This is a genomic window from Psychrobacter sp. JCM 18902 (genome assembly GCF_904846615.1).
Classification (GTDB): Bacteria; Pseudomonadota; Gammaproteobacteria; order Pseudomonadales; family Moraxellaceae; genus Psychrobacter.
Map to the genome: position 1 here is coordinate 1,384,114 of NZ_CAJHBK010000001.1, position 57,671 is coordinate 1,441,784.

Here is a 57,671-nt window from a genome sequence, read left to right on the forward strand (position 1 = left end):
TGATTGAGATGAAACATTTAATATTGAGCAAGCCTTAATGAGTGACGACTTGTTATACTCAATTGACAGTCCATTAAATGAGGTAGCAAATCATCCAGTAAATGCTTAATAAAATAGCGTGACAAAAGTACTTTCATAAGCGTAGTGACTAAGCATAGTTACTAAATGATGTCTACTCACTCTACTAATGTAAGACTATTTCGCTACTATTACTTAACGAGTAACGTATTGGTCTCAAATTTTTACAAAACGTAAAGAACTGCGTTATCATTGTCAGTTTTTGATAACGTAATATATTTTTTTATATTATAATAATAGGTCATTTAAATAATACCTTTAAAATCAGTAACTAAAGTCCTATTTTTTGGGTGCATATCTTTTATAAAAAACCTATCATTGTAGATAGCTGTCAAAAATTTGCTTCATTTTTTGTCATCATCGATTTTAGTTGTACATAATAGATACATAGACTTAAGTTAGCACTCGCTTTTTTTATCAGTCATATTTTTATAATGCTATGAAACAAGCTATTGCAACGCACCATATTTTGTTTATGATAGGCGCTATTTCCACATTGCCGATCGCCGCCTGAGACACCACTATGAAGTTACCGATTCTTGCTTATATACTGACATCAGCCCTGTTAATCACAGGCTGCCAATCATTTCAGTTTGTCGATAGCCCTATCCCTGTGAATACCACCCCTACCAATAGTATCTTGGTCAAAAATACGCCTGCCACCACTGTGCAGATTCAAAATAATGCCAGTACAAAAAATCAAAATTAGTGCCTTCACACTCATAAAACAAGCAAAAAAAAGGCAGATATCGGTTTGATATCTGCCTTTAATGTTTAATAAATTACCTTGAATGATTCAATAGCCATTCATTTCAAGGGCGCGCCGCTGGCTGATGCTTGATAATTGTCTTGGCCAAATGATCGCCGAACCAAATAGCCGTATCAATATCTCCACGTCCTGGCGTTTCCTCAGGGGGACCATCAAGCGACTGGGTCATCAAGCCCAAAAAGCTAGATAAACGGTTTAAATCATGAGCCTCATGACCTGTCGGCATCAGCGGTAATCCAATCCAGTTCATGCCATGCTGCATCGCATACAAAGAAATCTGCTGTAATACCGCCAGCTTATCACCGCTCAGTCCACCAGAGTTGGCAAAAGCGGCTGCCCACTTGCCTTCCCATTTACGATGGTACCAGCGCTTTGAGGTTTCATCCATAAAAGTCTTAAATTCAGCAGTGACACTACCCATATATACGGCACTACCGAAAACCAGCAAATCCGCCTGATCCAAATAATCCCAGTCAACCTTGTGGACATCAACGGCTTTGGCCTGTGCTGCTGGCAATTGCTGATGCGCTCCTTTAACGATCGCTTCAGCCACGCGCTTGGTATGACCGTAGTTGCTATGATAAATAACAGCAATAGATACAGTCGGTATGCTATCAGTAGTGGACGATTTGGCAGGTATATTCATACAAACTCTAATAATGGCTATAAATGGTTAAATAAAAACAATATAAGTTCAACAGTTAATTGCGCGCAACAGCAAATAGCGTAATCCTACGCAGCGCCACGTACAATGACCAGCGCCATTCGACCTGTAGCAGGCTGCTGCAAATGCGTTTGACGCCGATAAGAGTAATAGTGGTCATCAGTATAACTACAGCTGCTAGATAAGGTGTCATCTACTATAACGCCCGACGCACTAAGCTGATCCGCTGCCAACTTTGGTAAGTTTAGCTTGATTTTTCTCGCGTCAACTGTGTTACAGCTTGACCGCTTATCAACCGTATCCTGTACATGTTGAGTATTGCTATCGCCTTTAATAATAGCTACAGAATCTATGACATATAACGAATCAAAATGTTCAATACTTGCTGTGTTCAATAACTTATTTTCTGTGCAACCTTTCAATAATTGATTGCGAACTTGAGCGCCAACTTCATAGCTGTCTTGACTGATACAAACACCAATCCAAGCTTTGATTTGTCCTGATTGCGTAAAGTATTGCACAGTCGCTTGAATAACCCCGCAAGCCAGACCTTGCCAACCCGCGTGAATCGCTGCCATTTGACCACTAGCTGGCTGATATAAGACTATCGGTACGCAGTCAGCCGTCATTATCGCAAGCCCAAGCCCTTGTTGCCGACTGACCATCGCGTCAGCAGACATTGGCGTCATACCTAGCGCTGTGCCATCAATATCATGAATTTGCTTACCGTGAACTTGGTTAACCCAGTGTAAGCGTTTGATGGGTACCTGTTGGCAGGCTGTCGACGATAAGGGTGCAAGCTGCTCATTGATGGCAGATAATAAACGCATGCGATTGCTCAGTACTTTTGCAGCATCGTCATTGACATGTAAACCTAAATTTAGCTCACCATAATTCGCTTGACGTTGCTGCCGTACTAGCTGTTCTTGTGAGTCAACGTCATCGCTTGAAAAGGCAGCTGTTTGAAAAACAGCCACATCATCAATCTGTGCAAGCAATGTCATAGGAAACTGATGAGTCATGGCTGATTTACCGTCTTAATGAGTCATTTTTATGTCACGGATCGCTATTTACTACTAGGCTCTGTTTTTTACAAGCGACTTTACGCTCTCGCCTATAAGGATCGGTCTACTCGTCATCATAGCCATCACTTAGCACAGCCATTAACTGCTGCATATCTTCAGGCAGTGGTGTGGTGACTTCAATATCTTCACCAGTCGTTGGATGCACGAAACCCAGTGTATAGGCATGCAAGGCTTGACGTGGAAAATTATTAATCGCTTGACGCTGGGCTTCTGTCAGTCCTGCCCGCAATTGACGACGACCACCATAGACACGATCACCCACTATCGGATAAGTCACATGACTTAAATGCACACGAATTTGGTGAGTGCGGCCCGTTTCAAGACCTACATCCAACAAGCAATAATTACCATTAAGCGCGGTCACATTCAGTAAATGAGTCACAGCTTCACGTCCTGCCGTCATTACCGTCATTTTAGTACGCTGGTTGCGGTGACGACCGATTGGGGCGTCAATACGGCGATGGCGCGATAGACTCGCTGCATCCCCTGCTACCACACATTGATAGTGACGATAGACCGACTTGTCCTTTAGTTGCTCCATCAGCGCAAGCTGTGCTGGCTTGGTTTTGCCAATCAACAATAGCCCTGAGGTATCTTTATCGATACGGTGCACCAGACCTGCACGCGGCAGATGGTGCTGCTGTGGATAGTGATACAGCAGTGCATTGACCAAGGTGCCGGTTTGGTTACCCGCACCAGGATGCACTACCATGCCAACAGGTTTATTGATGACCAATACGTCATCATCTTCATAGACCACATCGATGTCTATATTTTCTGGTTGATCTTCACTATGCTGCTCTAATGTGGTGGTTAACTGCAGCACATCACCCGCTCTGACACGAATTTTTGGTTTTTGCACGCCACCGTTATACAGCAGGCTGCCATCACTGATCCAACCTTGTAATTGAACACGTGAGAAATCGGTAAATATTTTTGAAGCCAATTTATCAATACGTAAACCAGCTTCGTCTTCTATAACCGTATGCGTCATATTAATAATTACTGGTACCACTTGACCAGCGGCTGACGCTTCATCATCGTCGCTATCATCAATGTCGTCAGCATCTTCATCGCTGCTATCTATCATATCGTCGTCAAGCTCATCACTATCTTTTAACATAGCTTCTTCTGACACAGCGTCTTCTAAAACATGATCGCCATGGCTTTGCTCATCAAGCATCGACTGATTATCGTCAGGTAATTCACTATTATTTAAAACGTCATTTGGCATCGGTGACTCTTGTGCTGATGAATCAGTCTGTCGTGATTGATTCGGTGGTAAATGGGTAGTCATAGCATTATTATTCATAGCAGATTTATATATGGCAAAGCGCCTGACATGGTTTTGAAAGGTAGCTTTTGAGAAAATTTCTAATAAAGTGTTAAGCGTAACGCTATAAAAAACAAAAGGCCATTCGCTATCAATCACTTATCATAAAAGCGATCGTCGTCGAAAAAAGCGGAGGCAATACCGTGCTAGTGTAGCATGCCAAGCGCCTAAGCCCTATAGAAGCTGTGTGTTATCTGTCATTTTTTGATTATACCGCAGCGAGCGTCAGCGCCGTACTTAACTCTCTAAAATATGACATTGCTGTAATTTACTGTATATTTGTCAGTGTCAGCGACATTCGATATCGCTCGTGACAGCAGCTCATGTTAAAATGCCAAACTGACATGCGCTGGTGTACAGCTCATTGCGAGCAGCAGCATATCGTATATGCGTTGCAGTAGACTAATAACTGTACGATACTGACTCAAATCCGATGAGCACGATTGGATTAAGTACAATATAGATGGCGAAAAAATAGACGAAGCAAACGTTATTCTATAAAGTATAGCCATATTTTGCTGTATGCTATGCCACTGTATGCTTATCGAATTTTTTATTAAAAGCATTTGGTTTGATATAAACCCTATGCCATCAAGCGTTTTTTAATAACGATAACTGGTATGTCCGATGATTGACATAGTAGATGACAGACCACTATCGATGCCTACGCATCGTTTTTTATCATTAACCTAATATCTAGTATGATAGCGTCGCTGCTATTATACGTCTTGTGTCGGAGAAGAAGTATGCAAGCTGTTGGCAATACGTTTATCAAACTGTCCTCAATAACCCTACTTGCGCTAAGCGTAAACTTAGTGGGCTGTCAGACTTTCAAAAATCTGACTGGCGGTAAAGACGTCGATGCGGTAGAAACTGCCGAAAAATCAGAGCAGAACTATTATAACGACGCCATTACCCAGATTGATAAAGGCCGCTATACACAAGCCATCGAAGATTTGACCAATCTGCGCACTTTTTATCCTACTGGACAGTACGCTGAACAAGCATTACTCGACATGATGTACGCACAATATGCCAGTGGTAAGTATGAAATGGCAGCTGCCAGCGCTGAGCAATTTATTAACCTATATCCTTCTAATCCGCAAGTCAGCTACGCTTACTATGTGCGCGGCGTGGCCAATATGCAAGGCTCATCAGAAGGTTTAAAACTGTTTAAGCTCAATCAAGCTGAGCGTGATACCGCCTATTTACGTATTGCCTTCGCTAACTTTCAAGAGCTTATTAACAAGTACCCTAACAGCCCTTACGCGCCAGATGCCGCTCAGCGCATGACTTTCATTTACAATCAGTTTGCTGAAAGTGAGATGAGTGCAGCCAACTGGTATATCGAGCGCGAAGCTTATGTCGCTGCTGTTAACCGTGCCAAATGGGTGTTTCAATACTATCCACTTAGTGAATCCATCCCAGACGCAATCGCGGTCTTAGCTTATAGCTATGACAAATTGGGTATGTCTGATTTGGCAGCAGAATACAAAACTCTATTACAGATTAATTATCCCAACATGTTAAGTGCTGATGGACGCGTTAAACTCGACACCAAACGTGAGCGTTCTTTCATCAACAAATTGACTTTTGGACAGTTAAGTCGTTTTAACAAAGATACTTCATCAGTTGCGACAGGCGACTATAACGGCGCGACCAAAACTCAGGTTATTCGTAACGCCAGTCAATTGAGACTGCCAAGCGATAATGCAGCAGCAGCCAGTGCAGCGCAAGGCACTTCACCTGTGCGCGCCAATAGTGGCATCAATGTCGGCTTAGGTCTGCCTGAAGCTTCCGCTGAGCGCATTACTAGCCAATCGAGCACTGGCTCTACGGCAAGAGAAGCCAATGTCGATCCGCAAAACACCAATCCTGTACGCCGTACGACATTGCCTGTTCAAGGGATTGATATCATGCCAGCAGATGTCGATATGAATGATGAATAAATGCGCTAGATTTGAGGTAATGTCTCTTCTTTAATTAAGAGAACGTCTCTTGTTTTTAGTACATCAACGCACATCATGAAAAAAATAAGGTCAACGACAGAGTTGGCCTTATTTTTTCTGTTTCTGTTTCATTATCTATGCCCAATATTGTTTGTGCCCGATATTGCCTATGCTTAAGATAATACACCTATGGTAAACTGTTTTTTGCATGAGTATTCCAAATCACATTCTCGACCAATTAAATAGCCAAGCTGACTTAATCAGTATCATTGGGCGTCATACGACGCTTAAACGTGCTGGTAGTGAGTTTAAAGGCTGCTGTCCATTTCATGGCGAAAAATCGCCCTCTTTTTATGTCAATCCACAAAAAAACATCTATCATTGCTTTGGCTGTAGCGTCGGCGGTAATGCCATCAGTTTTTTACGCGATTATGAAAACTTAACTTTTATTGAAGCGGTTAATGAGCTATCAAAGCAGACGGGTATCGAAGTTCCAAAAGAAGAACAACAAAACGTCAGCTATCAGCGCCGTGCACCAAAACCGATTGCACCACCGTCAATACCTAGTCCGACTATCAACGCTAAAAGTGACGCTAAAAGTCCTGCTCAAGCAATTAATGCGCCTTCTATTAACGCTACTTCGGCTATTCAGCAACAAAACCAGTACGGCGATACCGATCAGCCCGTTTATCACGACAGTAGCAACGGCTACGATGAGTATCCACCGCTAGATGCTTACGACTCAGCGTCTTATCCAGAAGATTCTTATGGCGCAGACTACCAAGATGATAATAGCTATCCGCCAGCATGGTTGACAGGTGGCGATACTGACGCTGCGGCATTGTACGATGATCATAGCGTTTCCGATAAAGACGGTAACCTGTATGAGCTGTTAGAGCAAATCCAGCAGTTTTATCAGCACAATCTCACCCTTCATCCGCATGCCAAGCACTATTTTTTATCGCGTGGTATTACAGAAGACATCTTTGAGACCTTTGGCTTAGGCTATGCACCCTTTGGGTGGCAGCATCTTGAGCATCAGTTTCCACAAGATATTGAAGGGCTAAAGGCGCTTGGTTTGGTGCGCCAATCAGAGTCAGGGCGCGACTATGATCTACTCCGTGATAGGGTCATTTTCCCGATTCGAGACAATCAAGGACGCACCATTGGTTTTGGTGGGCGGGCGCTCGATGATGAGGTAAAACCCAAATATATCAACTCCTCTGACTCACCCGTTTTTCATAAACAGCATGTGCTGTATGGCTATTATGAATCACGCCAACAACGTGCCGACAGCTGGCTGGTGGTCGAAGGCTATATGGATGTGATTGCCCTTTACCAAGCGGGTATTTATGGCGCTATTGCTTCGATGGGTACGGCGATAAATGAAAGCCAAATCTCACGACTTTTAACATTAAACCCTACCCTAACCTTGAGCTTTGATGGCGATAGCGCGGGACAAAAAGCGGCTTGGCGTACCCTTGAAGTGGCTTTGCCAGTACTGGCTGATGACAAAGAGTTGCGGTTTTTGACCCTACCCAACAATCATGATCCTGATACCTTTATTAAGAGTCAGGGCGGCGATGCCATGCGTGAGCAAATCGCGAATGCCATGCCATTGTCACAGTATATTTTTGCGTATTTAAGTGAGCGTTACGATTTAACCTTGGCAGAAGGCAAAGCCAAGCTCATGTCACAAGTACGTGCCTTGACCACTGCATTACCTAAAGGCAGTAGCTTTCGCTATTTGCTGAACAATGACGTCTATCAGAAGCTGGGTGGTAAACGTAGCCAAAATATCGAAGCAAAAGATGCGCTGCTAGATTTTGATGGTGACATGACCATCAGTCAGCAATTGCAGCTTTGTTTTTTGTTTCAGCCACGCGCCTTAATTGAAGACCCTATCGAAGCCATTTGGCAGCAGGCAGGTATTAATGATTTACAACTGCCAGCACACATCAAGCAAAAAGCCGCGCCTGACATCTTGCGTCCGCTTGCTTGGGAAGATTTGCAAGATATCGCCTTGCTGGATATCGTTAGCACCATCAAACGCTGCCTGAATCATTTACCGAAAGATGCCAACGCCGCCGCACACTTTATATTGTCTAATGTCAAACCAATCACCCAAGAGACACTTAGCCGTAGCTGGGGTGGATTTTATAAGACATTAATTGGCAGAAATATTTTGAGCTTGGATGAGTTGATTGAAAACTTGGTGATGCAGTTGCTCAAGTTACATCTGCAAAAAAAAATGCAAGAGCTCATCAAAAATCCTGATCATATCAAGCTGGCGATTGTCCGTAAGCAGTCGCAATTATTAAATGATTGGTTACGCGCGCAGCAAGCTGAGCAGTCAGCGCAGATGGCGACGGTGAAATCTTAACGTTTGCCATTATTTTTGCTAAAAAATCTCCAACCCTTTAAAAGCATAGCGGCTGCCCCCACTACTAATGATTATGCCCAATAGCATGTATTGCCATTTAATCATTTGGCTGATATAAAATAATCAGTAAAAAACGGTCGGTAGATATCACTACCTCGTGCTTGATTACGCTGGTGTGTGTTAAACTGTGTCGCTAACTATTTATAGCCCGATTTAATAGATGGCGATAAATCCGCCTCATTAAGCACAAATTTTAAATATTATTTTGAAGTATCCGTTTTTAGGTACCGTTATTTTTATATATTATTTTTTAGATAATGTTATCTTGAAAACTTTTTAGCGTTACTAATTTCTAGCAGTTTTTTAGCATTGTAATTGTAGTATTTTGAGCCTTTATTCATATCAACTCATTTTTGATATTATTGACAACCTCTACGCCATATTTTGATGAATCGATTGATTATATCAACGCACTGAGCGAGCGATAGCGCGTCACAATATAAAAATGTCCGATGCAAGTAAGCGAGTATTTATGAACGATAAGTCAGTTTCTAAGTCCACATCTCAACTGGCCACCTTAATCCAAATGGGTAAAGAGCAAGGCTATCTCACCTATGCTGAGGTGAATGACCAACTGCCCGACTCTATTACCGAAAGCGATCAGATCGAAGATATTGTGCAAATGCTGACCGACGTTGGTATCAAAATCTTTGAATCTGCGCCTGATGCCGATGACATCTTGATGAACGATGATTCAAGTGATGATGACATGGCAGCGGATGAGGCAGCGGCGGTATTGGCCTCTGTTGAGACTGAGCCGGGCCGCACCACTGACCCTGTGCGTATGTATATGCGTGAAATGGGTACGGTTGATCTATTGACCCGTGAAGGTGAGATCGCCATTGCCAAGCGTATCGAAGAAGGCATTCGTGACGTACAGCATGCGATGTCTTACTGGCCGGGCACCGTACAGTTCGTCCTTGATGAGTATCAAAAAGTACAAGATGGTGAGAAAAAGCTTTCTGACGTCATTACTGGCTTTTTAGATCCTGAGACCGAAGCAGACAAAATCGCTGCCCAAGAAGCGAAAGAGGCAGCAAAAGAAGAACGTGAACGCATAAAAGAAGAGAAAGAAAATCCGCCTGTGATCAAAGCAAAAGCCAAAGCAGCGGCGCTTGATGATGAGGACGAGGATGAAGACGACGTTGAAGAGGAAGCTGAAGAAGAAACCAGCGGTATCGATCCTGAAGAAGTACGTCTGCGTCTAGAAGAAATCGAACACTTATTTATTAAAGCCAAGCAAGCCTTGCTAGATTATGGCCGTGGTAGCGCAGAAGCAGACGCAGCATATGCGCTGCTCGCAGAACGCTTTATGATGCTAAAGTTGAACAATCGCTTGTCAGATCAAGTCATGGCCATCATGCATGATGTCTATGATGATGTGCGTAAGCAAGAACGTCAAATCATGCGTTTGGTCATTCGCCGTGGACGTATGCCACGTGAAGAGTTCCGTAAGACTTTCCCTAGCAACGAAACCAACGTCGATTGGCTGATTGAGCGCATCAAGGGCAAACCTGCATTTGCTGGTACGCTAGAAAAAGTCACTGATGATGTTATTTTATTGCAACGTCGCATTCGTGACTATGAGCAACAGCTCGACATGAAAATCCACGATATGAAAGACGTGGCGCGCCGTATGGCAGTCGGTGAAGCAAAAGCTCGCCGCGCCAAAAAAGAAATGGTCGAAGCTAACCTGCGTCTGGTTATTTCTATCGCGAAGAAATATACCAACCGTGGTCTACAGTTCTTGGATCTAATCCAAGAAGGTAACATCGGTCTGATGAAAGCGGTTGATAAATTTGAATATCGCCGTGGTTATAAGTTCTCGACCTATGCCACATGGTGGATTCGTCAGGCGATTACCCGCTCTATCGCTGACCAAGCGCGTACCATTCGTATTCCTGTACATATGATCGAGACGATTAATAAAATAAACCGTGTCTCACGTCAATTGCTACAAGAAATGGGACGCGAGCCAACACCTGAGGAGTTAGGTGAACGCTTAGAGATGGACGAAGTTAAAGTCCGTAAAGTACTGAAAATCGCCAAAGAACCTATCTCTATGGAGACACCCATCGGTGATGATGAAGACTCGCATCTAGGTGATTTCATCGAAGATGGTACTATCTCAAGCCCTGTTGATGATGCGACCGCAGCTGGTCTGCGTGAAGCGACTCGTGATGTATTGGGCAATCTGACTGAGCGTGAAGCACGCGTGCTAAAAATGCGCTTTGGTATCGACATGCCAACGGATCATACCTTGGAAGAAGTAGGTAAGCAGTTTGACGTAACACGTGAGCGTATTCGTCAGATTGAGGCAAAAGCACTGCGTAAATTGCGTCATCCGTCACGCTCTGAGCATCTGCGTTCTTTCTTAGAGAATGATTAATCATAAAGCAAACTAAGCACCAATAAAAAAGCCGAGTTTATCTCGGCTTTTTTGGGTCATCGATTTGATGGCTCGAATGCTATAACTACATGTCTTCATCGAGGAATACAAGAACGAGCTTGCAATAGAACTATACAATATATATGATTCGTATACATTTTATATACTAGGTAAAACAATGGGTATTGTTAAAATTGATGATGCGCTACACGAAGAGCTTCGTAAAGCCAGTGCGGTAATGGTACGTTCGATTAACGCGCAGGCAGAGTATTGGATAAAGATAGGTATGTTGGCCGAGGCCAATCCTCACGCATCTTATACCGATATCATCAGCGAGCAGTTAAAACGAGCAGATGTTAATATAGGAAATCTTATCGATGGCTAAAATCGCGCTAAAGACACCTGAAGAATTGGCCATCATGCGTGAGTCTGGACGCTTATTGGCATCGGTTTTTGCTTACCTAGATACGCACATGGTTGCTGGCATCTCCACAATGACTGTCAATGATTTAGTCGAGCGCTATATTGTGGATGTTTTGCAGTCACGACCTGCCAGCAAAGGTCAATACGGCTACCAATACGTGCTCAATACTTCTGTCAATCAAGTAGTTTGTCATGGTGTACCCTCAAGCAATCAAGACCTAAAATCAGGCGACATCATCAATGTGGACATTACTTTAGAAAAAGGCGGCTTTATTGCCGACTCTAGCAAAATGTATATGATTGGCGATGTGATGCCCTTAACAAAACGCCTCGTCGATAACACTTATGAGGCCATGTGGGCAGGTATCCGTATGGTCAAACCGGGCGCAACGCTCGGTGATGTCGGGCATGCCATTCAAAGCCATGCCGAACAGCACGGTTACTCTGTCGTTAGAGAATACTGCGGGCATGGTATCGGTCGCGAAATGCACGAACAGCCTGAAGTTTTACATTATGGTCGCGCAGGTGCAGGCTTGGTTTTAAAACAAGGCATGACCTTTACTATTGAGCCAATGATTAATCAAGGCAAAGCCAAAGTAAAAATGAAAAAAGACGGCTGGACGGTGGTGACTGCAGACAAAAAGCTTTCTGCCCAATGGGAGCATACCATCGCGGTGACTGCCGATGGTTATGAAGTGCTGACGCTGCGTGAAGAAGAGACCCGTTAGAGCGTGCTTACAGTTTCCCTTGCTGCTGCGCAATACAAAAGCGATTTAAGTATTCAAGTATTTAAGTATTTAAGTATCATCTTATTATTGCCATATTGGTAACTACTGATATCATAGGTCGCGATGATTTGAGTATACGCTGATTGATACCCTTGCCATCGCTTTTTTATACATGCCATCGATAGGAAACTGACATGATTGTCCGGCAAACCCCAAACGCTCTCAAGATACTTTTTACCCTGCACGGCTCTGTCATTCCAAAAATTTATCCGCAAATTTTGCTGATCGCGCTTCTCAGCACACTTATAACAATTATTCAGCACTGGCTTCCTGACTCTTTTCCTTATTATGGTATGGCTCCTTTTACCTTGCTAGGAATCGCGTTGTCGCTATTTCTTGGTTTTCGTAACAATGCCAGTTATCAACGCTGGTGGGAAGCTCGAGGGCTTTGGGGTCAGTTGGTATATGATGCGCGTAGCTTAACCCGTCAAGTGCTTTCTTTTATAGATGCTGATACCGAAAATGGGCGCGAGACTGGGCGAACGATGGTTTACCTGACCATTGCTTTTGCGCATGCTGTGCGCCATCGCCTGCGCGGCTCGTCACCTTGGCATGATGTCGAGCCTTTTGTCGCATCAAAACACCATGATAGTATGCGCCAAGCGCGCAACCTCCCTGATTACATCATGCGCCTCATGGGTAAGCAGCTCGGCGACATTCGGCGTCAAGGACTGGTGTCAGAGCAAGTCATACAGAACATGGACGAGCGCCTGACGTCTATGACCATTGTATTAGCGGCCTGCGAGCGCATTCATAATACACCGCTGCCGTTTGCTTATATGCTGCTGGTTCATCGCACGACCTATCTGTATTGCATCATGTTGCCTTTTGGCTTGGTGGCCTCGCTCGGTTGGGTGACTCCACTGATTTGTGCCGTGATCGCTTATACCTTTTTTGGTTTGGATGCCCTCAGTGAAGAGCTAGAAGAGCCCTTCGGCTTAGCTGCCAACAAGCTACCCCTGACTGCATTATCGCGTACTATCGAGATCAATCTGCGAGAAGCATTAGAAGAGGCAGATATTCCGCCTGAGATCACTCCTATCAATGGATATTTACCATAAACGTGTTGCCTTAATTTATGAGATATTTTTTATATATCCTACCGTTGGGTCGCTAAATAATATAGGCAATAGTAGAGCTTTTATGAATAAAAAATGCATTTGAAAATAGTGATTTCTCTCGCCATTATCGTGGTACTTGACCAGCTTAATAAAAGGTAAAATCCTGTCTATTTACGCTTGCAAGACAACCTTTATTCATGGTTTTTTGCGCATCACTTGCTAATGATAACTGAATTCGTCTACCATAGAGCCGATTGCTTAAGTACGAGCAGTTTAAACTTATGTAAACTTTATATTTATTTCTGAAAAATAAACCTTGTCGGGGTGCTTTGATTTTTGATGCTTTAACTACAATTCAAAATCATGGCTGAGAGTTACCCGCGAACCTGATGCAGTTAGCACTGACGTAGGAAACAAGCGTGACATTTTATAGCACACCTCTTAAGCATCTTATTGCTAAGCAAGCCTTGCTGGTTTATTCACATAATCTGGTAAGGTTTTTTTGTGCCTGCTCACTGATCACCTCCTACTCTTTGCTTACTCGCATTTTATAACAGTAAGTGAACACTATGAACTACCAAACGTTACGCCACAATTGCCCCACATGGGCTGACTACATTCAGCATGATTTTGTCAAACAGCTAACGGCAGGTACGCTCGCCCCTGACAGCTTTCGTCACTACCTTGTGCAAGACTATTTATATCTGATTCACTATACCCGTGTGATGGCATTGAGCGTATATAAGAGTGATACGCTGGCACAAATGCGTGTCGGTCAAGCAGGCATCAACGCCATGCTCGATATGGAAATTGGCATGTATCTCGATTTATGTCATGAGTGGGACATCCCACTTAAAGCAGTAGAAAGCGCCCCTGAATCTGCCGTGACCATTGCCTATAGCCGCTACCTATTGGACGCTGCGATGTCAGGCTCATTAGCTGAGCTTTATGCAGCGATTGCTCCTTGTTTGATGGGCTATGGCGAAATTGGCAAACGCATTAAAGAACAAGGTTTTGTCGCGGACAATCCTTACCAGCCATGGATTGATGTCTTTGCCAGTGACGAATTTCAAGCGATTACCGCGCAGAATGAAGCGCAGATTAATACGCTACTAGCACAGGCTAATCCTACTCAGGCAGACAAATTCCAACAGTTATTTAATACTGCTTCACGTATGGAAGTGAATTTTTGGCAACAAGCGCTTGATCTGTCCTAGCCCTATGCAAAGTGCTAGCTTTATGGCAAATACTTTTATATACCATATTTATTATAAATAAAATTTAACTTAACCCTAAACATAATAATGGACACACTTAAGGAGAAACATCATGGCAGCATTTGATGAACATGCAAGCGCGTATGACAGCTGGTTTTTTGACAACCAAAACTTACTGACCAGTGAGCTAAAGCTGGTCGCGCATTTCTTAGATAAGGATAGTGAGATATTGTCTATCGGCTGCGGTAGTGGACTGTTTGAGTCACTATTGGCGCAGGATTATGATATCCATATCAGGCACGGCATTGAGCCTTCAAAAGACATGGCTGAAATCGCTAAAAAGCGCGGCTTACAAGTGGATATTAATCCTGCCGAGACTTGCGATATTGAGCCAAATAAGTTTGATATCATCATGTTTAACGGCAGTGTCAGCTACATCAACGATTTGGATGCCTGTATTAAAAAGGCATTTGATGCCTTAAAAACCGGCGGCAAATTGATTGTTATCGATGTGCCAAAAGAAAGCGGTTTTGCCAGCTTATATAATTTAGCAAGCTCATTAAATACTTGGGAGCATCCGCTACTTGCGCACATCTCCCCTGCTGATCCCTATCCTATCGAGCTGGTTAAATCAGCAAATTGGCGCACCTCTGATGAAAAAATCGCGCTGATGCAAGCCAATGGTTTTGTCGATTTTGAGTATGCACAAACCTTACTGACCCATCCTATGTATGCCAATGACAAGGTGCAAGAAGTCGTCGAAGGCTATGACCGTGGGGATTATGTTGCTGTTTGTGCTTATAAAAAATGAACTGCTGTGTGTATTAGCATGTGATTATCATGGATGACTGAGCAAAATTTATGACAGATCACAGTGATCCATAGCATACTGTCATTGCCATTTTAGCACTTGAATTATAAGTTTAGTGCCACTATAAATGGTGGATAAAGCTCTTATGCTAATAGCTAACATTTAATAAAGCGAGGCACACATCATGACTGACGATCCAAAAGACAGCACCAATCAAAACAACAACCAAGCACCAGCAAATGAAAAATCAGTAAAAATGACCAACCTAACGCCCAATCAAGGTGTGATCACAGGCAAAAGGACGGATATTCAAAATCCTGAGCTCTGGGACTTTCCAATGAACTATCCACTTAGCATCATTGGTCATGAAGGCGAGCGTGAGAACTTACTCAACGAAGTGAAGCTTATTTTGGGCAGTCAGTTCCCTGATTTTGATTTGGCCTCGATAGAAGTGAAACCGTCTAAAACGGGTCGCTTCCATTCAGCACGGGTCAATCTATATCTTACAGCAGCCGATCAGGTCAATGTACTGTATGCCTCACTCGACGCTGCAAAAACAGTTCGTTTGGTCGTATAAACAGATAATTGTCGTTTAAAAAAAGCCAGCCGCTTTTCCGTCGAAATCGTCACTCGCTATTAATCACATACGGGTGGCGATTTTTTGTGGTTTGCTGTACAATCTGCGCCCTCATTATTATTGTTCTATGTCCCCTTATTGGTGGGTCATTTACTCGCGAATGAAAAGCAAATGATCGTACGATTTTTACAAAAAACTTATTATTTGAGTCAATCGCGTCTAACCCTTACCCCATCGTCCTTTGCTAAAATTCGGACACAGCACAACCTCACAGCAACATAGTTTGATGCTAAAATCAATATAGTATTTTCAAAATTTTCCCGCTATATTGTGCCTACCTACTAACAAACACGCTATATGTAGTACTCAGTGAATTTAATTGTCACTATGAGTAGCGGTAGATTTTTGCCTAAAAAAACACCTATCGCGGCGCAAGCATCGTAGCATTATAAAGAATGCCTGCCGTTTACTGACTGTGCAGCATCACTATAAGCAACATTATAAATAATTACCAAGTTATCAACTTAAGAGGGCAACATGACACACATCGACAAAATCAAAGTGACCAAACGTGACGGACGATTAGAGCTTATTGATTTGGATAAAATTCATAAGGTAATCGAGTGGGCAGCTCACAATTTGGATAATGTGTCTGTGTCGCAAGTTGAGCTAAAGTCACACATTCAGTTTTATGAAGGTATCAAGACTCGCGATATTCACGAGACCATCATCAAGTCAGCAGCAGATCTTATTTCTGAAGATACGCCTGATTATCAGTATTTGGCTGCGCGTTTGGCGATTTTCCATCTGCGTAAAATTGCTTACAATAAATTCACCCCGCCGCATCTTTATGATCATGTCAAAAAACTGACCGACGCTGGTAAATATGATCAGCATATCCTAGCTGACTACAGCCGTGCTGAATTTGACGAGCTAGAAGAGTATCTTGATCACTGGCGCGATATGAACCTTGCTTATGCCGCTGTTGAACAAATGGCAGGTAAATACCTCGTCCAAGACCGTGTTAACAAGACCGTCTTTGAAAGCCCGCAGTTCTTGTACATGCTGGTTGGTATGTGTTTGTTTAGCCGTTATGACAAGTCAGACCGTTTGGACTACGTAAAGCGTTTTTACGATGCGACGTCGCAATTCAAAATCTCGCTACCAACACCTATTATGGCAGGCGTGCGTACCCCATCGCGTCAGTTTAGCTCATGCGTATTGATCGAATGTGGTGATAGCCTAGACTCGATCAACGCGACCACCAGCGCCATCGTACGCTATGTGTCACAGCGTGCTGGTATTGGTATCAACGCGGGTCGTATCCGCGCCCTTGGCAGCCCTATCCGTGGCGGCGAAGCGCAGCACACTGGTTGTATTCCATTCTACAAACTGTTCCAAACTGCTGTTAAATGCTGCTCACAAGGCGGCGTCCGTGGCGGTGCTGCGACATTGTTCTACCCACTATGGCATTTAGAAGTTGAGTCATTACTGGTACTCAAAAACAACCGCGGTGTCGAAGACAACCGTGTCCGTCATATGGATTATGGCGTACAGTTAAACAAAACCATGTACACTCGCCTGATCAAAGGTCAAGACATCTCGTTATTTTCTCCAGGTGATACGCCCGGCTTGTATGATGCATTCTTTGAAGATCAAGACAAGTTCGAAGAATTGTATACCAAGTACGAAAATGACCCAAGCATTCGTAGCCGTCAGATCCCAGCAGCAGACTTGTTCAGCCTAATGATGCAAGAGCGCGCCAGTACGGGTCGTATCTATATCCAAAACGTCGATCATTGCAACACCCATAGCCCATTTGACGCGAGCGTTGCGCCGATTCGTCAGTCAAACCTATGTATGGAAATCGCCCTACCGACCAAGCCACTTGATAATATCAATGACGAAGAAGGCGAAATCGCCCTTTGTACGTTATCAGCAGTCAACTTGGGTAAAGTCGACAACGTCAGCGATATCGAAGAGCCAGCCGAGCTAATCGTCCGTGCGCTTGATGCCCTGCTCGACTATCAAGACTATCCAGTCAAAGCAGCTCAAAACGGCAGTATGCGTCGTCGTACGCTAGGTGTTGGCGTGATTAACTATGCGTATTACTTAGCGAAGAATGGCGTGCGTTATTCAGATGGCAGCGCGCATGGTCTAACCCATCAAACCTTTGAAGCATTGCAATTCTATCTCTTGAAAGCCTCAAACAGATTGGCAAAAGAGCAAGGCGCGTGCCCTGCCTTTAACGAGACAACTTACTCGCAAGGTATCTTGCCGATTGATACCTATAAAAAAGACTTGGATCAAATCTGCCAAGAGCCGCTACATCTCGATTGGGAAACGCTACGTACTGAAATCACCACTCACGGTCTGCGCAACTCTACCCTAACCGCCTTGATGCCGTCTGAAACTTCTAGTCAGATTGCCAACGCGACCAACGGTATCGAGCCACCACGCGGTCTGGTGTCTATCAAAGCGTCAAAAGATGGCATCTTAAAGCAAGTCGTGCCTGAGATTGCTACGCTAAAAGATCAGTACGAGCTACTATGGCAAATGCCGAACAATGATGGTTACCTAAAGCTGGTCGCTATCATGCAGAAGTTCGTCGATCAAAGTATCTCTGCCAATACCAACTACGATCCGGTTCGTTATGAAGGGGGTCGTGTACCAATGAAGATATTGCTAAAAGATCTGCTAAACGCGTATAAGCTTGGTGTGAAGACGTTGTATTATCATAACACTCGTGATGGTGCGAACGATGCGCAAGCGGATATGGAAGATGATTGTGCTGGCGGTGCATGTAAGATCTAGGTTTTCAGAAAAGGCTTTTTAAAGAGAGTTTCTGATGGATGGCGGGTTTGGCTTTTGGGTTAAACCTGCTGTTTTCCGCCTAATTTGGCTAGCTGCAAGCGCAGTTGCTTTCACCAATATTCATAAAATTTTAGAAACTTCTCAAAGAAAGCACTATCTAAAGTCGAATTAATATTTTGATATATTCAATACTTTACGGAGAAATGACCTTTGACGAATCAGGTCGTAAAAATAGAAAACGGTGGCAAAGAAATTTCCATACCCTTCAACACTGAGGATTTAGGGGATTTCATATCAGGCCTTCTAGGACAACCACAGTCAATAGAAAAAGTCTTCACAACTCCATTTTTGGCTAAAAATGAGTATTTTATCCATTTGATAGAATTGATTAAACAAAGATTGGAACAGCAAAATGTCCATGAAATTGTTTCCTTCCAAGCTATGATTGGTTACAAAGATAAGACTAGAAGAAAATTTACTAGTATAGAATCATTCGTCTCTTACTCGGAAAGCTTAAATCTAATCAGTGATGAAATTAATTTAAAATTCGGAATACTGGTACATTTTCCTAAAAAAGATATACCAGAAAAACAAGAGATAGATATAGACTTTTCTACTACTGAAAATGATTTGCACGGCTACCCTAGGAGTATAATTAACTTAGTATTAGGTCGAAAAAAAGTTTCAGGTGTAATTTTAGTTGAAGTAAATCATACTGAACGTACTTGGGCAGATGAGATTCTAAAATTAATTGAGAACTCTTTAGAAGATATAACTATCAAAGAGCCTGTTGGTAAAAAAATTATTAGATCGGTATTAGCTCCACTAAATATTGATAATGTATTTTTCGCTATGTTCCTATTAATTCCAGTATATGTACTATTGATAATACAAACCAGAGACAAAGCAAATAATGATATCTCTAAATATCTTACTGTTGTAGAAAAAAATTCTATGGATATCCAAGCTCTTCATCAGAAATTGGATATCATATCAAACCATTTGCTTATGCGTGATACTGCTACCACTAACTCTCTTAGTCAGAGTCTATTAATTTATCTGATTTCTTTGATATTTCTTGGAATTCTAATATATGTAATAAATTTATTCATAAGAACCCCAGACTCTTTTATCGTTTTGACAAAGGCATCTGCACAATATAGACAAGAAATTTTGAAAAAATATAGAAATAAATTATGGGTTGCTTCCATATTTGGAGCCATATGCTTAGGACTAATTATTAACTATATTTTCAACTTTTTACAGTCGTTTAAATTGCTATGAAAGTTAAGTGTAATGGTGCTTAAAAAACACCCTACAAATTATGCCCTAACAATAAGGTCGCTAAAAAAGATAAAAGATGCTCAAACTAGGCTTTTTAGCCGCGACTATAGCGGTATCCTGCTGACGACGATGGCGATGCAGTTCGTGACTGAGCGTAGTATCGAGACAACAGGAATGCGATCAGACACGATAGACTGCACGCCAGCGGCAAGGCAGATACAAGCGGTAGGCGGGATTGGCTACTGTTATAATTAAAACATACAGACAGAATAAAACGACGGAGGTCATGTGCAATATACCGCAATCATCAAAGACGGTGGTTTGTTTATCCCAAACGTATTTTCAGACCTAAACGATGGTGGCTCGCATATCGTACAAGTGGAAGTCGACATCGCAGACGTCCGTGAGCAATTAGGCGAAGGTACAACAGCAAAACCAGAAGCATTAAAGAAAGTCGCCACAAAAGTATCGAAAAAACCAGTAAAGAGAGTGACTAAAAAAGACGTACAGAAAGAAATGCAGCAACTATCAGATGATGATGGCTTGAGTGCGCTGCGTAAGAGTGCGATCGATGAATTGGAAGGTTTGGACGATAGCGAGCTGAGTGAGATATTTAAAGCGTATATGAATGATGGACAGACGTCAGAACAGATATCTTTAGAGAACTTGTAATATAATCCCATCAAGCCAAATCTAGTCAAAACCCTATAACTTAATAACCATATCAATGATAAAGGCAGTCTCATGACTTATTCGATTTTTTCCCAAACGCCAAACAATGCGCTAACAGAGCCGATGTTTTTTGGTAATCCGGTCAACGTGGCGCGCTATGACCAACAAAAGCACCCTATCTTTGAGCAATTGATCGAAAAGCAGTTGTCGTTCTTTTGGCGTCCAGAAGAAGTCGATGTGTCACGTGATCGTATGGACTACGGCAATCTATCGTCACATGAGCAGCATATCTTTATCAGTAACCTAAAGTATCAAACGCTACTCGACTCTATCCAAGGTCGTAGCCCAAACGTCGTGCTATTACCACTGGTATCGATTCCTGAGCTTGAGACATGGATTGAGACGTGGACGTTTTCTGAGACCATTCACTCGCGCAGCTATACCCATATCATTCGTAATATTATCAATGACCCTGCTATCGTCTTTGATGACATCATGCAAAACGATCATATCCTAGAGCGCGCCGCAGACATCGCCAAGTACTACGATGACTTGTATTATAACTCATCGCTATACAACCTATACGGTGCAGGCACGCACACGATCAATGGTAAGCAAATTACCGTCGATTTAAAATCGCTGAAAAAGCAGCTTTACTTGTGCTTGATGGCAGTCAACGTCTTAGAAGCCATTCGCTTTTATGTGTCATTCGCTTGCTCGTTTGCCTTTGCCGAGCGTAAGTTAATGGAAGGTAATGCCAAGATTATTAAATTGATTGCTCGTGATGAGGCGCTACATTTAACGGGCACGCAGCATATTCTTAACCTCATGCGCATCGGTCGTGATGATCCTGAGATGGTCGACATTGCCAAAGAGTGCTATGAAGAAAGCATCGAGATATTTCGTAAAGCGGCTGAGCAAGAAAAAGAATGGGCAGGCTATCTGTTCAAAGACGGCTCAATGATTGGTCTCAATAAAGACATTCTGTGCCAATATATCGAATATATCACCAATTTACGTATGGAAGCGGTTGGCTTACCAGTCGCATTCCCGAACTCTAAATCAAACCCAATCCCGTGGATTAACACATGGTTGTCATCTGACAACGTACAAGTTGCCCCGCAAGAGACGGAAATCAGCTCATACTTGGTAGGTCAGATTGACTCAGATTTATCAGACAGCGATTTTGATGATTTTGAACTTTAGAGCTTATGTGTTCATTTAAAAAATAGTTTTGAAAGATTATTGTTTAGAAAGTACAGAATGATAGGGAAACAAACAGGATAAAACTATGACTTGGGTAATGACGAGTAAGAAACAATTTTACTTGCATGATGACGAAAGCTTGCTGGATGGATTGCTACGCACTGGACATGATATCAATTATCAATGTAAAGAAGGCTATTGTGGCAGTTGCCGAATAAAGCGTATCGCCAGCTCACACGTCATTGACTATCCGTTTGCGCCCCTTGCCATGATTGATGAAGACGAGATCCTGCCCTGCTGTTGCCGTGTGCAGGGTGTGATTTATATCAATCACGAGCCTACTATAGAGTAATACTAACAACAGTAGTGCTAAAAAATTCGAAACAAAAAGCGCGTTATCTTCAAGATAACGCGCTTTTTTACTGTCTATAAACCGTTCAAACCATTTTGATTAAGCTTATTTTGATTGAGCTTTATGTGATGAAGAATGACCTTATAAAGGCGCGCCATCTCTTTCAAACAGCTGCAACAGCTCTTCACGCATACGGTCGCGCTCGGCTTCTGACATCATCGGCACGTCTTGTCTCTCACCTTGTAAATTTGGATCTTCTATACCACCAACATTTTCATCAAGAATCATGACCGGACGTTCCATCGGCTCTTGCGCTGGACGCTCTTCTAACAGGATTTTAACTTGGGCATTTTTGCCACGGCGTAATATTTGCGCATTCAGCGTGGTATTCGGTGCTTTACGAGCGACATACTGAATCAAGGTATTGGCATCCGTCATCTCAACGCCGTCAATCGTCAAAATAATATCGCCGATACGCAGACCACTCTTAGCGGCAGGACTCTTAGGAACGACATTAAGCACTTCTACCCCAGTCGAGGTTTCAAGCTGCGTTGGGTCACGTAACTGTGATTGTATCTCAATCCCCAACCAACCACGGCTCACCTTACCATCTTTGATAATGGCGTTCATTACTTGCTCAACGATGGCGGTAGGAATAGCAAAACCGATACCCATAGAGCCGCCAGAGCGTGAGTAAATAGCCGTATTAATACCAATTAATTCACCATAAGCATCAACGAGTGCGCCGCCCGAATTACCTGGGTTAATCGCTGCATCGGTCTGGATAAAGTCTTCAAACTTGTTGACCCCAAGCCCAGTACGTCCTGTCGCTGAGATAATTCCTTGCGTTACCGTTTGACCGACACCGAACGGATTACCAATCGCTAATGCGACATCGCCAACTCGGATAGGTTCTTTACGAAAACCAAGTGGTGCCAAACCGGTCATATCTACTTTAATCACTGCCAAATCACTGTCTGGATCTGTACCAACTATTCTAGCGCGGCTCTTACGACCATCATTAAAGGCGACCGTAATTTCATCGGCTTTTTCGATCACATGGGCATTGGTCACGATATAACCATCTTCTGAGACAATCACCCCAGAGCCTAAATTGGTATTGCCCTGCTCTTCTGACGGTGCACCATGGAACTCAAAAAAGCGGCGCAACACAGGATCATTCATATAAGGATGCTCTGCCATTGTTTGCGTGGTGTAGATATTCACGACTGATCGTGAGGCGCGAGCAACCGCATTATGATAAGAAGAAATCGCTGCGGGTGTATCAGAAACAGGTGCTGACGCTTGCTGCTCAGCAGGCGTGGTTCTGGGCGGCTCCCATGCCTGCTCTGATGCCGTCTTCATACTCGCAAACAACCAAATAAATGCGGCAATCACGACTAGCAATAAAACCCAAGGTAACCATTTTAATACAGACGCCTTGCTGCTGGTGTTCCGAGATGACGACATATAAAACCTCTATAAATTTGATACAAACAGACGAAGATGAATAAGGTGAGAAGCATGGTATATATTAGGACGCATTGAGCAGCATTTATCAAACGTTCACAGTCCACTAGATGGTTGTTTTTTTGCACTATCTATACAGCACGCTTACATGTATAAATTATAACCGCCAATACTACCCAGTTGTAACGTATCGTGTACCATTTCAGTGAGTAGGATTGTCTATCCTACTGTAGCCACATGTTAAAATACTCATTATCAAAAGCCACATGTTAGCTATAAATGCTTGCCCCACTGAATCAATTATAAGGGAATACCATGACCACACACAATATCTCAAGCGTGCCCTCAAATACCGCCATTACCGTTCAAGCGTTGACCACATTCTGTGATGACTATTTATCAGCAGATGCTTTTAAAGATTATGCCCCTAATGGTTTACAAGTAGATGGGGGTCGACCTATCAAGCGCATCATCACTGGTGTAACGGCTTGCGAGGCGTTGATTGATGCGGCTATTGCTGACAATGCAGACGCTATTATGGTGCATCATGGTTATTTTTGGAAAGGCGAACCTGCCCCCATCACTGGTATGAAAGGTCAGCGTATCCGTAAACTTATGCAGCATGGTATCTCTTTGATTGGTTATCATCTGCCGCTCGATGCCCATCCTGTCATTGGTAATAATGCCAAGTTGGCGGACGCATTAAACATGACCGTTATCGGCGCTTTATACCCTAGTGAGTCGCATCCAGTGGGTAATATCGCCACTTGTACCCCGCAGAATGCCCAAAGCCTCATTGCTCACATTACTCAGACGCTAGGACGATTGCCATTGCATATCTCTGCCAATTATAGCGCACCGAATAGTACAAGCGCTCATATCGATAATAACAGAATTATCGAACACGTGGGCATTTGTACGGGCGGCGCACAAGATATGATCGAACAAGCTGCATTGATGGGCTGTGACGCCTTTATCTCTGGCGAAATATCAGAACGTACCACTCATATTGCCCGTGAGCTAGGCATTGATTATTTCGCTTGTGGACATCACGCGACAGAACGCGGCGGTATTCAAGCACTCGGTCACATAGTTTCTCAAGCATTTGGCATACCCGTGACCTTTGTAGATATTGATAACCCTGCTTAAGCTGTGTCCTCAACTCTACTCATAGCTATCTAATAGCTATCTAAATTTAGAATAATTTTCGGAAAACAAGGCTAATAATAATCAGTATGGTTGCCCAATATGCACAATTTTTGCTGCTGCAATTTTCAATAGTTTACCAATAACAAGAGCCTTTTTAACCGTCTATAGCCCAATTGTTAAGTTTTATCGCTAATTTCTTAACCACACTTGAATAATCCAAGGAATATCCGCATATTAATATCCGAAGAAAGAATGTCTTGTCATGAGGCTTCCCATTTATTACAGCTTCCGGTTATGGTACTTAAATGAGTATAACCGCCTAAAATCTCACTATGTTGTGTAGCTATTGAGGTCATATAGATAACGAGGTTTTGGACGGTTTACTAATAGACACACTGTGCGTGATATATTTTCAGCAGCATGGTATGTCTTGATTCAAGTGTCGCGATACTGGGTTAGCAACCGCTGATTGAGAGAATGTTTTAGTAAATTTTCTCTCATTTTTTTATTAGTAATGAAAATAGCGACTTGCTTACCCTTATTGCTGGACAAAAAATTAATCACTGTTGACTCTATTACAAATGATTTAAAGAGGAGATGGTCATTAATATCAGCATAGAAAAGCTGAGTGCATAAGCATCCCGCACATTCTATGTTTTGTCTCAATAACTTAGTTCATGACCTTACCTATGTTTAATATATAGTTGTTTTATTCTTAGCCCCATCTATGCATCGATGAAGGAATCATCCGATTTATATCCTTCTCGGTGTTGTGCGTTCATCATTTTGTATTGATACTTTATATCGATGTTTTATATTGATATTTTGAGAGATTTTTTAGCCCTCTTATCTGATATGCCGAATACGCCAGTAGATAACCAGCTAATTAAAAACTGCACCGCTACATCTGATAAAAATTCATTAGCGGCACTATTATTAAACCAGATGACGACGCACTTATCTTATTAAGAAGTGCGTGGTTGCCTAAAATGTGACATCGATGTATGACTACTTTATAAGCATACATTCATAAGCGTTTTACGGTAAGCAGGATGGCTAAAATCAGGAGACATCCATGCAGCGTATTACTTATCGTGTGAAAGTATCTGCGCAAGGGGCTAGACGCCGTATTTCTTATTTACTGCGTCCATCTAAACGCCTACCGAACACTAAAAGTAACATCGTTTCATCCGTTACCCCGACGACATCGAGTCGTTTTTCTAGAACCAAAAAGCTTGCGCAAGTTTCTAGTATCGCCCTTCTCTCTTTACCTGCTGAGAGTCTGACGACGATGCGTGCGCCAGTGCCAGCCTATGATAACGTCATGCTAGAAAGCACGTTAACCATCGCTGCCGTCCCCGGTGACAGCACTTATTTTGCGACTGACGGTTTTCAACATGGCTTTGGTTTTGATTTGGTACGTACTTATGCTGACGAGCTTGGCGTTGATATCGATCTAAAAGCGTATGCCAATGAAGAAACTGCCCTAAAGGCATTGAGATCGGGCGAGGTAGACATGGCATTGACAACAGCCAGTACACAGTTAAAGAGCAAGTTTAACTTATCGTCTATCAACATCAGTTGCGGCTATGACGCCAGCTTAACAAAGAATGGTTTACATCCAAAAGTCAGTTGGACGTTCAATTCATCCAATGACCCATTATCACAAAAAGCCAGTTACTTTTTATGTGACAGCATTAAGCTGAAAAACACACAAAAACTTGCTGCCTTTTACAATCAAAACTTGCTGAAAGACGCCTATAGCCAAGATCATTTCCAAAAAACGTTGACCGAAAAACTGCCTGATTATCAATCGTCTTTTGAAGAGCAAGCACGCAATTATAATCATGATTGGGAATTATTGGTGGCCATGGGTTATCAAGAATCACACCTTGATGCCAATGCTGTATCGCCAACGGGTGTGCGTGGTCTCATGATGTTGACCAATAATACAGCCAAAGCAATGGGCGTCTCAGATCGCGTCGATCCCTACCAAAGTATCGGCGGCGGCGCGCGTTATTTAGAGCAAATGAAAGATGACTTTGCTGATGTGCCAAAGACAGATCGTATTTGGTTTGCGCTGGCCGGCTACAACATGGGACCAAATGCAGTAAAGAGTATTCAGCGTAAACTGCGAGATCAAGGTATTGATGATAAAAGCTGGGCGAACGTTTATGCGTACTTAGCTGACAATAAAGCTGACAATAGTCGTTATGGTCAAGCAATGCATTATGTTAGCAATATTAGAAGTTATCTTGAAACCATCAAAACTCAAACTGTCTAGTTAATAAGTGCTATTAGATATTTTGAGAATTGAATGTCACAGATAAAAAAAGCTGCTCTTTATAAGAGCAGCTTTTTTGTGCAGAATGATCTGTCTTAATCGTATTTACTTGGCTATTATTCTACTAAGCCGCTTATTCTTAACGATTAGGTACGGTCAGGCGCTGACCGCGCTGTAACATCGTATCCGCCGCGATATTATTCATTTCAGCCAATTCTTGCGTAGAGACGCCATATTTACGTGCTAAGCCAATCAAACTGTCTCCTGACCCAACGGTGTAGCTCACTGTGAGCTTTGGTACTTTAAGCGTTTGTCCACGCTGTAATTGGGCATTGGTCGCGAGATCGTTGGTGGCAGCCAAATCGTCTATCGAAACACCAAATTGACGTGCCAAAGCAATCAAGCCATCACCGGATTTAACTTTATAGCTCTCGGTGTTGCCCAATTTTTTGCCACTGCTCGCTGTGCTAGTCGCGGCAGTGCTACTAGCCGAACTACTGCTTTGGTTATTGCTACTAGAGGTCGCTACAACGCTGCCACTGGCAGGAATCGTAATCGTACGACCGAGTATCAAATTAGAGTTGGCTTTCAGGTTGTTCGCTGTTGCCAAGTCACTAAGACCGATATTATAACGTTGCGCCACGCCTGTTAACGTATCGCCTGATTTTACTTTATAACTGACAGTTTTATCATTTAGCTGACGATCAACCACTCCTTTAGACACGGGTACTTTGATGGTTTGACCACGTTGTAAGCGTGCTTTTGCATCAAAGTTGCTATTCACCGCCGCCAGCTCAGCTGGACTGATACCCACGCTATTGGCAATGCCGATCAAAGTATCGCCAGATTTTACTTTATAGTTGGTGGTTGCCACCGAACTTGAGCTGCTGTTACGGCTACTAGCGCTTGAGGTGTTTGCTACATCGAAATCGACACTTGCAGGTACTTTTAGCGTTTGACCAACATATAGTGAGCTTGTAGTGCTCATATTATTGAGGCTGGCCAGTGTATCAGTTGATACATTGAACTGACGCGCGAGAGCAATCAAGCCATCGCCCGCTTTTACTTTATAGTTCTTAGTAGCCGTGCTTGATTTACTTGGCTTGGTCGAGGGAGCGGCAGGTGTGGTCACTGGCGCAGTCACTTTACCTGGTATCAGCCATAGCTTTTGACCACGTAGTAGATCCGCTCTACTACTCAAATTATTGTAGGTTGCCAACTGAGTTACCGATAGACCAAAGCGGTTAGCAGTACCAATCAGCGTATCGCCACTTTGTACTACATAGCTCTCTGGTTGGCTTGCCGCGGTATTGTTAGCTGTGCTCAACGGTTCGATAGTTTTTGCATTGTATAAGTATAAGGTACTGCCTGATAGCAGCTTAGAGCTGGCATCTATTTGATTCCATTCAGCGATATCGCGCCAACTGACACCCGCACGGCTGGCGATATTAGACAAGGTATCACCACGCTTGACGGTATAAGTGGTACGTGCACCTTGGGGTTTTGGCTTGCTTACTGATGTTTTTGCAAAGCTAAGCTTTTTCTCTTCGCCACTGGCTTCTAGAATAGACTGCTGCGTCTGTACGGCGGATAAATTAATATTACCATCAGCATTGATCACATTGGTTTCAGGCGTGTTACTGCGAATTTGATTGGCAATAAAATCACGCTCTTCTTTGCTCAGTGGTGGTTCTTGAACAATCGTATTATTCTGTGTAATTTGAGCAGAGGTGGTCGGTAAACTGTTGCTGCTTTTTAGCTCAGCATTGATCTTGTTGGTTTCTGCCGTGCTCAATGGTGGCTCAGTACGCACCGAGGCATTATTACTGTAAACAGAGCTGCTAGTAGGTGTGGCTGACGGTGATATATAACTGGTCGTTTGCTGCGGCACACTAGCGCTTGCAGCATAATCAGCCAAGGCGCTACCTGTCGATGGTAATGAAGAGCCAGTATAGGGCTTGTTATTATAGCTCGGCGTCGTGGTCGTGCTACTTGGTGTGCTTGTATTACTCGATGCCAGTATATTGCCCGTACCATTGCCTCTCAATGAGCTCAATTTAGCATCGGTATTAAGACTCACATCATTAGGAATAATAATACGCTGGGGACCAGAAGAGTCTACACGCCCTGACGTTAAGGCCGTATTTAACCTTTCTAATTCGTCGTAACTAACGCCTGTCATTTGTGCGACTTCAGCTAAGCTCACGCCATAATTCACTGGCACACTACGGAAATGCTGACGGTTGGCAATAGCAGGCAAGTAGACACCATATTGCTCAGGCTTGGCAACAATTTCCGCTACCGCCAAGAAACGCGGCACGTAGTTCATCGTTTCAGTAGGCAATCTCAGAGACCAATAATCTGTCGGTAAACCCTGAGCTCTATTAGCATCAATGGCCTTTTGCACGCGACCAGGACCCGCATTATAAGCGGCCAATGCTAACTCCCAACTGCCAAACTGGTTATGTAGTGCGGTCAAGAAGTCATAAGCGGCGCGAGTTGATTCGATGACATCACGGCGACCATCATAGGTACTGCTTTGATTCAAACCATAAATACGACCCGTACTTGGAATGAACTGCCATAAGCCTGCTGCTGCCGCACTACTGGTACCACTTGGATCGTAAGAGCTCTCAATGACAGGTAACAAAGCAAGCTCTGTCGGGATATTACGACGCTCAGCTTCTCGTACGGTGTGATAGATATAGCGACTGGCACGTGCAGTTAAACGATTTAAATAGTCTTGTCGACTGGTAAACCAGCTTTTTTGCCCTTCAATACGCTGATTATAAGTCGGCTGACCGCCATTCATACGATAGCCAGCACGTAAGCGACTCCATAAATCACCATACTGCTGAATAGCAAGTTTGTTGCCTTCCACCATAGTCATGTCAGTGGCTTCGAGTAAATCGGCTAACTCATCCAAACTATCTGCATCTAAATATGCCGTTGAATAGTCCGTACTGCTGCTTGCTGCAGGCGCTTTAGTAGCTGGGCGTTTAGTAATAACAGATGAGCTATTGGTCGCACCCTTTTTTACCGCTGACGTATTGCTACAAGCACTGATAAGTAGAGTTGATACCGCAAGCGTCAATGGCAACGCAATAAATGAGCGAGATTTTGATAGCACAGTAGACATGATATTGGAAGTTTCCTAACGACAGAAAGTGATAATATAAAGTTGCTTGCTAGTATAGTATGCAATGTGAAGCAAAGACCAGTCTAATATAAAAAGATAATCATCATAAGTTGAGTCAATTTTTAGACCTCTCACGAAATGCAATCAATCATTTAATTATTCAACATTGTGAATCTGCATAGTTATTAATGATGGAATGCTTTGCCTTCGAAGAGCCTGATTAATGCACTATCTTTTTTGATCATCCACTGATAAAGACGTTTCTTAATCAATGCTTATTAATTAATACCTAATTGTTGATAATGCCTAATTGCTGACTAGCCAGTACTGAGTTATTAGTCGAGTAACGATTAATTAATCGTTACTTGTGATACGGCACGTAGCAGCACCGCATTACCAGTCGATAACGTCAGCGTCACTCTTGAAGTGGTGACAAATGAGACATTTTTACCATCTTTTACCCAGCTCTCATTGGTCGTTACATTGGCTTTGGCCTGATCGCCCGTAATAACGATGTTATCTACAGAAATATCATAACGGTAATTAGAGGTGTTATTCCAACTATTTTGCAACAACTTTAAATAAGCATCTTTATCTAAACTGGTAGACTTACCTTTTCTAGATAATGAAATCAGTGCATCGTCAGAGACAAGACGCGCGACCTGATTGACATTTTGGCTATTCGCTGATGACTTCATTGCGGCTATATAGTTCTGCACCAAAGCTTCGGTCATGGCTGCCGCTTGTGCACTGATACTCACAGTACTTACAACGGCCACTACCGCCGCCACGCTGGCACTTTTTAGCAATAATGCCAAAAGCCCTTTTCCCCATAATCGTTTCATCGTAATCCTTAGCAATGCTGTTATCGTTGTTGCCATCTTTTGATGACTAACGTTTTTTATTGATTAAATATAGTACCCGGTTATTACTCATTAACATCATGATAAATGAAGCGAGCACTGGCTAGCGTGTGCCCTCTTCATTCTACTTGTGAAAAATATCTGTTTAATCATCACCTACTTATTAATGATGACAGCGTACTTTTACCATAGAGTGAGACTATCATTCAATTCTCACAGCTATGTGACACCCTGTGTAATTATTGCGAATACTAAAATACCAACCATATGGCACAATTATTTCTGAAAATAAGAGTCACTGCCCATCGCTATCATAAATACAAAATATATTAACTGAGCCGCTTACACAGTACACGACTCGGTTTTCGCCCTAATTTTAGGTCGCTTTCTGTCAATACAATCTCAATTTAATAAGCCAAACGGAAGCTTACTTAGCGTCCGTACTATTATCTTCGTATTGTTGTTCATCATCACTAAGCTTCATGCCCAATCGCTCTACTCGTCTGTCCATCATTTGTCGAGCCAGTGCTTGCATGTCTTCGACGCGGTCTATTTCATCCACAATCTCAAGTCCCAATAGCGTCTCAAACACATCTTCTAAAGTAACCAAACCTTTGACTTCACCATACTCACCGACTGTAATAGCGATATGAATACGGTTTTTTAGCATCAGCTCTAACAAATCAAACAGTTTCATTTTTGAAAAAACAAAAGTAATGTCACGTTTAAACTGAGTCAGTGGCTTGTGCATCGCATGGTTTACTTTTGCTAATAACATGTCTGTTTTTAATACAAAACCTGTGATGTTATCCAAGTCACCATCATAAATTGGCAGTCGTGAAAACGTCAATTTTGGGCGATCAACCAATAATTCAGCGACTGTTTTGTTTTCTTCAAACGCCAGCATCACCGAACGTGGGGTCATGATATCTTCGACTTTAATCGCACCAAATGCCAGTAAATTGCGAATAATGCGCGATTCTAATGGGTCAATCTGTCCTGACTCTTCACCGATACTGGCAAGTGCCGCAAATTCACGACGACTGAATGCTTGGGGTTCTTTGCCACGTACTAGTAATTTGGTTAACTTTTCTGAGATCCAAATAAGTGGATACAACAGCAGGATAATGCCTCGCACGAAGTAAGCGACCATACCGCTTAGTTGACGCCAGTATAGTGTCCCAAGCGTTTTTGGAATAATTTCAGATAAAAACAAAATCGCCAGTGTCATAATGGCAGAAAATAGTCCAAACCATGCACTACCAAACACAATCGTGGCTTGGGCACCAGCACCGATAGAACCTAATGTATGAGCCACTGTATTCAAAGTCAAAATAGCCGCTAATGACTGATCGATATTATCAACCTTTAAGCGTCTTAACATATTTGCTTTTTTCGGATTGCTTTCTTGAACATCAGCGATATAAGACGGCGTCATGCTCAGTAATGCAGACTCAGCCAATGAACAGACAAACGAGATACCGATGGCGACAACCACAAAAAGTATGAGTAATAACACACTGATCGCGGTCGGCTCTGCTAAAGCATCAGCGGCAAAAGCTGGATATGGCAATAGCAGCATCGCCGTCAGCGCTGATAACCCAGCAGTTGAATTGGTACGACGAAGACGCTTTGAATAGCGTGATGTCGGAGGAGGTTTAGCAGACGCTTCTTTACAAGCGCGCGGACGACACAAACGAGGTACAAACATAAAAGTGGTAAACAAGTTAGGTAACCTAAACAGAAAAAAGTAAAAGGGATAATAATATAATGAGCCAACGATACTAAATCATTAACAGCAAACAACAAAACAAACATGATTAATTAGCTATTAGTTATCTGCTAAAACGATGGTAACTCGCTGCTCAAAACTGATTTAGCAGTAGATAATAGGATCTATTATATACTAATAAACCGTGTGCTAAATGCAGGGAATTATTGCCATTTGATAGTAGCATTGATGATGCCATTTCACAATAAGACGCTATTGTTAAGTCTTTGTTTTTTGGTATCCTTGACCATACCTTTTGCTACGCTACTACTACCTAGCATCCATTCGCTGCTTGAATTTTGTTATACTCTCAGCGCTTTGGCGTCACTTATATGAGGTGGCAAAAATATCGCCGCAAAAAGTAATGACCGCTAGCATGCCATTACCTTAAGAAAAAAATACTCAGCCTATGATTAACAGTTACCAAGTCTGGGATTTTTTGTTACTATGCGTTTAATTTTATTATTATCTATGACTTACTGAGAGAAATTATGTTGTTATTTATTCAAGCTGCCCATGCTGCACCAGAAGCTGCTGGTGCGATGTCACTATTTAGTCAAATACTATTGCCTGTTGCTTTTTTTGCGATTTTTTACTTCTTAGTGATTCGTCCACAGTCTAAGCGCACCAAAGAACATCGTGCCATGGTCAATGCATTGACTGTCGGTAGCGAAATCATTTTTGCTGGTGGTTTGATGGGCCGTATCAAAGCCATTGAAGGTGACTATGCTGTGGTCAGCCTAAACAATAATACTGATGTCAAAGTACAACGTGCTTCTGTTATTTCAGTGTTACCTGCTGGCACAATCGAAAGCGTTTAATGATTGAAATATTAGTCGCGTTTTATTGATGATTACTAATCTGTCATTAATAAATATAGTGATTAATACAGTACCTAAGAATGACCGTACCTTATTTACGGTCATTTTTCGCTATAGAGCAATGATGTAAAAACAGTCTCATAGAGTATAGACAATTTATGTTTATGCTTTTGACCATGCTGTCTTTATTGATTTTATCAGTGATATTTTGCTGACTATATATTTTTGATGACTATATAAAGATACGTCTGTATTATTTGCTCTACTGTTTTACTATCATCGCGGATGATCGCAATGGTGCATGATGACGACTGCTAGATACAGCACTCAACCATTGCTATCGCTAACTTCCCATCTGCTAACTTGTGGCCTACGTCGCCAGTCGTTTATCAACCTAAAGAAGTGATTATGCAATATCCCGCTTGGAAATACTTACTTATTGCCGTCGTGCTAATCATTGCCGGTCTATATGCTGCTCCTAACCTCTATCCTGATGAACCTGCCGTGCAGATTACAAGCGCCGCTGCAGGTACACAGCTGTCTGAAGGTATCTTGACTGAGTCTCAAAACTTGCTTGAAGAGGCTGGCATCAATAACCACGATGGAACCTTTGAGGGCAACAGTGCACTGGTACGTCTCGACAATCCAGTCGATCAGCTCAAAGCTCAGGAAGTACTGCGTCAAAACTTGGGCGAAGACTATGTCGTCGCGCTTAACTTGGCGCAAACGACGCCGCAGTGGCTACGTGATATCGGTGCAAAACCGATGAAGCTTGGCCTTGATTTACGTGGTGGTGTGCGTTTTGTACTAGAAGTCGATATGGATAAGGCGCTTGAACAGCGTTTGACCAGTGCCAGTCGTGACATGCGTCGCGAGCTACGTGCTGAGCGAATTGCGATCAAAGGCATTAAGACCGAAGATCGAAGTGTGGTATTACATTTCGCTGATACAGATACTCGTAACCGTGCACAGAATGTTTTGCAAGGCTCAATGGGCAATACGTTTAGCTTGCAATCCTCTATTGATGAGCAAGGTCCTGCACTGATTTTAGCGTACAACGATGCAACGCTTGATGAAATCAATAGCTATGCGGTTAATCAAAACTTGACCACCCTTCGCAATCGTATTGCTGAGCTTGGTGTGACTGAAGCTTTAGTACAGTCTCAAGGTGCTAGCCGTATCGTCGTCGAGCTTCCTGGCGTACAAGATACTGCTGAGGCAAAACGTGTCTTAGGGCGCACCGCAAACCTTGAGTTCCGTATGGTTGCTGAAGACAGCGAAAACTATACGGGCGGCATCCCTCCAGCGGGTACCGAAGCTTTCCCGTTTGAGACACTTGATGGTCCGCCGGTACTGCTTGAACGTCAAGCGATTGTCACTGGTGATAAAGTCACCAATGCTCAAACTGGTGTGGATGAAAGCGGCTCTCCTGAAGTGAGCATTACTTTAGATAGTGCTGGTGGTAAGCTCATGCAAAATGCCACTCGTACCGCCGTTGGCAAACAGATGGCAGTATTGTTCATCGAAAACAAGCAAAGAATCACTTACGAAGAAGATCCAGAGACTGGCGAAACTGTCGAAGTTAGAACACCTTATGCTGAGACTAAAGTCATTAACCGTGCCAATATTCAAGCGGTCCTTGGCTCCTCTTTCCGTATTACTGGGCTAGATAGTAGCGCGGAAGCTGCCGAGCTTGCACTACTGCTACGCTCAGGCGCACTTGCCGCACCGATGTACTTTGTAGAAGAACGCACTATTGGCCCATCATTAGGTCAAGAAAATATTGATAAAGGTCTATTTTCTACGCAGGTCGGTTATCTATTAGTCTTTGCATTTATGATTATCTTCTATCGTCTGTTTGGTGTGATCGCCAACGTGGCGCTAGCCGTAAACGTTATTATCATCATTGCTATTATGTCAATCTTAGGCTCTTCGCTTACCTTACCTGGTATTGCCGGTATCGTTTTGACTATCGGTATGGCCGTTGATGCCAACGTACTAATATTTGAGCGAATACGTGAAGAGCTAGCAAACGGGGTACGGCCAAAATCCGCTATCGTGGCAGGTTTTGATCGCGCCTTTAGTAGTATTTTCGATGCCAACATTACAACCTTATTGGTCGCATTTATCCTATTTGCGATTGGTACTGGTCCGATTAAAGGCTTTGCGATTACGCTCGCTATTGGTATTGTCAGCTCACTGTTTACCGCGATTTTGGTCACACGTGCGTTGGTACAAATTGCTTATGGTAAGCGTAAATCTATCAAACGTTTGAGCATCGGTTAGGAGAACATTATGGCGATCGATAAGAATAACCCTTTAGAACAGCAGAACAATCCAGATCGAAATGGTTCAGGTGGCTCAAACAGCGAGGTAAATAACGACAGCACACGCCGCCGTAAAAAACCACGCCGTGATGGTAAAGGTAGTAATACCAAAGCCAATAACCCAACTACCGCTAAATCAAAAAAAGACAAAGCTCTGAGCAGTGGTAAGGATGCGGGTAAAGACAGTCAAGCACTGGCCACCCAAGCAGCCAATCCTGATGTAGAATCAGGTGATGCCGCTGATGATGCGGCTGCAATCGCTGAAGGCGGTATCAAGGCCGTTGGCAACCAGCGTATTATTCCGTTTATGAAGATAGAAAAGCCAATGGCACTTTTATCTCTATTGATGGTTATTGGTAGTATCATTGCGATTGCAGTAAATGGTCTAAACTTAGGACTTGATTTTACGGGTGGTGTGTCCGCAGATGTGCGTTACGAGCAACCTGTCGAGCAAGTTGAAGTCGTGCAAGCATTGGCCGATAACGGCTTTGATGATGCCGTGGTACAGTATCTTGGTACACGAGAAGAACTCCTCGTACGCCTGCCACCACAGTCTGATAACGTAGATGGCCTTAACAGTAGCCTCACTAAAGCATTAACCCTGCCTAATAATAATGTTGAAATCAGTAACGTTAATATTATTGGTAGCCAAGTTGGTAACGAAGTCTACTTAAACTCAGTCATGTCGCTGGTATTAGCATTGCTCTGTATGCTTGGTTATGTCGCTTTACGTTTCCAATTCAAGCTGGCACTGGGCGCGGTACTATCGCTGTTCCATGACGCGATTGTCACCATCGGGGTCTTTGCATTATTTGGTTTTCCGTTTGACTTAACCGTATTGGCTGCTATTTTGGCATTGATTGGTTACTCATTGAACGATACGATTGTTGTTTATGACCGTATCCGTGAAAACTTCCGCCGCGTTCGTGGTATCACACCTCGCCAGACAATCGATTTGTCTTTGACAGAGACGCTGCGCCGTACCATTATGACCATTTCCACTGTTTTACTGGTCGTACTTGCCATGCTATTCTTAGGCGGTGATGGACTATATTGGTTCTCAGTAGCACTCTTCATTGGTCTGCTTGCTGGTACTTACTCATCAACGTATATTGCAAGCTCGATTCCATTACGTATGGGTCTATCACGCGATGACTTTATTGTGAAAGTAAAACCTGAGTTTGAAGAAGAAATTGTTACGTTTAATGATCCAAAAATGTTTGAACAAGACAATGCTTAATAAATTTTATACTTTCTCAAGCTAATCACTAGCTAAGATAGTATTTAAGCAAGCATCAAAAAAAGCACCTGACTCGTGAATAATGAGTCTAGGTGCTTTTGTCTTTGTAGCTATTTTTGCCTTGAATATCACACTTGCTAGAGCTAACTCTATTTAAAACAGAGTCAGGACAACAAAGTACAAATATATAAGTCATACTTCAAGTAAGGTTAACGCCGTAACGCCTTTATAATGAATTGACTATACGGTAATGTCATAGCTTTCATGACACTAATTCTGCCCTTCTTGTTTTTCAGCGATAAACGAGCCAAAAATGCCAATGACCACCTCGCCACCTAGTGCTATGCAACCGATTGATACTCGCTATACACGTATCATTGCTATTGCGTTGCCCGTGTTATTGGCCAATCTAGCCATGCCACTACAAAGCGTTATCGATACCGCGATCGTGGGTAACATGAATGACACGGCTAAACTTGCTGGGATGGGCTTGGCGATACAGTTACTGTCTTTATTACTCGTGAGTTTTAACTTTTTGCAATATGCGTCTTCTGGGCTATCGGCTCAAGCGCTAGGACAATCAGTCAATCATATTGATAATTCTACTCATATCACAAAATCGTCAAGCCCAACCCCATCACCCCTATTATCAATCTTGCAACGTGCCTTGTTATTAGCGTTTGCTATCGGTAGCATTCTGTTATTGGCAAAGCCTTGGTTGATAGATTTTGGCTTGCAAACGCTATCGGCCAACCCCGAAAGTGGGCAAACGGCAAAGATTTATTTAGATGTACGCTTTTGGGGCGTCATCGCTGAGCTAATGAACTTTGCCTTTATTGGTTGGTTTGCTGGTCAAGGTAAGACTCGCTACATGCTTTACCAGCAAGGATTTATCGCCATGCTGAATATCGTTCTGACCTTGTTTTTTGTCTACGGTATGCAGATGGGATTGGTTGGGGTGGCGTTAGGAACCACTATTGCCTTTTGGCTGGGCGTGATACTAGCATTGTGGCTCAGCCGTCAGCATTTACAAATATCTTGGCAAGCCTTATTCACTGCCGACAAGCAACATTTTTCTAAAGAAAAAATGCTTAGGCTATTTTCATTAAATAAAGATATTTTTATCCGTACTCTGATCTTGACGTTGAGTTTCGCTTGGATTACCCGCTTGTCAGCTCAAAGTGGTGACGTCATCCTAGCCGCCAACGCTATTTTGCTTCAAGTATTAAGTATCTCGGCCTTTGCTCTTGATGGCGTGGCAGTATCGGCTGAGACGTTAAGCGGTCAAGCAGCAGGACGACGGGATTGGCCACGTTTTCGTACTATCGTCAAGCGTACCGGTATCGTCAGTTATGGTCTAGCCATCATGTTAAGTGCGATATGGTGGCTTGCGATGCCAACATATTTGCAATTTATGACCAATATTGAGTCCGTTTTTACGCTGGCATATGAGTACCATCTTTATGCGGTATTACTACCTCTCGTTGGCGTTGGTGCCTATTGGCTAGATGGTATATTTTTTGGCTTAACTGCCGGCAATGTGATTCGTAACGCAGCTTTGATACTCGCCGCTATCTTTTTTCCACTTAGCTGGGTGCTCTACCAACAGTGGGATATGACTGGTATTTGGCTAAGCGTGTGGTGTTTGTTATTACTTCGGCTGATTATTTTGGGTGGCTTCTTGTACCGAGCTCATCAAACAGCCAGCTATGAAAAGCTCCAGCCGTCTGTGTAATGTTCTTCGATTAAGTGCATTTTTTCTGGGATGTTTTTGCCATTGTTCGGGCTAGGCTTCATTTTAAAACCAGTTTTCTAACATTAATCTTTCCGCAAAATATTAATAACAACCAAAAAACAGCAAAAATTAGGATGTCATGTGACTACTCATTCAAAAGAATTACATCAACAGCATGAGACCAGCTACGACTGGGCAGCGGGGTTCAAAAAAAGCCTACCTGTGGCGATGGGCTATTTACCTGCGGGTATCGCCTTTGGTGTGCTGGCACAAGTTGCCGGTATCCCTGTATGGGCAACGATTATGCTGAGTGTTGTACTGTATGCGGGCGCCGCTCAATATGCTTGTTTGCCGATGCTGAGCGCTGGTTTACCGATTGGTAGCATCGCAACCAATATTGCCGCTATTAATCTACGTCATGTATTTTATGGTATGCCATTATTGCAATACCTACCAGAACATAAGCTTGCCAAAACCTATTGCCTATTTGCCCTGACTGATGAAACTTTCTCTGTTATGACCAGTTTACCCAATGAGTCAAGACAAGCATTAATACTACCATTGAGTTTATTTAATCAAAGCTGGTGGGTACTAGCGAGCACTATTGGTGTCATGATCGGCAGTACTCTGAGCGATTTGGTACCACATTTGGATTTTGCATTAGTCTGTCTGTTTGCAATCTTAGCTTATGAGCAGTTCCAAAGTATCAAACGTTATTTCCCAATTGCTATTGCTGTCATTTCTTTAGCGGTGGCCTCCTTATTTACTAGCAATTGGTTGTTATTGGTGGCAATCACCATTTGTATGCTATTGATTTTGGCTCGTGGGTTTTGGACGCAGCGCAATATAACGGGAGCCAACAATGACCAGTAGTTACCTTATTTTTGCAACTTTTGCGATGGCCGCCGTGACCTTTATTACCCGCGCGCTACCTGCATTAATACCCAGAAAGCTGTTAGACACACCTTGGCTGCATCGGCTCAATGAGAGCTTGCCACTATCAGTCATGGTATTGCTTATTTTGACCAGCCTTTCTTATCAAAATTTATCGGTAACGACTGGGCTAAATAATGCTGAACTCCATTTATTGATGGCGCAAATTGGTGCCCTTATTTTGGTGTTGTTCGTTTATCATATCAGCCGTCAGTTATTGGTCAGTATGGTCGTTGGCATCGCCGCCATTAATGGCTTACTATGGGTATTTACTAATTTTTTAAGTGGATACTAGAAAATTGATAAATATGTGAATGGATAACAGCTTCTATAGTCAAGGAATTTTAGAATCGCTACAAGGCGACCGACCGCAGATAGTACACTGAGTACATCTAGGGCGGGTAACACCGTAGCGGTTTAAAAGTGCTCTGACTATAGTTCATATGAATAATTTTAAACCCTGTAATTGAACTATATTTAAAATAAAAAAAGGCAGGATTCTTATGAGAATCCTGCCTTTTCCTTTCTAGAAGTGCTGCAAAAAACTGATACTTTTAAGAAATTGATAGCTTAAAGCTCTTCGACGCCCATCATATCAACTGGGGTATCAGCCACTATCTGTACGCCTTTTTTGCCTGTCTTAGCAGTGTCATTGCGTTGCTCTTGTAGATGCTCAAGATACGCTTCATTGATCTGCCCAGTGATGTAGCAACCATTAAATACGGCACAATCAAAACCTTCAACTTTGCTGTACTTGGTATCTTTTACCGCATCAATCAAGTCGTCCAAATCTTGGAAAATCAATCTATCCGCACCGATGATATCGCGTACTTCTTCTACCGTATGACCTGAGGCAATAAGCTCACTGCGTACTGGCATATCGATACCATAGACGTTTGGATATTTAACTGGTGGCGCGGCGCTAGCAAAAAATACTTTATTCGCACCAGCATCGCGTGCCATTTGGATGATTTCATGGCAAGTGGTACCACGAACGATAGAATCATCAACCAACAGGACGTTTTTACCTTTGAACTCAAGTGGTACGGCGCTGAGTTTTTGACGAACTGATTTTTTACGTTGTTGTTGACCTGGCATGATAAAGGTACGACCGATATAGCGGTTTTTCATAAACCCTTCACGGTACTTAATATTCATTTTTAGTGCCAGCTCCATCGCTGACGTACGCGAGGTATCTGGAATAGGAATCACCACATCGATATCGTGATCTTCACCCCATTCAGCAAGGATTTTATCAGCCAGCTTTTCACCCATACGTAAGCGTGCTTTGTAAACTGAGATGTTGTCCATGATAGAATCTGGACGGGCAAAATACACATATTCAAAGATACAAGGCGTGTATTCTTGCTGCTCAACACACTGATGGGTATGTAATTTATGATCTAAATCAATGAATATGGCTTCGCCAGGTTTGACATCACGGATAATACTAAATCCTGATCCTGTCAGTGCAACTGACTCTGAGGCAACCATGTACTCGGTGCCGCCATTCGGTGCCATGCGCTTACCGAAAATAAGCGGACGAATACCGTTTGGATCACGAAATGCGAGCAAACCATGACCAGTAATCAAAGCAACCACGCCATAAGCGCCTTCGACGCGACCATACACAGCCGTGACTGCTTCAAAGATATCAGCAGGCGTTGCTTTAGTTTTACCCAAGTTTTGCATTTCATGGGCAAGTACGTTTAGCAATACTTCTGAATCTGAATCAGTATTAAGATGTCGGCGATCTTCGATGTATAAAGACTTGGCTAAACTCTCAGCATTGGTCAAGTTACCATTGTGTGCAAGGGTAATACCATAAGGTGAGTTGACATAAAATGGTTGAGCTTCGGCACTGCTTGACGTGCCTGCTGTTGGGTAACGAACGTGACCGATACCGAACTTACCAACCAGTTTCATCATATGACGATTCATAAATACGTCACGTACCATGCCATTTTCTTTACGTAGATAGAGTCGTCCATCTTGCAAAGTGACAATACCCGCTGCATCTTGCCCACGATGCTGTAGCATCGTCAAACCGTCATAAAGAATCTGATTGACTGGTTCGTGAGCTGCAACTCCAATGACTCCACACATAATAGCTATATCCTATTTTGACTCATTAATTAGTACTACAATAGTGGCAAGACTGCTAACAGTAGATTATCAAAAATGCGTACTGTCACTCACCGACGACCTGATGATTGTTGTTCAGAATTTAACGAATATTTATCTTTTGACTATTAACAAAATGCACTATTTATTGGCATTTGTGGTCTCTAAATGCGATTAAATAATTTTTTATCAAGGATAACTTACAAAGAAGATATGATAGAGGCGATAACTTCTAGCACCATAAACCCAATCTATCAGCATCGAATCATTGAGACATTAAAGGCTAACCGTAAAAATACTTACGACTGATTGACTTGATCCCAAGCCATACCTAATACATCTGAGACCAACGCTTTACCCATCGGGGCATAAGGCAATAGCTCAGGCGCGAGCACTGACGTTTGCCATTGTGGCATTTGCACCAGTAACGGCGCACTGACGCTAAGCACAACTAAGACCATCAGTACATTTTTAGCAGCACCCAGTACACCACCTGCCATTTTGTCAACAACACCCAAGCGTAAGGTTTTAAGCACGCCTGAGAATACAAATGCCACTAAGTGCATGATGGCCAATATGATTATCACTACCAATAAAAATGCCATTGCCATTTGTAAAACAGGGTTTTGTACCATGCCTGATAGTTGCGGCGAAACTACTCCTGCCAAACGTGTGGCAGCGATCAGGGCAATAAACCAACCGACTAGACCAACGGCTGTTTTAATCAATCCGACTTGAAAGCCGCGCCATAAGCCGATCAAAACAACAATAGCAATCACGATATCCAGACCACTCATGTTCTACGCCTCATACCTTATTGATTTTTATCGGATGTTTGCTTTCGTTTTTGTGACACATTAATCTATGATGACTCAGCTCAAAATACAGTCATCTTGTGCATATGATAGGTAATGAGCTAGGGATATTGATCCGCTATAGCTCCATCGCGTCGTAATAGCCACCGATTGCTTGAATACAAGACTGTACCAGCCCAGGACCACGATAAATGAGCCCCGTATAGAGCTGCACCATATCTGCACCCGCTTCGATTTTTTTGACGGCTTTTGCACCACTGTCAATACCGCCGACGCCTATTAAAGCGACTTTACCATCTAGCTGATCGGAGAACTGTTGTAAAATTTGGGTACTAATGTGGCTGACTGGGCGACCGGATAGACCACCTGCTTGCTCACCATCAGGTAAATCTTCAACACCAACACGGCTCAACGTTGTATTGGTCGCAATCAACCCATCAATCTCAAAATCGAGCAATTGCTGCGAGATATAATCCACTTGTAGCGGCTCTAGATCAGGCGCAACTTTCAATACCAGTGGCACATAAAAACCATATTCAGTGGCTAATTGGCTGTGACGATTTTTAATCGTATCCAAAAGCTGAGTCAATGCCTCGCCACTTTGTAAATCACGCAGATTCTTAGTATTTGGTGAGGAGATATTAACGGTGATATAGGAGGCATGCGGATAAGCACGCTCTAAACAATAGACATAATCATCGGCGGCTTGCTCTACTGGCGTATCGGCATTTTTACCAATATTAATCCCAATATTGCCTTTGTATTGACAGCGCTTGACGTTTTCAATCAGATAATCGATACCTTGGTTATTGAAACCCATTCGATTGATGATAGCATCCGCTTGCTTGATTCTAAACAACCTTGGCTTATCATTGCCTATTTGCGGTCTTGGCGTGACCGTGCCCACTTCTATAAAACCAAAGCCCAGCTCAGCCAACGCATCGATATAATCACCATTTTTATCCAGTCCTGCCGCTAGGCCGACCGGATTGGTGAATTGCAAGCCCATGCAGTCTGTTGGCTGCATTGACTGACCGTATACCAAACCTAAAACACGTGCTTTATGAGCTTTATCTAATAAAGATAAGGTCATCTCGTGGGCGTGCTCTGGATCCATCTTAAACAAAAAAGGGCGAAGTAAGGCATAAGACATAGTAATGGCAGACCCTGCTCGAAAGAAATAGTGAGTGAATAGTGCGAATAAAATCAAGCGCTGCGATTATATCAGCTTAACAGAAATAAGAGCAAAGTTTCATGCGCTAAATTTCTGTATTAGAGTGCTAATAGCTATACCTACATATTGGCTAAGGAGCTGACAGATGTATTCTACAGTCCCTAAGGTACAGGACGACCATCCGTCAGGGCTATCCAACCACGGACGATACGATAAAGATGCCATATGAAGGTGAAAATCATGATTAGCAGGCCAAATACCGCTAATAATACCGAACCAATGGCAATATTATTGCTATCAGCCAGCATACTAATGCCAAAACCCCCTAATGCAAAGGTAATGATAATAATACCTAAGAAGAAAAATACGATGCTATACCAAAAGGTCTTAATCTGCCAATCGAAATGCGTGGACAACCACGAACCCTCTGCGTCATGGCGCTTCGCATAGTTCATCACAATTGGTACAACCCACAGTAATCCAGCGGTAAAATAGCTGATTACGTATAAAAAATAAGTAATGTGATTATAAGTGATTAAAGAACGGCGCTTACCGTTGCTCATATTGTCACTCGCCCCATAGCTCTGCCTTTGCTGAGTCATTTCATGATCAAATGCAGCTTCAACTGACGAATTACTCTGGTATTCAGCAGTTCTGGTCTGCTGATGGCTACGCGTGTCAGGTTTGCGATCAGAAGATTGATTCATCTTAAATATCCATCTCTGGCTGTGTGATAGTTAATTAATTGTGTCAAACGTGCAATTTTTCAATGACACTAATGACAAATGGTTATTTTAGAAATTGATGATCAGTTAATTTGGGGCGACAATAGACAAGAATTAAAATACTTCCAGTTTCCACAGCATATCGATTTATGAGGTGACAGTCGCTTGTACTTGAATGGCTTTGGTAACCAAGTCTTGCTGTATCGATAGCTGACTGAATTGCCAACCTTGCTGTTCGAGTTTGCCAAGTGCGGTGCTGACCACTGCTTGACTGGCATGATTGAAGCTCAGTTGCACGGCATCACCCGTTGCAACGACTTGGGCGTTGGCAATACCTGAATTGTTTAACAATGCACTGATACTATTGGCAGGTGGCATGGCCGCTTCACCATCCGCTGCATTCATCGCATTACTATCGATATTGCCAGCTTGGGCACGCAACCAAAAGTAATCAGCCACTTGCTCTTGATAGTCGCGCTTACTGTCGTTTGCCGCTTGATGAATACTATAACCACCATAGCCACCAATGAACAATAATAAGAAAATAGACAGTACGGCCAATGCCAACTGGTCACGCGGCGAAAGTGCCTGCCAGCGTAACGATAGCATCTGTTGGAAATTATTTACACGCGTTGACAGCACATTGGTTCCAATACTGTTACTGGTCTCTGGCGTGATGTTGTTATCTTTGGTGCGGCGCTGCAATCGTTTCATTTTCCAACCTTTTTGACTTTTATTACCACTGCCTAGTTGGCAAATAAATTATGATGCCGCTACATTGGTTTGCGTCGTGTTATTATTTTCTACGACATTCACCGTAACCTGACCACTAAACTGCCCTTGTTCATTACTGTTTACCTGTGCAAGCTTGGCATTTAAACCCTGCGCAACAAGTGTGCTCGTAAATTTATCAAGACTATTACGATCAGGGGCAATCAAGGTAAAGCTGAGTGCTGATGGCTCCATCACTAACGCTTGCGCCCGCAGTGAAGACTGCTTGATTAACGGGGATATGCGAGTCAATGCTGCCATATGAGAGGCTGGTGCTTGGCTGTCACTGCGCAGCTTTGGTTGTAATTGCACTTGCAGTTTGGTGCGTGAGCTTAATGGCTCATTTGGAAACCAAGCTTGATACTGCGCCGCAATCTCAGCTTTGGTCGCTACCGCCGCCTTATTATACTGATACCACTGCAGGCCATCGGTCGCCATCTGTAATACCAGTGCCGATAACGCGACCATCGCTGCCACACGCAAATACGGTGAGAGCTTTGAGTCCGTTGATTTAATAAAGAAATTAAGCGCGTGACGCTCAGGGCTGTCAACAGGCTTGGGCGGCGTAGTCAATGTGGTTAATAATAACTGATGATCTGCAACAAGCGCGGCCGTTTGTGCCATAAAGCTTGTGGACATTGACGAATTTGTTGGCTTTGAAAGATCATCTAAAGCCGTTATGGGCGGTAATATATTCACTTCACTTAAATGCGGGAAACGTTCAAAAATTAAGGGCAAATAACTGACAGCCATACCTTGTCGCAATGACTGACGCAGTAGCATGGTGTGCTCATCTTGATACAGTGTTACTTGCTGACCTGCCCCTTCATCTGGCGTTGGCAACAATAGAAAATCAGGCAGTAACGCCGTTATGCTCATGCCAGCGAGCTTAGCACTCTGCTGCCATGACTCGATATCGCTTTGCGCCAGTGCATACAGTTGGTGATTATCGGCTTCACTGATTTGCCGAATCGCCAATTGCTCGACAGGGGTCAAGGATGTCTCTTCAAACAAGTATTGCTTGCCGCTATTGCCCAGCTGTTTAAGCTGAGTCGCATTCAGCTCAGTATCTACCTGCAATATATGGCTTGATGGAAAATATAGACACAAAGTCTTCTGCGCATTGGTTTTATAATTACCATAGATCGTTTGCAGCTGTTGCCAACCATCAACCGTTTGCCATTGCTGAATATCTTCATGCCAGACAGCTAGCGGGCTATGCTGCGCTCGTAACCAAACATGTAACACTAAGCGTGTCCTTAATTATTAAAGCTGTTTTAAATGTAGGATAAGGTAGGATTCAGACAATTTCATGCTGATGCAGGTTGGTTTGTTATCATCATCGTTCTCCTGTAATAGCTAAAACCTGATGCATTGGCGACTGAAATTTTAGTAGCCAACCCTTATTTAGCCAGTTTAACACCACTAAGCGTCAATAGACTAAGTGCCAACAATATCACTGACGATTCGACCTAATCTCAATACGGCTGCTCAGGCACAAAACGATCAATCTCTTTTGCCATACCTGCCATTACAAAGTCCATCTCAAACACCCTTGCTTCTGCAAGAGAAAATGATTCAGGATAATCACCAGTTAATAGACCAGCGATATAAGCAACGATAGACATATGACACACCACTACCAGACGCTCAGCGTCAATATTCGCAATATCTATTAAAGCTTGACGCGCATCATCAGAAGGCGTGATATTTTGCTGTACGATTACTGGAACCTTGGGCGCGCGCGTTTGAAATGCTGCTAGCGTCTGCTGCGCTCTATCATAGGGACTGACGACAAAACAATCAGGATGATAGTGAGTCATCACATACTCTGCCGTCTGCATTGCTTGCTGTTGACCAAAGTCAGTTAACTGGCGCGCGCTGTCTGGGCGCGACTCATCTTCTGCTTGACCATGACGTACTAGTATAATTTTCATAACCTTCCTTTATGCATTGTCATGATGACGTTGTTTGCAGAATAATCATTCTTAAAACAACGTCATCATTTAACATTGGGGTTTTTACTTACTGTCAGTATCGCCACTTTCATCATCAGTGCTATCGCTTGACGTCTTCATCTGCGCAGTTAGCGCCGCATTACTATGATCATGCGCCATTACAAATTCAACGTCACTACGGAAGCCCGCTTCCATGAGATGTAATGCCACACCTAATGCTGCTTTATCTTCATAAATGACCGCATACAATGCATGGGTAATAGGCATGTAGATGCCTTGCTTGGTGGCTTTCTCATGCACTTGCTGAATGGTATTGACCCCTTCAGCCGTTTGACCGAGTTTTTTCACCGCGGCCTCAATACTCATACCACGACCGAGCATGTTGCCGATACGATAGTTACGACTGAGCTCTGAGCTACAAGTAGCGTATAAATCACCCACACCAGACAATCCTAAGAAGGTAAGCGGATTCGCACCCGCCTCAACCCCAAAGCGGCTCATCTCTGCCAAAGCACGAGTCAATATCATTGCCTTGGTATTTTCGCCAACATCATAAGCCGCCGCCATTCCCATAGCAATCGCATAGATATTCTTTAGCGCGCCGCCAAGCTCCACACCTTTGACATCATCACTGGCAAACACTCGAAAAAACGCACTATGTAATGCGGCTTGTACGGCATGGCGCAATGGCTCAGACTCACTGGCAATAACGGTCGCTGATGGCATGTTTTTCATGATCTCTATCGCAAGGTTTGGCCCCGACATGACACCAAAATTCACTTCAGGTAGCTCATCTTTAATAATGTCGCTCATCATGGCAAAAGTATCTTTCTCCATACCTTTGGTCAATGACACAATAGACTGACCACTGATAAATGGTGCAATATTTTTTAGGGTCTCACGAAAAGCCAAACCAGGCACCGCAATAAAAACGATATCTTTATCTTTGACGGCTGCTGCCAAGTCATGGCTGTATTTAAGGCTGTCATCCAGCTTATAACCTGGTAAATATTTTTTATTGGTCTGCGTTTTTACCATCGCCTTTACCGTACGCTTGTTACGTACCCACAGCGTGGTATCACAGCCATTGCGTGCAGCCAAGTTTGCCATTGCTGTACCAAAACTACCACCGCCTAAAAACGCCAAACGTAGCTTGGTAGGATTGCTGTGAATATCCGCCATGTTTTTTGCCACTGCTGATTCTACCGCGCTAGGATTGAGTTTTTTACGACCAATACCCGATTTGGTAGCACGTTCGATGATACCTGCCAGCAGACTGTTTTGCTTTTCAGGGGCATTCGTATTCACCTCAGTATTATCGCTACTGATGTCTTTGTTGCTATCATTAGGGCTGTTCATTTGCTGTTATCCGTATTGGCTGATTTATTATTAATAGAATTTATCATGGTTTATTTATCATGACTTATGACGCTTTAGAGTATTGAGGCTATCTATCTTTTTGCTATACGACCGACTGTCTTTTTAGAGAGCGGTATTCGTCAAGAGAAAAGGACCACTAAACAGCGCTTAGATATATTATGACTCAAATCGCACTAAAGACTCGATATCAATCGGTTTACGGGCGGGTTCATTTTTGGGGCTGGTGCCAGTATAAACAAACGCCGTCACATAATCATCTGGACCAACGTCAAAATGTGATTTAACAGCAGCTTCATTACATAGCAGTCCCGTACGCCACACTGTACTAAAGCCTTGGGCTTTTAGCGCCAAAATCAGGTTTTGTACAGCCGCACCCGCACTTAGCATTTGTTCAAAAGGGGGGACTTTTTTATGCGCTTGTATTTTTGTGACAACTGTAATGATGACGGGCGCTCTTAATGGCATGGCCTGAGTTTTTGCGATGTCTTTTTCGGACAGCGTGTCGCCCTCTTGCACCGCTTTAGCTTGGGCTGCTGTGACCAAGGCCTTTCCCAATTCATAACGCGCATCTCCCTGCGTCACTATAAAACGCCATGGGCGCAGTTTTTTATGATCTGGTGCAGTCGCTGCACACTCAATCGCTGTTTCAATTTGGGCTTGTGTGGGTGCTGGCGTGTCTAGATTGCCCATACTGCGCCTTGAATTGATCCAGCCAATCATTTCTTCACTGCTAATCGGCATACTGTCTATGGTGATGTCTTTGGTCGACAGTTTTTTATCATTTTCGTCGGATGTAGTCATTACCGCTCCTTATTTATTATTATCTTTTTATATAAAAAAACTAGGGTCTGTCAAACGAATATATATCAATATTGAGTGTGAGTGACTTGAATGAAAAACCATGAGTGCTTTAATCGACAACTTGTAGATTATCATCAGCTATGAAGAGGCTTTGATTATGCCGCATCATCGACCCGATGCTCCATGCGCAAATAATCCTCTGACTGCATCTCAAGCAAGCGCGAGCGTGTCCGTTCAATCTCAAACGCCAATTTCTCTCCTTGATATAGATCCAAAATGGACTGCTGCGCTCTAACCAGCAACTTAACACGGCGATCATAAAACTCATCAACCAGATAAATAAACCGACGGGTCGGATCACGTAAGTCATCGTCTAAGGCAGGCACGGCATTGACCAATACTGTGCTGAATTGCTTGGCGATTTCGATGAAATCAGATGCTGATCGTGGCTCCATACATAAATGACGGAAATCACAGAATAAAATATCCTCAGTGCGAGCGTTAATTCTAATTTCGCGACCATTAATCGTAATCGGCTCATTACTGATTTTTTGGTTATTGGATAAACTGGCAAAACGGTTGGCTAACCAATGATGATTCGCTTTCGTCATAGGCGATTCATATAGCTCTGCCTGCTGCAATACGCGCAAACGATAGTCGATACCAGAATCGATATTCATCACCGTAGTATGACGCTCCACTTCAGCGATAGCAGGCATAAAACGGTCACGATGTAAGCCATCTTTATACAATCCTGATGGCTCAATATTTGAGGTGGCGACCAATGTAATACCACGATTGAATAGCATGGTGAACAAATCACCTAAAATCATGGCATCAGAAACGTTAGAAACAAAGAACTCATCGAAACAGATAATAACCGCTTCTGCATAAATGATGTCGGCGACTTTTTCTAATGGGTCACTCTCACCTTGCAGCTTGTTTAGCTCTTGATGAACGCGCTGCATGAAATGATGAAAATGCAGGCGCATCTTGCGATCAATGGTCAATGAATCATAAAACATGTCCATCATCCATGTTTTACCACGACCTACCCCGCCCCACATATACAAACCCGTTGGTGCTGTCGGCTTGGGCTTTAAAAAGCTAAAAAAGCCTTTCTTCTGTGGCGCACTATTGATGAGCTGATGATGTATCTCATCAAGATAGCTCATGGCCTTAAATTGCTGCTCATCTCGAGTAAACTCATCTGTACTGACGGCTTGCTCGTAACGTTGCAATGGAGATAAACTCATAATACGACTCATAATACGACTCATCATTAGACAAAATAAATAGTAAGGTAATGGTTGATTCTGCATGAACTCGTCAAAATGAAGCGATCAGAGCTCATTACTTGATAGCGGTTCTCTATCCTAATATTACTAGGGTGTGTCATCAATTAGATTGTGAGGCTTAAAATGAGAAAAATTGTAGATAAACAAGGAAGCAATTGCCGTTAATATGAACATATTGACAAAATTGCTGACGATGTTTAGCAAAATTTAGCCATTTTAAGACCACTAAACGTACTAATGTGCTAATTGATGACACGCCCTAGCTAACAACTAAGAGTCGCTACCAAAGGTATGCTTTTCTAATAAGCCTTTCAATTCTGACAGACGCCCATGAAAAAAGTGCCCTGCGCCATCTACAACGCTGACAGCAATCCCTAATCGCTCCGCAAATGCTTGCATATTATCAGGGTCAATCACTTCATCAGCATTGCCATAAATCTCAAACGTTTTATCGGCTGGCAAGCTTATATCACTGCTGTCATTTTTTTCAACGGATGGAGCAATAAGGGCGATTTTAGTAATCTCAAAATCGCCTAGCCCCCAAATATGAGGGGCTTCGAGCACCTGCTCAGCCACCCGTGCTGTCACATAACCGCCAAAAGAAAAACCACCCAACCATAACTTGCGCGCATTGGTTTGCTCTGCAATCCATTGTAGCACGGTCATTGCATCTACGACTTCACCATCCGCATAATCGTGCTCGCCAGTCGACTGCCCGACACCGCGAAAGTTAAAGCGTACCACGTGCATACCATTATCACGAGCAAAGCGATACATCGTCGTCACCACTTTATTATTCATCGTGCCGTCGAATAACGGATTGGGATGACACAGTAACGCCACTGTATCGGTATTTGGATTGTTAGGATTGTCTTGTTGCCAAAGCGCGTCGACTTCGAGCACGCCAGCAGGAGCAGGAATTAATGGCATAAAATTACTTATTGATTAAAAATGAATAGGTCAATTATCCTAGATATGGTTTATATTTCAAGTGATTTGCTGTGTCATAGTACCGCTTATTTTCATTTTCGCTCATCATAAGTAAACGTCGCCTATGAATATATGATGAATATGTGCGGTCTCTGCAATACCGCACACAATAACCGACTAGACACCCCAGAGCCGAATAGGGTAGATTCATCATAGTTGTTGAGCCACCTATGGACTGATACGTGCATGGCGTATCCTCAACTTTGCTGTGATATTCAACTTTATGTATGACTGACAGACATTAGGAATCGTTTATGAATACTATTAATAAAACCGCTGCACTGACTGCTACTTTGGCGGCAGCACTCGCCCTAAGTGCTTGCCAAACTACGCCTTCATCACCAGTTATCCAGCGTGCCAACTCTATTTATGAGACGACTGGCATCGCCGATAGCAAAGTAAAAGCACAGCAAAATGCGATAGACAGCGCACAAAAGACTTGCAGAGGTAAGCAAGTTATTATCGTCGATGACAAAGTCACTTATAACGGTATTTTAGATGAAAATACCGGTCGGATGATTGGGCAAGCCAGTGCCGTCCTCGGTACGATCCTTGGTACGGGCTCGCCGAACTTATCACGTGACGACGATTACGAGTATAAAATCAACTTTCGCTGCCAATAAAATAATTATTATTTCATAAAGCACTTATTTGGCGGCTTGTTATTTAATAAAGTATTTAGCCAACCAATCAGCGATAAGAATATATTAGTCGCTGACGGGTTGGCTTCTCTTTTTGTGTGCTCGCTTTTGGGGTAAACTACCCTTTCTGATTTTTTATGACTCTTACTCTATAAACAGCCCGTTTTTAAGCTCCCTCACTTTTGGTCTATTATTATGCGCAAACCCAACCTGTCAAATATGAAACCAGCTAAGGTATTAGCGCCTGCTAAAGATTTAGCGACCTTGGAAGCCGAGTTAGCTGAGCAAGAAAATAATATTGAAGTCAATTTAGAAGATACCGTTCTGCGATTGAGTGACTATTTATCAGCCGTTGATATGGTTATCAAACAGACCTTTAACCACCGTGTATGGGTAAAAGCAGAGATTCGCAATCTATCTAGTAAAGGCGGGCATTATTACTTTGAATTGGCAGAAAAAGATGATGACGGTAAGGTCATTGCTAGCTGCCGCGGCAATCTTTGGCGCTTTAAAGCCGCGCGGGTATTAGCAAAATTTGAGCGCGCAACTGGCATGCCCCTTGATCGTGATTTGACAGTATTGCTCAAAGTATCCGCAGGCTTCCATGCGCAATATGGCTTCTCTCTCACTATTGAAGATATTGACCCTAGCTACACGTTAGGCGACTTGGCGCGACAATATGCAGAGATGGTCGATCGCTTGACGGGAGAAGGCTTATTAAACCTGAATCAACAGCTGCCTGTTCCGTTTGATATTGAGCATGTGCTGGTCATTGCCCCTGAAAAAGCCGCTGGATTAGGTGATTTTCAAGCCGACGCTGATCGCTTAGCGCGCACAGGTGCCTGTCATTTCCATTATCATAACGCGACCTTTCAGGGTAATCATGCGCCAAGCGAAATCCGCCAAGCAATCGTTAACGCCCAGCAGCAGTTTTTTGATACTTATGAGCGCCTGCCAGACTTATTAGTCATTATTCGTGGCGGCGGTGCGGTCGGTGATTTAGCCTATCTAAATGATTATGAATTGGCAGCATTGGTTGCAGAGCAGCCTATCCCTGTCTGGGTTGGCATTGGTCACGAGCGTGATAAAGTGATCTTAGATGAAGTCGCGCATACTAGCTTTGATACCCCATCAAAGGTGATTGCCGCTATCATGACGCATTTAGCCCAGCTCGTCACTCAAACGCTGCAATACCAAGCGCAAATCAAGCAAGCAGCCCAACGTCAATTAAACACCGCTGAGCAGCAAACGACACGCCAGTTGAGCCAAATACAATCGCAAACAATTGGTCAATTAACCGCTCTGCAAAAAGACAGTGATTATGCGTGGCGTAGTATTCAGCAAAGCGCTCAGCGACAGGTCAAGCAAGCCGCCAGACTCACCAGCGAGCTACGCACACAGACTCAAGCAGCGGCCTATCAGCAGTTAACAGTGGCTGCTAGTGCCAGTCAAAATAACCAAAAAACGATTATGCATTCGGCACAGCAGCAGTTAATACAAGCACAGCGTGATAGCGAACATCTGCGTGATATTGTGCTCCTGCATCGCCCTTCTCGGGTGCTCAAGCAAGGCTATACCATGCTTACTGATGCAAAAGATAAGCAAATACTGACCAGCGGTATGCAGCTCCATCCAGAACAAACGGTGCACATCCTCTTAAAGGACGGTAAAGCAAAAGCACAGATTATTGACGTAAACATTAATAAATAAGAAGTACAACCTACCGTCGATTCAACTTAATCAAAGACTTTATTTTAAAATTAGGAAACCTTATGACAACCCCTACTCGCAAACGCAAAAAAGCCGCCCCAAAAACCTTTAAGGCGGCTTATGATATTCTAAAAACCAATGCCGCTGAATTACAGCAACAAGATGAGCCAGATATTGATAATCTGATGACCACAGTGGAAGAGTCAATTGCTGCTTATCGCGTTTGCGAAACCCGTATCAATGCGGTACAGCAAGCACTAGATGCCGCTTTTGCTGAAGAAGAAGATAAAACAGAGAATAGCGACAGTTAAGTCAATTCTATTCAGGCTCGTCGACTTCAAATACTTGGCGCAAATAGGCAAGATACGTGTCGTTATTAATCATGGTCTTGCCTGGACTGTCTGACAGTTTAGCGACCGGCTGCCCATTGCATTCAACCAACTTTAAGACAATATTTATCGGGGTGATACCCATATCATTGGTGAGGTTGGTACCAATACCAAAGCTGGTCTTTATTTGACCTTTAAAATACTGATGTAAATCCCAAGCCTTATTCAAATCCAAACCATCACTAAAAGTCAAAATCTTCGTTCTTGGGTCTATTTTAAGCTTTTTATAATGAGCAATCGCCTTATCACCCCAGATATACGGGTCACCACTATCATGACGCAAACCATCAAACAGCTTGGCAAAATACAAATCAAAATCGCGTAAAAACGCATCCATGCCAACGACATCGGTCAGCGCAATACCCAAATCGCCGCGATACTCATGTACCCATGCTTCAAGCGCCGCTTTTTGTGAATCACGTAAACGCACATCCAAAGCCTGAAATGCCTGCATAAATTCATGTGCCATCGTACCGATTGGCGTCATTCCGAGTTTTTTTGCTAAATACACGTTGGAAGTACCGCTCACTATTTTTGGTTCCGCTTTATGCAAGGTCTCAACCACATGGGCTTGCCAAGCTTTGCTAAAACGTCTGCGAGTACCAAAATCAGCGATGATTAATGGCGGCGTATTAGCATCACATTTTGCCTGCTCTCTCGCATATTGATGCAACAATGTGACTTTTTCATCCAATCTGCGCTGCCCTTCTTCAATCACACTGGCATTCGATAGCGCATCAAAATACAGCTCATTAACGATGGCAAGAACAAACACTTCAAAGAACATCGCTTGAATCATCGGCCCTTCGATATCGATAAATAAGCGACCTTTATCATCCGTACTGACGGTAATAAAACGACGTTTCAACTTAAACAATTCTAGATAGTCAACGAAGTCTGAGCGCATAAAGCGCAAACCACGTAAGTACTCTAGTTCATCCTCTAAAAATCGTAATTCACATAAATTGTCTAACTGCTGCTCTAGATCATCTTTAATATCAGCCAATGGATACAGCGTGTCTTTATTATTACGGCAGCGAAAGCGATAAACACCATGTGTCTGTGGAAACTGATGCAGCATGGCTTGCAGCATCGTAAACTTATATAAATCATTATCGAGTAAAGAGGTAATAATAGGTTCAAAAGGTTTAGAGGTATGAGTAACGGTCATGTTACAGCCTTAAATACAAAAATGAAAAGCCGCCAAACAAATCCAGCGACGAAATAGGTATACATAACTATAAAAGTATTAATAATAGAAAACGCTCAGCTTTTGAGTATAACGAAGTTTGGTTGGTTTTTCATAACTCAACGGCTATAACAGCAAAAATACAACGATAATAAAACGAACCATCATGCTGCGATAGTAATTATGCTCAAGGCATCAATCATAAAAAAGACGCTAAGAATTATCTTAACGTCTCTTTATAAAGTCGATTATCAGTATTAATAGTTAAGGTTTTGCAGGCTTAACCAACTTCACTAATGGCGCATAGCCTGACTGCGGCATCACATCAACTGGAATAAACTGTAGCGCCCCGCCATTGATACAATAGCGCAGCCCGCCACGATCTTTTGGCCCATCAGGGAATACATGACCCAGATGTGAGTCTGCTACTCGCGAGCGAACTTCAGTGCGTACCATATTAAAAGCGGTGTCTTCATGCTGAGTAATGACTTGCATGTCAATCGGCTTAGTAAAGCTTGGCCAACCACAGCCAGACTGGTACTTATCGGTTGATAAAAATAAAGGCTCACCGCTCACCACGTCGACATAGATACCGGGCGCAAATAAATTATCGTATTCATGACTAAAGGCGCGCTCAGTACCGGCATCTTGCGTGATATTGTATTGTGCTTTAGTCAACGTATTTTTCAATGCGCCTTTATCAGATCCTGCGTAACGCTTAGGATTTAAGGTCTCAGCAACGGTACTTACAGGTGCAAGCTTGGTACGCGCAGTCCCTTCTGGCTTATCATCGGCAAGGCTTAAATCAACATGACAATAACCGTTTGGATTTTTTGCCAGATAATCTTGATGATACATTTCAGCTAAGTAGAAATTGTCTAGCGGCTCATTTTCTACCACAATTTTTTGTTTATACTGGCTTTGCACACGTTCGAGGGCAGCATCAATCACTGCTTTATCTTCTTTATCGGTGTAATAAACGCCTGAGCGGTACTGCACACCGCGATCATTGCCTTGTTTGTTGAGGCTGGTTGGATCAATTACGCGAAAGTAGTATTTTAAGATAGTATCAAGGTCTGTTTTATCCGCATCGTAAGTGACTTTGACGGCTTCGGCATGACCTGAGCCACGAATCACTTGCTCGTAGCTTGGATTGGCCGTCTCGCCATTGGCATAGCCTGATACAGCGTCGACCACACCCTCGACGCGCTCCATGTAAGCTTCTACGCCCCAAAAGCAGCCGCCTGCCAAATAGATTGAGCGCGTATTAATCGCTTTGCCTTTATCGTTATAATAAACGCCCTCTTTTTGTTTGATGGTTTCAATCTTGCTGTTGTTGTCTAAGGTTTGCGCGTTTGCTGGTTTAGCACTCCCTGTTTTAAGCTCAGCAAAATCATTATTGGCATTTTCAGCAAGGGCATACGCTTGCTCTGCCGATATATTGCCTTTCACCAAATGCACCAAGTTGCCGCTTTTATCGAGTATCGCCCAGCTTGGATACACTTGCACACCAAGTTTATTAATCAGCTCGCCTGAAGCGTCAGACAATACTGGTAGCTTTGGATAGTCTGCTTGGACGCCTGCATACCAAGTGCTAAAGTCGCCATCGGCTTTTTCGTTTAGATGACCGGGACTGACAACAGTAACGACATTTAAATCAGCGAACTTGGGATCGGTACGCCATTCTTCGGTTTCTGCCAACGTGCCCAAGCATAATGGGCACCAGCTTGCCCAAAATTTAATCAAGGTTGGTTTATTAGGATCAATGACTGCTGTGCCCGTGTCACCTAAGCCTTTTGTTAATTGCGGCAGTGCCTGCATTTGTCCAAGCATATCGGAAGGCAGCATGTCACGTGAGCTAGTCACTCCACTGTTTTGCTTGGCTGATTTAGTCGTGCTACTTGCATTGCTCTCCGCACTACTCATTTGTCCACAAGCGACCAATATGCCAGCACTCAGTACTGTCGTGACACCAACGGCACTGACGTTCTTTAGCCAACGTGATGAATCACGTGGTGAGTCTGTCGCTAATTTATTAGTATGACTACGATCATTATGG

Annotated in this window: 47 protein-coding genes and 1 riboswitch (1 of these 48 running past the window's edge); of the genes, 27 read left to right on the forward strand and 20 right to left on the reverse strand. The window is 43.1% G+C overall.

Annotated features, from left to right (window positions below; genetic code table 11):
* Positions 1-601 precede the first annotated feature (601 nt).
* The gene (locus JMY05_RS05665; protein WP_045446183.1) at positions 602-787 is read left to right on the forward strand and encodes a hypothetical protein; all 186 of its coding nucleotides are present in this window, start codon (positions 602-604) and stop codon (positions 785-787) included.
* A 103-nt stretch (positions 788-890) separates the two neighbouring features.
* On the opposite strand, the gene JMY05_RS05670 is transcribed toward JMY05_RS05665, so the two are convergent.
* The 3 genes from JMY05_RS05670 to JMY05_RS05680 all read right to left on the reverse strand — a co-directional run bounded on the left by JMY05_RS05670 (position 891) and on the right by JMY05_RS05680 (position 3,893).
* A complete protein-coding gene (locus JMY05_RS05670) occupies positions 891-1,493 on the reverse strand; it encodes a flavodoxin family protein (RefSeq protein ID WP_201614439.1) in 603 nt (200 codons plus the stop codon).
* Between the two features lie 86 nt (positions 1,494-1,579).
* Complete coding sequence (locus tag JMY05_RS05675; protein WP_201614441.1) at positions 1,580-2,533, reverse strand: polyphenol oxidase family protein; 954 nt, start codon at positions 2,531-2,533, stop codon at positions 1,580-1,582.
* Between the two features lie 106 nt (positions 2,534-2,639).
* Complete coding sequence (locus JMY05_RS05680; RefSeq protein ID WP_227678117.1) at positions 2,640-3,893, reverse strand: RluA family pseudouridine synthase; 1,254 nt, start codon at positions 3,891-3,893, stop codon at positions 2,640-2,642.
* A gap of 782 nt (positions 3,894-4,675) precedes the next feature.
* On the opposite strand from JMY05_RS05680, the gene JMY05_RS05685 reads away from it, so the two are divergent.
* From JMY05_RS05685 to yfaE, 15 genes are all read left to right on the forward strand, one after another.
* Positions 4,676-5,878 carry an outer membrane protein assembly factor BamD gene (locus JMY05_RS05685; RefSeq protein WP_045446180.1) on the forward strand — a complete coding sequence of 401 codons (1,203 nt, stop codon included), beginning with the start codon at positions 4,676-4,678 and terminating at the stop codon, positions 5,876-5,878.
* Between the two features lie 208 nt (positions 5,879-6,086).
* Positions 6,087-8,261 carry a DNA primase gene (locus JMY05_RS05690; RefSeq protein ID WP_201614443.1) on the forward strand — a complete coding sequence of 725 codons (2,175 nt, stop codon included), beginning with the start codon at positions 6,087-6,089 and terminating at the stop codon, positions 8,259-8,261.
* Positions 8,262-8,793: 532 nt separating this feature from the next.
* Positions 8,794-10,710 carry an RNA polymerase sigma factor RpoD gene (rpoD, locus tag JMY05_RS05695; RefSeq protein ID WP_045446177.1) on the forward strand — a complete coding sequence of 639 codons (1,917 nt, stop codon included), beginning with the start codon at positions 8,794-8,796 and terminating at the stop codon, positions 10,708-10,710.
* Between the two features lie 178 nt (positions 10,711-10,888).
* Complete coding sequence (locus tag JMY05_RS05700; RefSeq protein WP_045446174.1) at positions 10,889-11,095, forward strand: ParD-like family protein; 207 nt, start codon at positions 10,889-10,891, stop codon at positions 11,093-11,095.
* Positions 11,088-11,861, forward strand: a complete 774-nt coding sequence (map, locus tag JMY05_RS05705) for a type I methionyl aminopeptidase (protein WP_201614445.1) — start codon at positions 11,088-11,090, stop codon at positions 11,859-11,861. Before JMY05_RS05700 ends, map begins: the two co-directional genes overlap by 8 nt.
* 194 nt (positions 11,862-12,055) lie before the next feature.
* Positions 12,056-12,982, forward strand: coding sequence for a bestrophin family protein (locus tag JMY05_RS05710; protein WP_201614446.1), 927 nt, complete (start codon positions 12,056-12,058; stop codon positions 12,980-12,982).
* A 310-nt stretch (positions 12,983-13,292) separates the two neighbouring features.
* Positions 13,293-13,412: riboswitch (TPP riboswitch) on the forward strand.
* A gap of 139 nt (positions 13,413-13,551) precedes the next feature.
* Positions 13,552-14,199, forward strand: a complete 648-nt coding sequence (tenA, locus tag JMY05_RS05715; protein ID WP_201614448.1) for a thiaminase II — start codon at positions 13,552-13,554, stop codon at positions 14,197-14,199.
* Positions 14,200-14,311: 112 nt separating this feature from the next.
* The gene (locus JMY05_RS05720; RefSeq protein WP_201614450.1) at positions 14,312-15,010 is read left to right on the forward strand and encodes a class I SAM-dependent DNA methyltransferase; all 699 of its coding nucleotides are present in this window, start codon (positions 14,312-14,314) and stop codon (positions 15,008-15,010) included.
* 256 nt (positions 15,011-15,266) lie between these two features.
* The gene (locus JMY05_RS05725) at positions 15,267-15,587 is read left to right on the forward strand and encodes a YbeD family protein (protein WP_045446256.1); all 321 of its coding nucleotides are present in this window, start codon (positions 15,267-15,269) and stop codon (positions 15,585-15,587) included.
* A gap of 537 nt (positions 15,588-16,124) precedes the next feature.
* Complete coding sequence (gene nrdA, locus JMY05_RS05730; protein WP_045446171.1) at positions 16,125-18,401, forward strand: class 1a ribonucleoside-diphosphate reductase subunit alpha; 2,277 nt, start codon at positions 16,125-16,127, stop codon at positions 18,399-18,401.
* A gap of 210 nt (positions 18,402-18,611) precedes the next feature.
* Positions 18,612-19,685 (forward strand): hypothetical protein, encoded by a 1,074-nt coding sequence (locus tag JMY05_RS05735; RefSeq protein ID WP_201614452.1) that lies wholly within the window; start codon positions 18,612-18,614, stop codon positions 19,683-19,685.
* Positions 19,686-19,697: 12 nt separating this feature from the next.
* The gene (locus JMY05_RS05740) at positions 19,698-19,940 is read left to right on the forward strand and encodes a hypothetical protein (protein ID WP_045446166.1); all 243 of its coding nucleotides are present in this window, start codon (positions 19,698-19,700) and stop codon (positions 19,938-19,940) included.
* Positions 19,941-19,973: 33 nt separating this feature from the next.
* Complete coding sequence (locus tag JMY05_RS05745; protein ID WP_045446163.1) at positions 19,974-20,357, forward strand: hypothetical protein; 384 nt, start codon at positions 19,974-19,976, stop codon at positions 20,355-20,357.
* A gap of 72 nt (positions 20,358-20,429) precedes the next feature.
* Positions 20,430-21,563, forward strand: coding sequence for a class Ia ribonucleoside-diphosphate reductase subunit beta (nrdB, locus tag JMY05_RS05750; protein WP_045446160.1), 1,134 nt, complete (start codon positions 20,430-20,432; stop codon positions 21,561-21,563).
* Between the two features lie 85 nt (positions 21,564-21,648).
* On the forward strand, positions 21,649-21,915 hold the full coding sequence (gene yfaE, locus JMY05_RS05755) for a class I ribonucleotide reductase maintenance protein YfaE (protein WP_045446158.1): 267 nt from the start codon (positions 21,649-21,651) through the stop codon (positions 21,913-21,915).
* A gap of 141 nt (positions 21,916-22,056) precedes the next feature.
* Here the strand turns inward: yfaE and JMY05_RS05760 are convergent, their stop codons facing one another.
* The gene (locus tag JMY05_RS05760) at positions 22,057-23,385 is read right to left on the reverse strand and encodes a S1C family serine protease (protein ID WP_045446155.1); all 1,329 of its coding nucleotides are present in this window, start codon (positions 23,383-23,385) and stop codon (positions 22,057-22,059) included.
* 315 nt (positions 23,386-23,700) lie between these two features.
* Between JMY05_RS05760 and JMY05_RS05765 the strand changes: the two genes are divergently transcribed.
* Both JMY05_RS05765 and JMY05_RS05770 read left to right on the forward strand, forming a co-directional pair.
* Entirely contained in the window at positions 23,701-24,534 is an 834-nt protein-coding gene (locus JMY05_RS05765; RefSeq protein WP_201614454.1) for a Nif3-like dinuclear metal center hexameric protein, read from the forward strand.
* A 1,075-nt stretch (positions 24,535-25,609) separates the two neighbouring features.
* Complete coding sequence (locus JMY05_RS05770; protein ID WP_201614456.1) at positions 25,610-26,818, forward strand: transglycosylase SLT domain-containing protein; 1,209 nt, start codon at positions 25,610-25,612, stop codon at positions 26,816-26,818.
* Positions 26,819-26,957: 139 nt separating this feature from the next.
* Here JMY05_RS05770 and JMY05_RS05775 read toward each other — a convergent pair whose 3' ends face one another.
* The 3 genes from JMY05_RS05775 to JMY05_RS05785 form a co-directional block, all read right to left on the reverse strand.
* Positions 26,958-29,957 (reverse strand): LysM peptidoglycan-binding domain-containing protein, encoded by a 3,000-nt coding sequence (locus JMY05_RS05775; RefSeq protein ID WP_201614458.1) that lies wholly within the window; start codon positions 29,955-29,957, stop codon positions 26,958-26,960.
* A 350-nt stretch (positions 29,958-30,307) separates the two neighbouring features.
* Entirely contained in the window at positions 30,308-30,802 is a 495-nt protein-coding gene (locus JMY05_RS05780) for a nuclear transport factor 2 family protein (RefSeq protein ID WP_055124185.1), read from the reverse strand.
* Positions 30,803-31,247: 445 nt separating this feature from the next.
* The gene (locus JMY05_RS05785) at positions 31,248-32,531 is read right to left on the reverse strand and encodes a CNNM domain-containing protein (RefSeq protein WP_198330963.1); all 1,284 of its coding nucleotides are present in this window, start codon (positions 32,529-32,531) and stop codon (positions 31,248-31,250) included.
* Between the two features lie 551 nt (positions 32,532-33,082).
* On the opposite strand from JMY05_RS05785, the gene yajC reads away from it, so the two are divergent.
* The 6 genes from yajC to JMY05_RS05815 all read left to right on the forward strand — a co-directional run bounded on the left by yajC (position 33,083) and on the right by JMY05_RS05815 (position 39,942).
* On the forward strand, positions 33,083-33,412 hold the full coding sequence (gene yajC / locus JMY05_RS05790) for a preprotein translocase subunit YajC (protein WP_045446152.1): 330 nt from the start codon (positions 33,083-33,085) through the stop codon (positions 33,410-33,412).
* 408 nt (positions 33,413-33,820) lie between these two features.
* Entirely contained in the window at positions 33,821-35,698 is a 1,878-nt protein-coding gene (gene secD, locus JMY05_RS05795; protein WP_045446149.1) for a protein translocase subunit SecD, read from the forward strand.
* 9 nt (positions 35,699-35,707) lie between these two features.
* Complete coding sequence (gene secF / locus JMY05_RS05800) at positions 35,708-36,979, forward strand: protein translocase subunit SecF (RefSeq protein WP_045446145.1); 1,272 nt, start codon at positions 35,708-35,710, stop codon at positions 36,977-36,979.
* A 313-nt stretch (positions 36,980-37,292) separates the two neighbouring features.
* Positions 37,293-38,714 carry an MATE family efflux transporter gene (locus JMY05_RS05805; protein WP_201614460.1) on the forward strand — a complete coding sequence of 474 codons (1,422 nt, stop codon included), beginning with the start codon at positions 37,293-37,295 and terminating at the stop codon, positions 38,712-38,714.
* A 141-nt stretch (positions 38,715-38,855) separates the two neighbouring features.
* On the forward strand, positions 38,856-39,587 hold the full coding sequence (locus JMY05_RS05810) for an AzlC family ABC transporter permease (RefSeq protein WP_045446142.1): 732 nt from the start codon (positions 38,856-38,858) through the stop codon (positions 39,585-39,587).
* The gene (locus JMY05_RS05815; protein ID WP_045446139.1) at positions 39,577-39,942 is read left to right on the forward strand and encodes an AzlD domain-containing protein; all 366 of its coding nucleotides are present in this window, start codon (positions 39,577-39,579) and stop codon (positions 39,940-39,942) included. The genes JMY05_RS05810 and JMY05_RS05815 overlap by 11 nt, the downstream gene beginning before the upstream one ends.
* 275 nt (positions 39,943-40,217) lie before the next feature.
* Here the strand turns inward: JMY05_RS05815 and purF are convergent, their stop codons facing one another.
* From purF to JMY05_RS05870, 11 genes are all read right to left on the reverse strand, one after another.
* Positions 40,218-41,753 (reverse strand): amidophosphoribosyltransferase, encoded by a 1,536-nt coding sequence (purF, locus tag JMY05_RS05820; RefSeq protein WP_055124190.1) that lies wholly within the window; start codon positions 41,751-41,753, stop codon positions 40,218-40,220.
* A 317-nt stretch (positions 41,754-42,070) separates the two neighbouring features.
* The gene (locus tag JMY05_RS05825; protein ID WP_045446136.1) at positions 42,071-42,568 is read right to left on the reverse strand and encodes a CvpA family protein; all 498 of its coding nucleotides are present in this window, start codon (positions 42,566-42,568) and stop codon (positions 42,071-42,073) included.
* A gap of 136 nt (positions 42,569-42,704) precedes the next feature.
* Complete coding sequence (locus tag JMY05_RS05830) at positions 42,705-43,739, reverse strand: quinone-dependent dihydroorotate dehydrogenase (protein WP_060490895.1); 1,035 nt, start codon at positions 43,737-43,739, stop codon at positions 42,705-42,707.
* A 182-nt stretch (positions 43,740-43,921) separates the two neighbouring features.
* The gene (locus JMY05_RS05835; protein WP_226914222.1) at positions 43,922-44,467 is read right to left on the reverse strand and encodes a DUF4870 family protein; all 546 of its coding nucleotides are present in this window, start codon (positions 44,465-44,467) and stop codon (positions 43,922-43,924) included.
* A gap of 165 nt (positions 44,468-44,632) precedes the next feature.
* The gene (gspM, locus tag JMY05_RS05840) at positions 44,633-45,199 is read right to left on the reverse strand and encodes a type II secretion system protein GspM (protein WP_045446133.1); all 567 of its coding nucleotides are present in this window, start codon (positions 45,197-45,199) and stop codon (positions 44,633-44,635) included.
* Positions 45,200-45,247: 48 nt separating this feature from the next.
* Positions 45,248-46,504, reverse strand: coding sequence for a type II secretion system protein GspL (gene gspL, locus JMY05_RS05845; RefSeq protein WP_201614462.1), 1,257 nt, complete (start codon positions 46,502-46,504; stop codon positions 45,248-45,250).
* 230 nt (positions 46,505-46,734) lie between these two features.
* On the reverse strand, positions 46,735-47,193 hold the full coding sequence (locus tag JMY05_RS05850) for a SixA phosphatase family protein (protein ID WP_045446130.1): 459 nt from the start codon (positions 47,191-47,193) through the stop codon (positions 46,735-46,737).
* 84 nt (positions 47,194-47,277) lie between these two features.
* Positions 47,278-48,573 (reverse strand): NAD(P)H-dependent glycerol-3-phosphate dehydrogenase, encoded by a 1,296-nt coding sequence (locus JMY05_RS05855; RefSeq protein ID WP_201614464.1) that lies wholly within the window; start codon positions 48,571-48,573, stop codon positions 47,278-47,280.
* Positions 48,574-48,750: 177 nt separating this feature from the next.
* Positions 48,751-49,395 carry a nitroreductase gene (locus JMY05_RS05860; RefSeq protein WP_045446127.1) on the reverse strand — a complete coding sequence of 215 codons (645 nt, stop codon included), beginning with the start codon at positions 49,393-49,395 and terminating at the stop codon, positions 48,751-48,753.
* Between the two features lie 155 nt (positions 49,396-49,550).
* The gene (zapE, locus tag JMY05_RS05865; protein ID WP_045446247.1) at positions 49,551-50,651 is read right to left on the reverse strand and encodes a cell division protein ZapE; all 1,101 of its coding nucleotides are present in this window, start codon (positions 50,649-50,651) and stop codon (positions 49,551-49,553) included.
* A gap of 312 nt (positions 50,652-50,963) precedes the next feature.
* Complete coding sequence (locus JMY05_RS05870; RefSeq protein ID WP_198330959.1) at positions 50,964-51,623, reverse strand: alpha/beta hydrolase; 660 nt, start codon at positions 51,621-51,623, stop codon at positions 50,964-50,966.
* 314 nt (positions 51,624-51,937) lie between these two features.
* Here JMY05_RS05870 and JMY05_RS05875 point away from each other — a divergent pair, with 314 nt between their 5' ends.
* The 3 genes from JMY05_RS05875 to xseB all read left to right on the forward strand — a co-directional run bounded on the left by JMY05_RS05875 (position 51,938) and on the right by xseB (position 54,345).
* Entirely contained in the window at positions 51,938-52,306 is a 369-nt protein-coding gene (locus tag JMY05_RS05875; RefSeq protein WP_045446124.1) for a hypothetical protein, read from the forward strand.
* Positions 52,307-52,519: 213 nt separating this feature from the next.
* Positions 52,520-54,034 carry an exodeoxyribonuclease VII large subunit gene (gene xseA, locus JMY05_RS05880; RefSeq protein ID WP_201614466.1) on the forward strand — a complete coding sequence of 505 codons (1,515 nt, stop codon included), beginning with the start codon at positions 52,520-52,522 and terminating at the stop codon, positions 54,032-54,034.
* Between the two features lie 62 nt (positions 54,035-54,096).
* The gene (gene xseB / locus JMY05_RS05885; protein WP_045446121.1) at positions 54,097-54,345 is read left to right on the forward strand and encodes an exodeoxyribonuclease VII small subunit; all 249 of its coding nucleotides are present in this window, start codon (positions 54,097-54,099) and stop codon (positions 54,343-54,345) included.
* Positions 54,346-54,352: 7 nt separating this feature from the next.
* On the opposite strand, the gene pncB is transcribed toward xseB, so the two are convergent.
* Positions 54,353-55,594 (reverse strand): nicotinate phosphoribosyltransferase, encoded by a 1,242-nt coding sequence (gene pncB / locus JMY05_RS05890; protein ID WP_201614468.1) that lies wholly within the window; start codon positions 55,592-55,594, stop codon positions 54,353-54,355.
* Positions 55,595-55,876: 282 nt separating this feature from the next.
* Positions 55,877-57,671, reverse strand: the 3' portion of a protein-coding gene (gene msrAB / locus JMY05_RS05895; protein WP_201614470.1) for a bifunctional peptide-methionine (S)-S-oxide reductase MsrA/peptide-methionine (R)-S-oxide reductase MsrB. Its footprint extends 20 nt past the window's final position; the window shows 1,795 of its 1,815 coding nt (coding positions 21-1,815); its start codon lies off the right edge, out of view; it ends in the stop codon at positions 55,877-55,879.

Bases quoted from the DNA above. Each gene is read 5' to 3' on its own strand.
- JMY05_RS05815 (WP_045446139.1), top strand. From the start codon at position 39,577: ATGACCAGTAGTTACCTTATTTTTGCAACTTTTGCGATGGCCGCCGTG.
- JMY05_RS05700 (WP_045446174.1), top strand. From the start codon at position 10,889: ATGGGTATTGTTAAAATTGATGATGCGCTACACGAAGAGCTTCGTAAA.
- JMY05_RS05835 (WP_226914222.1), bottom strand. From the start codon at position 44,467: ATGAATCAATCTTCTGATCGCAAACCTGACACGCGTAGCCATCAGCAG.
- JMY05_RS05685 (WP_045446180.1), top strand. From the start codon at position 4,676: ATGCAAGCTGTTGGCAATACGTTTATCAAACTGTCCTCAATAACCCTA.
- JMY05_RS05710 (WP_201614446.1), top strand. From the start codon at position 12,056: ATGATTGTCCGGCAAACCCCAAACGCTCTCAAGATACTTTTTACCCTG.
- JMY05_RS05780 (WP_055124185.1), bottom strand. From the start codon at position 30,802: ATGAAACGATTATGGGGAAAAGGGCTTTTGGCATTATTGCTAAAAAGT.
- JMY05_RS05770 (WP_201614456.1), top strand. From the start codon at position 25,610: ATGCAGCGTATTACTTATCGTGTGAAAGTATCTGCGCAAGGGGCTAGA.
- JMY05_RS05665 (WP_045446183.1), top strand. From the start codon at position 602: ATGAAGTTACCGATTCTTGCTTATATACTGACATCAGCCCTGTTAATC.
- secD (WP_045446149.1), top strand. From the start codon at position 33,821: ATGCAATATCCCGCTTGGAAATACTTACTTATTGCCGTCGTGCTAATC.
- JMY05_RS05830 (WP_060490895.1), bottom strand. From the start codon at position 43,739: ATGTCTTATGCCTTACTTCGCCCTTTTTTGTTTAAGATGGATCCAGAG.
- JMY05_RS05765 (WP_201614454.1), top strand. From the start codon at position 23,701: ATGACCACACACAATATCTCAAGCGTGCCCTCAAATACCGCCATTACC.
- JMY05_RS05850 (WP_045446130.1), bottom strand. From the start codon at position 47,193: ATGAAAATTATACTAGTACGTCATGGTCAAGCAGAAGATGAGTCGCGC.
- JMY05_RS05760 (WP_045446155.1), bottom strand. From the start codon at position 23,385: ATGTCGTCATCTCGGAACACCAGCAGCAAGGCGTCTGTATTAAAATGG.
- nrdA (WP_045446171.1), top strand. From the start codon at position 16,125: ATGACACACATCGACAAAATCAAAGTGACCAAACGTGACGGACGATTA.
- xseB (WP_045446121.1), top strand. From the start codon at position 54,097: ATGACAACCCCTACTCGCAAACGCAAAAAAGCCGCCCCAAAAACCTTT.
- JMY05_RS05825 (WP_045446136.1), bottom strand. From the start codon at position 42,568: ATGAGTGGTCTGGATATCGTGATTGCTATTGTTGTTTTGATCGGCTTA.
- JMY05_RS05785 (WP_198330963.1), bottom strand. From the start codon at position 32,531: ATGTTTGTACCTCGTTTGTGTCGTCCGCGCGCTTGTAAAGAAGCGTCT.
- map (WP_201614445.1), top strand. From the start codon at position 11,088: ATGGCTAAAATCGCGCTAAAGACACCTGAAGAATTGGCCATCATGCGT.
- JMY05_RS05725 (WP_045446256.1), top strand. From the start codon at position 15,267: ATGACCAACCTAACGCCCAATCAAGGTGTGATCACAGGCAAAAGGACG.
- JMY05_RS05870 (WP_198330959.1), bottom strand. From the start codon at position 51,623: ATGCCATTAATTCCTGCTCCTGCTGGCGTGCTCGAAGTCGACGCGCTT.
- JMY05_RS05680 (WP_227678117.1), bottom strand. From the start codon at position 3,893: ATGACTACCCATTTACCACCGAATCAATCACGACAGACTGATTCATCA.
- JMY05_RS05775 (WP_201614458.1), bottom strand. From the start codon at position 29,957: ATGTCTACTGTGCTATCAAAATCTCGCTCATTTATTGCGTTGCCATTG.
- zapE (WP_045446247.1), bottom strand. From the start codon at position 50,651: ATGAGTTTATCTCCATTGCAACGTTACGAGCAAGCCGTCAGTACAGAT.
- xseA (WP_201614466.1), top strand. From the start codon at position 52,520: ATGCGCAAACCCAACCTGTCAAATATGAAACCAGCTAAGGTATTAGCG.
- tenA (WP_201614448.1), top strand. From the start codon at position 13,552: ATGAACTACCAAACGTTACGCCACAATTGCCCCACATGGGCTGACTAC.
- nrdB (WP_045446160.1), top strand. From the start codon at position 20,430: ATGACTTATTCGATTTTTTCCCAAACGCCAAACAATGCGCTAACAGAG.
- JMY05_RS05805 (WP_201614460.1), top strand. From the start codon at position 37,293: ATGCCAATGACCACCTCGCCACCTAGTGCTATGCAACCGATTGATACT.
- yajC (WP_045446152.1), top strand. From the start codon at position 33,083: ATGTTGTTATTTATTCAAGCTGCCCATGCTGCACCAGAAGCTGCTGGT.
- JMY05_RS05860 (WP_045446127.1), bottom strand. From the start codon at position 49,395: ATGACTACATCCGACGAAAATGATAAAAAACTGTCGACCAAAGACATC.
- secF (WP_045446145.1), top strand. From the start codon at position 35,708: ATGGCGATCGATAAGAATAACCCTTTAGAACAGCAGAACAATCCAGAT.
- rpoD (WP_045446177.1), top strand. From the start codon at position 8,794: ATGAACGATAAGTCAGTTTCTAAGTCCACATCTCAACTGGCCACCTTA.
- gspM (WP_045446133.1), bottom strand. From the start codon at position 45,199: ATGAAACGATTGCAGCGCCGCACCAAAGATAACAACATCACGCCAGAG.
- JMY05_RS05690 (WP_201614443.1), top strand. From the start codon at position 6,087: ATGAGTATTCCAAATCACATTCTCGACCAATTAAATAGCCAAGCTGAC.
- JMY05_RS05740 (WP_045446166.1), top strand. From the start codon at position 19,698: ATGGTGCTTAAAAAACACCCTACAAATTATGCCCTAACAATAAGGTCG.
- yfaE (WP_045446158.1), top strand. From the start codon at position 21,649: ATGACTTGGGTAATGACGAGTAAGAAACAATTTTACTTGCATGATGAC.
- pncB (WP_201614468.1), bottom strand. From the start codon at position 55,594: ATGACCGTTACTCATACCTCTAAACCTTTTGAACCTATTATTACCTCT.
- JMY05_RS05855 (WP_201614464.1), bottom strand. From the start codon at position 48,573: ATGAACAGCCCTAATGATAGCAACAAAGACATCAGTAGCGATAATACT.
- purF (WP_055124190.1), bottom strand. From the start codon at position 41,753: ATGTGTGGAGTCATTGGAGTTGCAGCTCACGAACCAGTCAATCAGATT.
- JMY05_RS05670 (WP_201614439.1), bottom strand. From the start codon at position 1,493: ATGAATATACCTGCCAAATCGTCCACTACTGATAGCATACCGACTGTA.
- JMY05_RS05875 (WP_045446124.1), top strand. From the start codon at position 51,938: ATGAATACTATTAATAAAACCGCTGCACTGACTGCTACTTTGGCGGCA.
- JMY05_RS05675 (WP_201614441.1), bottom strand. From the start codon at position 2,533: ATGACTCATCAGTTTCCTATGACATTGCTTGCACAGATTGATGATGTG.
- JMY05_RS05720 (WP_201614450.1), top strand. From the start codon at position 14,312: ATGGCAGCATTTGATGAACATGCAAGCGCGTATGACAGCTGGTTTTTT.